The organism is Rugamonas sp. GW822-FHT03B10, assembly GCF_058801745.1.
The window spans coordinates 55226-95988 of the sequence record NZ_JBXANP010000019.1; the positions used below are offsets into that span (position 1 = coordinate 55226).

Sequence of the window (40763 nt, forward strand, 5' to 3'; positions counted from 1 at the left end):
GCCGGAAGGATGCTGCCTCAATGTAAATTTACTACATGAAAAGCGGCAACGCAAGAAATTTTACTACAATGTGTGCAGGCTCAGGGTCCGACCCTCGGGGCAGACCCTGGTTTGCTATTCGATGTAAGCCGGTTCAACCCGCCCCGCCACATCCACCCGTACCGACAGGACGCGGCCCGTGTGCGGATATTGTTCCGCCTCGCCGGCCGGGCGCTTGTAGCTGGCGCTGGTGATGTACAGCGTGCGCAGGTCGTCGCCGCCGAACGCCACCATCGTGGGGCAGCGGGCGGGCAGCGCGATTTCGTCGAGGATTACGCCGTCCGGGGACAGCTTGAGCACGCGCGCCCCTTCGAACATGGCGCACCAGTAGTTGCCGTCGCTGTCGACGGCCGCGCCGTCCGGGCGGCCGCCGTAGTTGTGCGTGCGGTCGGTCGAGAACTGCATCAGCGTGCGCGGCTCGGACACGCTGCCGCTGGCCAGGTCGTAGGCGTAGCGGGTGATGCGGTGCGCCGTCGTGTCGCTGTGATACATGGTGTGCTGGTCGGGACTGAATCCGAGGCCGTTCGAGACGGTCATGCCGCCCGACCAGACCTTGCGCACCTCGCCCTGTTCGAGCACGTACATCTCGGCCGCCTGGCGGTCGCGCGGCTCATAGATGGTGCCGACCCAGAAGCGGCCCGCCGCGTCGGCGCGGCCGTCGTTGAAGCGGGTGGTGGCCGTGTCGTAGGGCGCCGGCGCGATGTCGGTCAGCTCGCCGCTGTCCGTGTTCAGGTGGACGAAGCCGCGGCGCAGCGCGACGATCAGGCCGCCGTTCTCGTTGCGCGCCAGCGCCGACGGCTCGCTCGCCATCGGCCACTTGCGGTGCGCGCCGGTGGCCGGCACCAGCCGGTGCACGGCGAAACCCTCGATATCGACCCAGTACAGGGCCTGTTCCCCGGGATGCCACAGCGGGCATTCGCCGACCTGCATGACGGCGTCGAAGGCGGGGATGATCTCGTATTTGCTCATAACATTGCTCGAAGGAGGCTAGGGGTCTGACCCCGGTGTATGGGGTCAGACCCCGGTTTTCGGATTGACCCCGGTGTATGGGGTCAGACCCCGGTTTTCGGATTTACAGGTGCTGCGCGGCCTTGGCCATGATAATCAGGCCGTTGGTCGAGCTGTCGTGGCGCTCGGGCGCGATCTCGCCCGTCAGCTCCGCGTGGATGTTCTTTGCCAGCACCTTGCCCAGTTCCACGCCCCATTGGTCGAAGCTGTTCACGTTCCACAGCACGCCCTGCACGAAGGTCTTGTGCTCGTACAGCGCGATCAGCGCGCCCAGTAGCGGCGGCGTGAGCTGGTCCATGAGGATGGTGTTGCTGGGGCGGTTGCCGGGGAAGGTCTTGTGCGGCACCAGCGCCTCGATCTGCTCGGCGCTGAGATGTTGCGCGCGCAGGTCGGCCCGCACCTCGTCGGCCGTCTTGCCCGTCATGAACGCTTCCGACTGGGCGAAGCAGTTGGCCAGCAGCGCGTCGTGGTGGCCCGCCAGGTCGTGGGTGGGGCGCAGCGCGGCGATGAAGTCGATCGGCGTCACATCCGTGCCCTGGTGCAGCAGCTGGAAGTAGGCGTGTTGGGCGTTGGTGCCGCATTCGCCCCACACCACCGGGCAGGTGGGCACGCCCACGTCGGCGCCGTCGCGCGTGACGCGCTTGCCGTTGCTTTCCATGTCGAGCTGCTGCAGGTAGGCCGGGAAGCGGCTCAGGTCCTGGTGGTAGGGCGCGATCGACAGCGAGCTGCAGCCGAGGAACTGGCGGTTCCAGAAGCCCACCAGGGCCAGCAGCACCGGCATGTTCTCGGCCAGCGGCGCGGTTTGGAAATGCTCGTCCAGCGCGTGCGCGCCGGCCAGGAAGTCGCTGAAGTAGCCAAAGCCCACCGACAGCGCCACGGCCAGGCCGATCGACGACCACACGGAATAACGGCCGCCCACCCAGTCCCAGAACGGGAACATGTTGGCCGGGTCGATGCCGAACGCCTTGATCGCCTCCGTGTTGGTGGATACGGCCACGAAATGGCGCGCCAGCGCGTCCTCGCCGGCGCCGCGCAGGAACCAGCGGCGCGCGGTCTGCGCGTTGAGCATGGTCTCGGCGGTCACGAAGGTTTTGGAGGCGACGATGAACAGCGTCGTCTCGGGATTGACCTGTTCCAGCACGGCGTCCATGTCGTGGCCGTCCACGTTGGAGACGAAGTGCATCTTCAGGCGCGGGTGCGCGTACGAGCGCAGCGCCAGGCACACCATCTTCGGACCGAGGTCGGAGCCGCCGATGCCGATGTTGACCACGTCCGTGATGGCCTTGCCGGTGTGGCCGGTCCAGGCGCCGCTGCGCACGCGGTCGGTGAAATCCTTGATGCGGTCCAGCACCGCGTGCACGTCGTGCGCCACGTCCTGGCCGTCGACCACCAGTTTATTGCCGCGCGGCATACGCAAGGCCGTGTGCAGCACGGCCCGTTGCTCGGTAAGATTGATCTTCTCGCCCGCGAACATGGCGTCGCGCTGGCGCTCCACGCCGCGCTCGCGCGCCAGGTCCAGCAGCAGCTCCATGGTGGTGGCGTCCAGCCGGTTCTTGGAATAGTCGAGGAACAGGCCGGCCGCGTCCACGGTCAGCTTGGGAAAGCGCTGGGCATCCTGGGCGAACAGGTCGCGCAACGTCCACTGGCGGGCCGTGGCGGCATGGGATTCGAGGGCCTGGAAGCTGGCCGTGGCGGAGAGGGAGGGCAGGCGCATAATAGTTGGCGTCGGTTGGCGTCGTAATGTGGCTGGGGGCGAAAAGCGCACCGGACAGCGGTGGCTTGCGGTTCGGATGGCTAATAATACATGAAAAACAGGTAAATTCACTACACTTTCGTGCGCGGCCTTACGCGGCATGGGTTTCCTTCACCCGTCCCTTAGGCCGGATCGGGCTGTTTTTGCATGGCTGTGACAAAAAAGATGCGATAAAAGATCGGAATGTCGGAATTTTTGTAGTAAAATTTCACCGAATTCTTCATTCATAAGGAACGATCATGGCGGTGCATCCTGTACTTGAAACCGTAACGGCGCGGATTATCGCGCGCAGCAAACCTTCGCGCGGCGCCTACCTGGCCCACCTGGAGGCGGCCCGCGTCAAGGGCGTGCAGCGCGGCGCGCTGTCGTGCACCAACCTGGCGCACGGCTTCGCCGCCTTCCCGGCCAACGACAAGCTGGTGCTGAAGGAAGTGAAGAAGCCTTCCGTGGCCATCGTCTCGGCCTACAACGACATGCTGTCGGCGCACCAGCCGTTCGAGAGCTTCCCCCGCATCATCAAGGAGGCCGTGCGCGAAGTGGGCGCGGTGGCGCAGTTCGCCGGCGGCGTGCCGGCCATGTGCGATGGCGTGACCCAGGGCCAGCCCGGCATGGAACTGTCGCTGTTCTCGCGCGACGCCATCGCCATGGGCACGGCCGTGGCGCTGTCGCACAATATGTTCGACTCGGCCCTGTACCTGGGCGTGTGCGACAAGATCGTGCCGGGCCTGCTGATCGGCGCGCTGCACTTCGGCCATCTGCCGGCCGTGTTCGTGCCGGCCGGCCCGATGACGAGCGGCCTGTCCAACTCCGACAAGGCCAAGGTGCGCCAGCTGTACGCGCAAGGCAAGGCCACCCGCGAGGAACTGCTGGAAGGCGAGGCCAAGTCCTACCATGGCGCCGGCACCTGCACCTTCTACGGCACGGCCAACAGCAACCAGATGCTGATGGAGGTGATGGGCCTGCACCTGCCGGGCGCCGCCTTCATCACCCCCGGCACCCCGCTGCGCGACGCGCTGACGGCGGCCGCCGCCAAGCGCGCGGCCCAGATCACGGCCCAGAGCGACAACTATCTGCCGGTCGGCCACATCGTCGACGAGAAGTGCATCGTCAACGCCATCGTCGGCCTGCTGGCCACGGGCGGCTCGACCAACCACACGCTGCACCTGGTGGCCATCGCCAAGGCGGCCGGCATCGTGATCGACTGGGACGACTTCAATGAACTGTCGGCCGCCGTGCCGCTGCTGACGCGCATCTACCCGAACGGCGAGGCCGACGTGAACCACTTCCACGCGGCCGGCGGCACCGGCTTCGTGATCCGCGAACTGCTGGACGCCGGCCTGCTGCACGACGACGTCACCACCATCCTGGGCAAGGGCCTGCGCGCGCACTGCGGCGAGCCGTTCCTGTCGGAGGACGGCCAGGGCGTGGTGTGGCAGGCGTCGCCGCTGGAATCGGGCGACGAGGGCGTGCTGCGCAAGGCCAGCGCGCCATTCTCGGCCGACGGCGGCATGGTGCTGGTCAAGGGTAACCTGGGCCGCGCCGTGATGAAGGTGTCTGCCGTCAAGCCGCAGCACCGCTCGGTGGAAGCGCCGGCGCTGGTGTTCAACTCGCAGGAGGAGTTCATGGCCGCCTACAAGGCCGGCAAGCTCGATCGCGACTTCGTGGCCGTGCTGCGCTTCCAGGGCCCGCGCGCCAACGGCATGCCGGAACTGCACGCGCTGACCCCGGCGCTGGCCAACCTGCAGGACGCCGGCCGCCGCGTGGCGCTGGTGACGGATGGCCGCATGTCGGGCGCGTCGGGCAAGGTGCCGGCCGCGATCCACGTGTCGCCGGAGATCCTGGCCGGCGGTCCGCTGGGCCTGGTGCGCGACGGCGACATGATCCGCCTCGACGCGGCCACCGGCGCGCTGGAGGCGCTGGTGCCGTCGGACGAGTGGTGCGCGCGCGCGCTGGCCACGGCCGACCTGTCGCCCAACGCCGTGGGCATGGGGCGCGAATTGTTCTCCATGTTCCGCGCCAGCGTGAGCGCGGCCGAGCAGGGCGCCACCACGTTCGGGCTGCCGTCGCCGATCCCGACCACGGTCGGCCTGCATGACGCCGACCCGGTGGGCAACACCGTGCCCGGTTCCGATGAAGATTTCTCGATGAAGAAAGAAGCCTAAGCCATGACCATGACTCTGCTCGATATTATGCGTACCTCGGCCGTGATCCCCGTGATCGCGATCGACGATCCTGAACATGCCGTCCCGCTGGCGCGCGCGCTGGTGGCCGGCGGCATCCGTGTGCTGGAAGTGACGCTGCGCACCAAGCATGGCCTGGGCGCGATCCGCGCCATGTCGGCCGTGGAAGGCGCCATCGTCGGCGTGGGCACGCTGACCCAGCCCGAGGAATTCGCCGCCGCGCGCGACGCCGGCGCCGTGTTCGGCGTCTCGCCCGGCCTCACGCCGGCCCTGATCGCGGCCGCCAAGAGCAGCGGCCTGCCGCTGCTGCCGGGCGTGATGACGCCGTCCGAAGTGATGGCCGCGCGCGAGCACGGCTTCCAGCAGTTGAAGCTGTTCCCGGCCGTGCCGGCCGGCGGCGTGGGCATGCTGAGCGCCATCGGCGGCCCGCTGCCGGACGTGACGTTCTGCCCCACGGGCGGCATCTCGCAGGAGACGGCGTCGCAGTTCCTGGCGCTGAAGAACGTGGCCTGCGTGGGCGGCTCGTGGTTGACGCCGAAGGACGCCATCGCCGCCGGCAACTGGGACCGCATCACGGACCTGGCCAAGGCGGCCAGCAGCCTGCGCTGACCTTACCGGGATCGCTCAGGAAAACGACGCCGCGTGCGTCGTTTTTTTTTGATTTTTTATATGGTGCATTCTTTGTTGACAGCCATGCACACATTCCAAGTTTTGTTTGACGGCCACCCATGCCGGGAGTAAAACAGTACTTGCACACGTGAACTTTCTTCGCCGGGGAGAGGTGCCGTGAAATCCATCCTGTTGTCACTACCCATGAGAGAGCCAAGATGAAGCGTCGCTCGTTCCTGCGGCATGGCGTGGCGTGCGCCATGGCGTTCAGCGCCTTGTTCGGGGGCGGCCAGGCTGCCGCGGCTGGCAAGGAGATCGTGTACATCACGGCCAAGCTGGACTTGCCGTTCTGGGGCACGATGGGCAAGGGGGTGGAATCGGTCGCGCTGGCCAACGGCTACACCTACCGCGTGCTGGACAGCCAGCTCAATCCGCAGACCCAGTTGCAGCATGCGCGCGAGGCCATCGCGCGTGGCGTGGCCGGCATCGTGATCTCGCCCGTCGACAGCCAGACCGCGCCCGACACGCTGGAGCTGGCGCGCAAGGCCGGCGTGCCGGTGGTGATCGCCGATATCGGCACCAACAGCGGCCAGTACGTCTCCTACATCAAGTCCGACAACTACCGTGGCGCCTACGAGGTGGGCACGGCGGTGGCGGCCGCGCTCAAGGAAAAGGGCTGGCAGGGCGATCCCTACGCGCTGGTGACCATTTCGCTGGCGCGCAAGAATGGCCAGGACCGCTCCAACGGCTTCCGCGACGCGATGAAGGATGCCGGCATCACGCACGAAGGGGGCCTGCGCCAGATGCAGACTTACTCGGCCGACGAGACCAGTGGTTTCGTCAAGAGCCTGCTGGCGGCCACGCCCCGGCTGCGCAGCATCTTCGTCGAAACCGACCAGCCCACGATGGGCGCGCTGCACGCCATCAAGGCCGCGAAAAGACAGAACGAGGTGCTGGTGGGTTCGTTCGACGCCATGCCGGAGGTGGCGGAGCTGCTCAGGACCGGGCCGCTGGTGGCGTGCGGCATGCAGCAGCCTTACCTGATGGGGGTGAAGTCGGCGGAGGCGCTGGTCGAGAGCCTGCATGGCAAGGTGCCGCCCAAGCAGATCATGGTGCCCATCCTGGTGGCCACCAGCAGGAACATCGGGCAGCTGATGCCCGTTGCGAACAAGACGGTGTTCGGCATCGATGCCAGGTAGGCTGAAACCACTGTGGCCATGCGCCTCCCGCACCTGAAGATCGGCCAGCGCCTGGCGTTCGGCTACGGCTTCGTCATCGTGCTGCTGATCGCGATGACACTGGTGGGCATCGCCAGGCTGGGCGCGTTGAGCCGCACGACGGACGAGGCGCTGCGCGACAAATACCCGAACACACTGCTGGTCAATGAGGTCATCGGTGAATTGGGCGAGGTCGCGCGCGCCATGCGCAACACGCTCATCATGACCGAGCCCGATCAGATCAAGGGGCAGCTCGACGACATCGCGCGCGCCAAGGTGCGCGTGACGGCGTTGATGAACCAGCTCAATGCGAACGTGCGGGACGGGGCGGGCAAGGAGATCCTGCAAGAGATCGAGATTATCCGCTCTGCCTACACCTTCAACCAGGAGGAATTCATCGCGCTGCTGGCCGACGGGCGGCACGGCGAGGCCAAGAACCTGCTGCTGGTCGATCTGGACCCCTACCAGACCGACTACTTCCGCGCGCTGGGCAAGTTGCAGCAGCACGAGAGCGCGCTGATGGAGCAGGCCAGGCGCGAGATCGGCTCGTCCTACCAGCGGGCCCGCGTCGTCATGCTGGCGCTGAGCGCCTTCGCGGCGGCGCTCAGTGTCGTCATCACCTTCGGCATCACGCGCTCGCTGCTGCGGCAACTGGGCGGCGAGCCCGATTACGCGACCGCCATCGCGCGCCAGATCGCCGCCGGCCACATGGACGTCGACATCGCCCTCGCGCCGCGCGACCGCGCCAGCCTGCTGTATGCGATGAAGGTCATGCGCGACCGGCTGGAGGAACGCACCTTCGCGCTGCAGGAGACCAATGCGGAACTGGAGCAGTCGCTCGAATCGCTGAAGATGACGCAGGACGACCTGGTGCGCAGCGAGAAGCTGGCGGCGCTGGGCTCGCTGGTGGCGGGCGTGGCGCACGAACTGAACACGCCGATCGGCAACGGCTTGCTGGCGGCCAGTTCGCTGGCCGACCATGTGCGCCTGTTCGAGGGCGAGATGGCGGGCGGCCTGCGCAAGTCGGCGCTGGAGGCGCATCTGGCGGAGGTGCACCAGGCCGCCGACATCATGCTGCGCAACCTGAACCGCGCGGTGGACCTGGTGGCCAGCTTCAAGCAGGTGGCGGTGGACCGCGCCAGTTCACAGGGCCGCGAGTTCCTGCTCGACGAGGTGGTCACGGAAATCCTGCTGACCCTGTGGCCGTCGCTGAAGAACTGCGGGGTCGCCATCACGCATGAGGTCCCGCCCGGCATCCGCATGCGCAGCTATCCGGGCGCGGTGGGGCAGGTGGTGACGAACCTGGTCAACAACGCCGTCATCCACGGCTTCGACGGCGCCCACGGCGGATGCGTGGCCGTGCGCGCCCGCGCGCGCGACGACGGCTGGGTCGAACTGGAGGTGCGCGACGACGGCGCCGGCATCGCGCCCGAGCACCTGGGGCGCATCTACGATCCGTTCTTCACGACCAAGCTGGGCAAGGGCGGCTCGGGGCTGGGGCTGAACATCGTCTACAACCTGGTGCACGGCGTGCTCGATGGCCGCATCGCCGTCTACAGTGAGCTGGGCAAGGGCACCGTTTTCACCGTGACGCTGCCGCTCGATGCCTTCCATGGTTGACGGCGCTGCCCCCGGAGGAGGGCTAAGCCAGCGCCTGCGCCGCCACGCGGTTGCGGCCGTCGCGCTTGGCCTGGTACAGGGCGCGGTCGGCGGCGTTGATCAGGGCGGCGGCGTCGGCCGTGCTGTCGGCGTGGCGGGTGGCGATGCCGATGCTGACCGTGACCAGCTGCCCCTCGCCGTCCGGCAGGTGAGGGATGGCCAGCTCGATGGCGCGCAGCCGGATCGCTTCGGCCATCTGCCACGCCTGCTCGGCGTCGGTGTCGGGCAGGATGGCGGCGAATTCCTCGCCGCCGTAGCGCGCCACCAGGTCGCACGGCCGCTTGAGCATGGCCGCCAGCGCGGCGGCCACCTGGATCAGGCACTGGTCGCCCTGCGGATGGCCGTAGTGGTCGTTGTAGGCCTTGAAGTTGTCGATGTCGATCATCAGCAGCGACAGCGGTATCCCGCCGCGCCGCGCGCGCCGGTGCTCCTTCTCGATCGCCACGTCGAAATGGCGGCGGTTGGCGATGCCCGTCAGGCCGTCGGAGAAGGTTTGCGAGCGCAGCACCATGGTTTGCTCGCGCAGCAGTTTTTCCCGGCCCACGGCCAGGCTGACGTCGTTGATCTGGATCAGGCAGTGGCGGGCCGCGCCGGCCACGGCGATCGGCGTCACCTCCACCGCCTGCTGCACGCGCTCGCCGCGCGCGGCCGCCGCCGCGCTCGCGTACAGGGGGAACGGGGCCTTGTTCAGGCTTTGCGACAGCAGCGAGGGGAAATTGTCGTGCAGCGCCTGGGCCACGGCCGCGTCCACGCGCTGCCCGCGCAGTTCGGGGAACACGGCCAGCAAGTCACAGCCGGCCACGCTGTCGGCGCTGCGGCCCGTGCGGCGCGCCATCCAGTTGTTCCACAGCACGATGCGGCGTTCGCCGTCGAGCACGATGGCGCCCACGTTCAGGTTGCCCAGCACTTGTTGCAGCAGCATCAGGCGCGCGCCGTCCGTGTCCATGGCGTCAAGCCTGGCCCATCGCGCGCGCGATGTAGAGGTTGATCTGTTCCTTCAGGTCATGCAGGGCGGTGATGTCGAGGATGAAGGCGACGTAGCCGTGGATCTGGTGCTTTTCCAGCACGAAATCGATGTGCAGCATCAGCACGATGGTGTCGGCCACGCTGCCCGAGGCCGTCAGGATCTCGTCGCTGGTGCCCACGTGGTATTCGGGCAGGGTGCCGTGCAGCTCGCGCTGGAAGATGTTGGCCAGCGTGCCGACGCAGGCGTTGAGGATGATGTTGCCGATCTCGCACAGCGCTTCCTGCTCCATCTCCGTCAATTCCTTGAGCGGCACGGCCTCGCCCACCATCAGGCGCACGATCTCCAGGCTCTTGTCCTCGGGGAACATGAGGATCGCTTCGGTGTCGAACGCGCCCGCGTAATGCTGGCTGACGCCGCAGATGCGCTCGGCCGGCACGTCCTGGCCACCCAGCAGGCGGGCCGCCGCCGTGCGCTGCATGAAGCGGATCGAGGGCACCGACATGCGCACTTCCTCGTTGACGATGGCGCTCATGGCCGAGGCCGCCTGTCCGACGCCGATGTTGAAGATTTCGACCAGCGCGTCGTTTTCCAGTTCGCTCAGGTTGAACATGGCGCTCAGGCTTCCAGCACGGCGACCAGCTGGGCGATGCGGGCCTCGGTGATCGGTTTTTCCATGAAGCCGACACCGATCTGGGCCGCCCGCTCGCGCGTGGCGCTTTGCACGTTGGCCGTCAGCAGCGAGATGGCCGTGCCGGGGAACTGCTGGCGCAGCTGTTCGGCGGCGGCCACGCCGCCCATGCCGGGCATGTTGACGTCCATCAAAATCAAGTCGGGCGCCAGCGCGGGCGCGCGCGCCAGCGCCTCCTCGCCGCTGGCCGCCTCCTCGATCGCCCAGTGCGGGTGCAGGGCCGCGATGTACTGGCGCGCCATCATGCGCGAGACGCGGCTGTCATCGACGATCAGTACGGTTTTGCGTTGCTCCATGACGATTCCTGAATGTGACGGGCATGGTCCATTCTCGCACAATCGCGCCCGCCACAGGCCAAGCACGCGGGCAACGTGTGCAAGTGTGCGACAGTGGCGGCGCGTCGGATTGTTCAAGCGCAATTTTTGCGGCAAAAGCGGGCCGGCGGCGGGCGATCCGTTAAAATAGCGCCATTTTCCTACCCACTTAGAAGCAATCATGACTCAAGACGAACTGAAACAGGCGGTCGCCCGCGCCGCCATCGACTACGTGGTCGACGGCGAAATCATCGGTGTGGGCACCGGCTCCACGGCCAATTTCTTCATCGACGAGCTGGCCAAGATCAAGCACCGCATCAAGGGCGCCGTGGCGTCGTCGGAAGCGACGGCCTCGCGCCTGGCCGGCCATGGCATCGCCGTGTACGACCTGAACCATGTGCCCGAGATTTCCGTCTACGTCGACGGCGCCGACGAGATCACGGCCGCCGGCGCCATGATCAAGGGCGGCGGCGCGGCCCTGACGCGCGAGAAGATCGTGGCCTCCGTGTCGCGCCAGTTCGTGTGCATCGCCGACGGCTCCAAGCTGGTCGAGGTGCTGGGCAAGTTCCCGCTGCCGGTGGAAGTGCTGCCGATGGCGCGCGCGGCCGTCATGCGCCGCCTGGCCACGCTGGGCGGCGAGCCGCGCCTGCGCCTGCAGGCCGGCTCCGACCAGGCTTTCATCACCGACAACTGCTGCGAGATCATCGACGTGGTGGGGCTGTCCATCGCCGACCCGCTGACGCTGGAGCAGCAGATCAACCAGATCGTCGGCGTGGTGGCCAACGGCCTGTTCGCCGCCCGTGGCGCCAACGTCTGCCTGCTGGGCACGCCCGAAGGCGTGCGCAAGCTGGCGTTCTGATGCATTGACTGGCCCATCCATGAAACCATCGTCAGTTTCGCCAGTCCTGCTGTCGTCGTGCGCCTTGCTGAGCAGTTTGTTGTTGGGCGGCTGTTCCTGGCTGCCGTCGCGCGCGCGCGAGGACGCGGCGGCCGCGGCCGCCGTCGAGGCCGCGCGGCAGCCGGCGCCGCGCACGGTGGCGGCCGATGGCACGCCGCTGGTGCGCTTCGACGGGGTGGAAATCGAGAAAGTGCCGTTCCAGGCCGGCGTGTCGTCGACCACCGTGGAACGGCTGGCGCGCCAGCGCGGCTGCATGGGCGGCCTGGGCGCCGGGCGCGTCAGCGCGCCGGGGCCGGTCGAGGTTTATCGCATGGCTTGCGATAATGGCACGGTGTTCATGGCCCGCTGCGAACTGCGCCAGTGCCGGGCCATGTGATGCGGGCCGGTCCCGCGCGCGGGGCCGGCCGGCGTTGGTCTTACTCCGTCGGCGGGACGTACCCCTGGGCCGCGTCGGCGCCGTCGCCGAAGAAATGCTTTTCCATCTGCGTGGCCAGGTATTTGCGCGCGCGCTGGTCGGCCAGGTTCAGGCGGTTCTCGTTGACCAGCATGGTCTGGTGCTTGAGCCAGGCGGCCCAGGCTTCCTTCGAGACGGATTCATAGATCTTCTTGCCCAACTCGCCAGGATAGGGCGGGAAATCCAGCCCTTCGGCTTCTTTGTTGAGTTTGATGCAATGCACGGTGCGGGCCATCTGAGTTACTCCTAAAGCGGTAAGGAAAATAAGGATTATAAAGACTTAATCAGCACCTGGGATTTGCGCTGCCAGTTATACATGCGCTGGCGGTCCTTGGGCAGCGCGTCCACGGTGGCCGGCACGAAGCCGCGCTTCTGGAACCAGTGCGAGGTGCGGGTGGTGAGCACGAACAGCTTGGTCAGGCCGATGGCGCGCGCGCGGTTCTCCATGTGCTTGAGGATGCGCTCGCCGTCGCCCTGGGCCTGCACCTCGGGGTTGACGGTCAGGCATGCCATTTCGGCCATCTTTTGTTCCGGGAACGGGTACAGCGCGGCGCAGCCGAAGATCACGCCGTCGTGCTCGATGACGGAGAAGTAGTCGATTTCGCGCTCGATCAGTTCGCGCCCGCGCTTGACCAGCGTGCCGTCCGCCTCCAGCGGCTCGATCAGTTTGATGATGCCGCCCACGTCCTCGATGGTGGCCTGGCGCAGGCTTTCCAGGTTCTCGTGGCTGATCATGGTGCCCACGCCGTCGTGGGTGAACAGTTCCAGCAGGGCCGAGCCGTCCATCGCGAACGGCACGATGTGCGAGCGCTCGACGCCGTTCTCGCAGGCCTTCACGCAGTGCTTGAGGTAGAACGCGGTGGCGTCGGGCAGGAAACCGGCCTGCAGCACGGCCTGGGCCTGGTGCGACGACAGTTCGCGGATCTCCGCGCCGCCGGCGTCGGTCATCATCTCCGTTTCCGTGATGAAGATCAGCTTGTCGGCGTGCAGGGCGATGGCGGCGCTGCAGGCCACGTCCTCCATGGTCAGGTTGAACGCCTCGCCGGTGGGCGAGAAGCCCAGCGGCGACAGCAGCACCAGGCCGTCCGAGCCGAGGATGGAATGGATGGTTTCGGCGTCGACCTTGCGGGTGATGCCCGTCATCTCCAGGTCGACCCCGTCGATCACGCCCAGCGGGCGGGCCGTGATGAAGTTGCCCGAGATGATGCGGATGGCCGCGTGCGCCATCGGCGTGTTCGGCAAGCCCTGGCTGAAGGCGGCCTCGATGTCCAGGCGCAGCTCGCCGGCGGCCTCCTTGGCGCACTCCATGGCGGCCGGGTCGGTGATGCGCACGCCGTTGTGGAAGCGGCCTTCCACGTTGCGCAGGGCCAGTTGCTCGGCCACCTGCGGGCGCGAGCCGTAGACGACGGTGACGTTGATGTCGAGCGCGTGCAGCAGCGACAGATCGTGCGCCAGCACCTGCAGGGCGCCGGCGGCCACCAGCTCCCCGGGGAAGGCGACCACGAAGGTCTTGCCACGAAAGGCGTGGATGTACGGCGCGACCGAGCGCAGCCAGTGGACGAATTGGGTAGGATTTTCCATTTGGCGCATTATAATTCGCTGCGCGACGTCCCGCGCCAAAACCATGTAAAAAACAATGTCAGAAGCCAGCAACAAGCCCCCAGTTACACCCAACAGCCAGCAAACCGCCCAGCCGCGCCACCGGCCAGCCCCCCGCCACCAGCCGCAGCAGGGGCAGCCGCGTCCGCAAGGGGAGCGGCGCGGCGACGGGGCGGCGGCGCAAGGACCGGCGCGTCAGGAGGGGACGGCACGTCCGCAAGGGCAGCCGCGCCAAGAGGGGACGGCTCGCCCGCAAGGGCAACCGCGCCAGGAGGGCGGCGCTCGTCCGCAAGGGCAGCCACGCCAGGAGGGGACAGCCCGTCCGCAAGGGCAGCCACGCCAGGAGGGGACAGCCCGTCCGCAAGGGCAGCCACGCCAGGAGGGGACGGCCCGTCCGCAAGAGCAGCCGCGTCAGGAAGGAACGGCCCGTCCGCAAGGACAGCCGCGCCGTGAGGGGGCGGGGCAGCCGCGCGCGCAGGCCCAGCAGGACGGTCGGCCGCGCAGGGACGGGGCGCGGCCGCGCCTGACGCCGGAGGAACAGGCGGCCAGGGCGGCCGAGGCGGCGTTCCGCAATCCGCTGCCGACTATCACCTTCCCGGAGGACTTGCCGGTGTCGGGCCGCCGCCACGAGATCGCCGAGGCGTTGCGGAACAACCAGGTCATCATCGTGTCCGGCGAGACGGGCTCGGGCAAGACCACCCAGCTGCCCAAGATTTGCCTGCAACTGGGCCGGGGCCAGAACGGCTTGATCGGCCACACCCAGCCGCGCCGGATCGCCGCCTCGTCCACCGCCAAGCGCATCGCCCAGGAACTGGGCTCGCCGCTGGGCGAGCACGTGGGCTTCAAGGTGCGCTTCGCCGACACGCTGAACCGGGGCGCCTCCGTCAAACTGATGACGGACGGTATCCTGCTGGCCGAAACCCAGACCGACCCGCTGCTCAAGGGCTACGACACCATCATCATCGACGAGGCGCACGAACGCAGCCTCAACATCGACTTCCTGCTCGGCTACCTGAAGCAGTTGCTGCCGCGCCGGCCGGACCTGAAGGTGATCATCACCTCGGCCACCATCGACGCCGAGCGTTTCGCGCGCCATTTCGGTTCGCCCGAAAAGCCGGCGCCGGTGATCGAAGTGTCGGGCCGCTTGTACCAGGTGGAGGTGCGCTACCGCCCGGTCGAGCGTGACCTGGTGACGGGCGACGCGCCCAAGCCGGCGGCCAAGGGCGCGCCGGCCAAAGACAACGCACGCGACAAGCGCGACCTGATGGATGCCGTGGTCGACGGTGTGGACGAGCTGTGCCGCATCGGTTCCGGCGACGTGCTGGTGTTCCTGCCCGGCGAGCGTGAAATCCGCGACGCGGCCGAGGCGCTGCGCAAGCACCATCCGCCGCACGTGGAAATCCTGCCGCTGTTCGCCCGCCTGTCGGCCGAGGAGCAGGAGCGCGTGTTCAAGCTGACCAACGCGCGCCGCATCGTGCTGGCCACCAACGTGGCCGAGACCTCGCTGACCGTGCCCGGCATCCGCTACGTGGTGGACGCCGGCCTGGCGCGCGTGAAGCGCTACAGCTACCGCAACAAGGTCGAGCAGTTGCAGATCGAACCGATCGCCCAGTCGGCCGCCAACCAGCGCGCCGGCCGTTGCGGCCGCGTGGCCGACGGCGTGTGCATCCGCCTGTACGAGGAGCAGGATTTCCTGCAGCGCCCCAAGTTCACGGAACCGGAGATTTTGCGCTCGTCGCTGGCCTCCGTCATCCTGCGCATGAAGTCGCTGCACCTGGCGGACGTGGAGACCTTCCCCTTCATCGAGCCGCCGCTGGCGCGCGCCATCGCCGACGGTTACCAGTTGCTGCAGGAGCTGGGCGCGGTGGACGAGTACAACCAGCTGACGCCGCTGGGCCGCAAGCTGGCCAAGCTGCCGCTGGACCCGCGCGTGGGCCGCATGATCCTGGCCGCGCTCGACAACGTGTGCCTGAACGAAGTGCTGATCGTGGCCTCGGCCCTGTCAGTGCAGGACCCGCGCGACCGGCCGCTCGAACACCAGCAGGCGGCCGACGAGGCGCACAAGAAGTTCGCCGACGAGAAGTCCGAATTCCTCAGCTACATCAAGATCTGGAAATGGTTCGAATCGGCCATCGAGCACAAGAAGACCAACCGCCAGTTGCAGGACAATTGCCGCAGCAACTTCCTGTCCCAGCTGCGCCTGCGCGAATGGCGCGACGTGCACTCGCAACTGCTGACCATCGTCAAGGAGCAGGGCTGGCGTCTGAACGACACCCCGGCCACCTACGAGAATCTGCACCTGGCCCTGCTGACCGGCCTGCTGGGCAACATCGGCTTCAAGTCCGAGGACGAGCCGGGCGCCGGCTTCCTGGGCGCGCGTGGCATCAAGTTCCATATCTGGCCCGGTTCCTCGCTGCTGAAAAAGCCGGGCAAGTGGATCATGGCCGCCGAGCTGGTCGACACCACGCGCCTGTACGCGCGCTGCGTGGCGCAGATCCAGCCCGAATGGCTGGAGAAGGTGGGCGGCCACCTGCTGAAAAAATCGTGGGGCGAGCCGCGCTGGGAAAAGCGTTCCGCGCAGGTGACGGCGTCCGAGCGCGCCACGCTGTACGGGCTGGTCGTGTACAGCCAGCGCCGCATCAACTACGGCCTGTTCAACCCGGCCGAGGCGCGCGAGATCTTCATCCGCGACGCGCTGGTGGGCGGCGACTACGACACGCGCGCGCCGTTCTTCGCGCACAACCACAAGCTGGTCAAGGAAATCGAGAACCTGGAACACAAGTCGCGCCGGCTCGACGTGCTGGTGGACGATGAGCTGATCGCCGCGTTCTACGACAAGCTGATCCCGGCCGAGGTGGTCAACGGCGCCGGCTTCGAGAAATGGCACAAGGACGCCACGGCGGCCGAACCCAAGCTGCTGTATCTGAATCGCGACGAGCTGATGCGCCACGAGGCGGCCGGCGTGACGACCGACCTGTTCCCGAAAACGATGGCGGTGACGGGGCTGGAGATGCAGCTGACCTATCACTTCGAGCCGGGCAGCGTGCGCGACGGCGTGACCATGGCCGTGCCGCTGTACGCGCTCAACCAGTTGCCGCGCGAGCGTTGCGAGTGGCTGGTGCCGGGCATGCTGAAGGAAAAAGTGCACCTGCTGCTGAAGTCGCTGCCGCAAAAGCTGCGCCGCCATTGCGTGCCGCTGCCCGATTACGCGGCCAAGTTCTGCGAACGCGTGCAGGAGGCCGGCACCTTCGGGCGCGGCGACCTGATCGACGCCATCATCGCCGACATCCGCGCGCAGATCACGATTTCCGTGCTGACCACGGACTTCAAGCCGGAAACGCTACCGGCCCACCACTTCATGAATTTCAAGGTGATCGACGAGCATGGCCGCCAGCTGGAGATGGGGCGCAACCTGGCCACCTTGCAGGCGGAGTTCGGCGCCCAGGCGCGCGAGAGCTTCCAGAAGATGGCCGAAGTGTCGGGCACGCAGGGCGTGAGCATGCGGGCGCTGGGCACGGGCAGCGCCGCGTCTGCCGCAGGAGCTGGTGCGGGTACGGCTGGCGCTGGCAGGCAGACGCATGGCGGCGCGGCCGCGTCGGGCAAGGGCGCCCAGGGCAAGGGCGGCGCATCCACCGGCGCGGCGGACGCGGCCAGCGGCGGACAGGGGGCCGCCACCAACGGCATCACGCTCACCGGCCTCACCAGCTGGACCTTCGGCGAATTGCCGGAACTGCTGGAAATCGCGCAGGGCAAGCTGACCTTGATCGGCTTCCCCGCGCTCGTCGACAAGCGCACGCATTGCGACCTGGAAGTGTTCGACGATCCGACCGTGGCGGCGCGCACCCATCGCGTGGGCTTGCGCCGCCTGTTCGCGCTGCAGCTCAAGGACCAGATCAAGTTCATCGAGAAAAGCATCCCCGGCCTGCAGCAGATGGGCATGCAATACATGGCCATGGGCACGCAGGAGGAGTTGCGCGACGAGATCATCAACAAGGCGCTCGACATCGCCTGCCTGCAGGATCCATTGCCCATCGACGCGGCGTCGTTCGCCAAGCGCAAGGACGAGGGCAAGTCACGCCTGGTGCTGCTGGTGAACGAGATCGCCCGCCTGCTGGCGCAGGTGCTGACCGAATTCCACGGCTTGCCCAAGCGCTTGCAGGGCTTGCAGCAGCAGGCGGCGGCCGACATGCAAGGTCAGCTGCAGGGCCTGGTCCACAAGCGCTTCCTGGCCGACAACGAGTACAGCCAGCTCGCGCATTTCCCCCGCTACCTGAAGGCCATCAACGTGCGCATCGAAAAGCTGCGCGCCGATCCGGCGCGCGACGCCAAGCTGATGGCGGAATGGCAGCAGGCCGCCACGCCGTATCTGCGCGCCAGCAAGGACCGCCATGCCGGCAAGAACACCGACCCGAAGCTGGTCGAGTTCCGCTGGATGCTGGAGGAATTGCGCGTGTCGTTGTTCGCGCAGGAATTGCGCACGCCGATGCCGGTGTCGGTCAAGCGCTTGCAGAAAGTGTGGGAGTCCATGCAGCGCTGACGCCGCACGCATGAGCGCACCATGAGCGCGGCATGCGTGCAGCGGCGCGGGGATCAGTGATGGCTGGTGCCCGGCCCCGTGCCGTAGAACGAGTGCACCTGGTTGGCCCAGTCGTCCATGGTCATGTCGGGCCAGTCATCCTTGTCGAAGCCGGGCGCGTTCTTCAGCGCTTCCTTGTCCACGTCCAGCACGAAGCGCTTGTTGACGGTGTCGAGCGACAGCCGTTCCCATGGCACGGCGAACAGCTTCTCGCCGATGCCGGCGATGCCGCCAAACGACAGCACGGCATAGGCCACTTCGCCGGTCTGCATGTCGAGCATGATTTCCTTGATGTCGCCCAGATCCTCATCGTTCTGGTTGTACACGTCCTCACCGATCAGCGTGTCCGCACCCATCAGGCGAGGGCCGGGGCCGCTCTTGTCCGAGTGCTTGTAGATACCGAAAATATCACGGTCCAGATAGCTCATGATGGTCTCCTTTTCGCATTGGTTAGTCGCCAAACGCCGGTGCCATCGGTCGTGCGAACGGCCGGCGTTCAGACAGGCGAAGAATAGCAGACGGGGGCGGGCTTGATGCGTGTCAACGGTGCGCGGGTCGGTGATCACAGCAGGAAGGCCAGCACCGCCACCGCCGTCGGCGGCAACGCACCCAGCAGCAGGCCCATGGCGCCGATCGAGGCGTCCTGGAAGCCGCGCCGCAGCAACGACACCCCGGCCGGATTGGGCGCGTTGGCGATCACGGTCAGGCCGCCGCCGGCCACGGCGCCGGCCACCAGCATGTATTGCGACTGGGCGGAGATGCCGTCGATCAGCGAGCCGAGATAGGTGAGGGCCGCGTTGTCGGTGATGGCCGTCAGACCGAGCGCGCTGAAGAACAGGGCCACCGGCGGCAGGCTGGAGACGATCGGTTGCAACCACCATTGCTGCATGCCGCCCAGCACCACCAGCCCCGCCAGGAAAAAGCCCACCAGCAAGCCCTCCTTGACGATCAGCGGTTGCTGGTAGCGTTCATACGCCTGCGTGAAACCGAGGAACAGCAGGAACACGCCGAGGAACAGGACCGGATGATGGCCGAGCACGACCACGGCGGCCAGGAAGGCCAGGTGGATGGCGGCCACGGCCAGCGGCACCGGCGCGTCGGCCGCGCCGGATGGCGGGGCGATCGCGCGCACGTGGCCGCGCAGCAGGAAGGTGACGACGCTGGCGTTGCACAGCACGGCCACGGCGGCCTTCCAGCCGAAGTGGCTGGCCATGTGGGCGCTGTCCCATTGCCAGGTGGTGGCCACCATCAGCACGGGCGGGGCGGCATAGGCCGTCAGCGTGCCGCCGATCGAGACGTTGACGAACAACACGCCCAGCGCGGCGTACTTCAGCCATTCCGGCATGTCCTGGCGGAACACGAGCGGCGCCAGCATCAGCGCGGCCAGCGTCATGGCGGCTGGTTCCGTGATCAGCGAGCCGGTCAGCGGCACCAGCGCCAGGCCGAACCAGACCAGCGCCAGTTCCGCGCGCAGCGGCACCAGCCGGGCCAGCAGGCGCAACGCGCGCTGCACGCTGTCGAGCACGGGCCGCGAGGCGGCCACCACCATCACCACGAACACGAACAGCGGTTCCGTGTACTGGCGTGTCTCGGCATATTCGATGGCGGCCTCGCCGCCCTGCAGCAGGGCCATGGCCAGCACCAGCACGAAGGCCCAGAAGCCGAACACCACTTCCACTTCGCCCAGCAGGTGGAACAGGCCGGCGTGGCGCGGGTGGCGGTGGGCCAGCACTTCGAACGACTTGGCGGCGAAGGTGTGCAGCAGCGCCAGAGCGAACAGGGCGGCGCCGATCAGTTGCATGGTATTCATGGCGGATGGGATGGTTGCGTGTATCGCCAGCATGTTACAGCATGGGCAAGGTTTCCAGTGTTAAAGCGCGACCCGAAGCGCACCCGGCCGCAGATAGTCCTTGCCAAAACGGGGCGCAAATAGTACTGTGTATTTATACAGTATTTTACCTCGCATCCCATGTCCCGTTCCGCTCCCATTGCCGCGCCCGAAGCCGTGCATCCGTCGTTATGGCTCGCTTCGCAACTGGCGCACAGCAGCACCCGCTGCGTCGATACGGGCTTCGCCGCCCTGTCGGCCCAGTTGCCGGGCGGCGGCTGGCCGCTGGGCACGCTGATCGATTTGCTGGTGCAGCAGCCCGGCAGCGGCGAGTTGCGTTTGCTGCGGCCGGCCCTGGCCAGCCTGGGCCAGCGTTCCATCGTGCTGCTGCAACCGCCCCACGTGCCGCAGGCGCTGGCGCTGGCCGCGCTGGGGGTGCCGCCGTCGCAGCTGATCTGGATACGCAGCGGCGCCAAAAGCGGCGACGCCCTGTGGGCGGCGGAACAGGTGTTGCGCAGCGGCTGCTGCGGCGCGTTGTTGCTGTGGCAGACCCACGCGCGCGGCGAGACGCTGCGCCGGCTGCACCTGGCGGCCCAGAGCGGCGACACCCTGTTCTGCATGCTGCGTCCGCTGGCGGCCGCGCAGGATGCGTCGCCGGCGCCGTTGCGCCTGTCGCTGCGGCCGGCGGCCGGCGGCATCGAGCTGGGCTTCGTCAAGCGCCGGGGACCGCAGCGCGATGCGCCGCTGTTCCTGCCCCTCACTCCTTCTTTGTTGCAGCGCCATGCGTCTCTGGATCGGCCTCTACCTGCCCCGGCTCCCGCTCGAAGTGTTCTGCCCGCGCTGGTCGGTTGACCAGGGCAGCGTGGTGCTGGAACAGGAGCGCGTGCTGGTCGCCTCGCCGCAGGCGCAGGCGGCCGGCGTGCGGCCGGGCATGCGGCGCGGCGGGGCGCTGATGCTGGCGCCGCAGGCCCAGCTGCACCAGCGCGCGCCCGCGCTGGAGGCCGAGGCCTTGCAGGCCGTGGCGCTGGCGCTGCTGCAATTCACGCCCCAGGTGGCCGAGGGCGAGGAGGCGACGCTGTTGATGGATGTGGGCGCCAGCCTGCGCCTGTTCGGCGGCGTGCGCGCCTTGTGCCGGCAAGTGCTGGCCAGTTTGCAGGCGCTGGGGTTCACGGCCGCGCTGGGCTGCGCGCCCACGGCGCGCGGCGCCTGGCTGCTGGCCCGCGGCGGCGGCGGGCGCAGCGTCAAGATGGCGACGCTGGAACGGCGCCTGGCGCGCCTGCCGTGCAGCCTGCTGCCGCCCGCGCGGCCCTACCTGAGCTGGCTTGAGGGCATCGCCTGCCTGACCGTGGGCGATTTGCGCCGCCTGCCCCGTCCCGGCCTGCAGCGCCGCTGCGGCCGGGCCCTGCTCGACATGCTCGATGGCGCGCACGGGCAGGCGGCCGAGTTGTTCGAATGGCTGGCCGCGCCCGACAGTTTCCGCGCCAAGGTGGAATTGTTCGACCGGGTCGAGCATGCGGAAGCGCTGCTGTTCGGCGCGCACCGGCTGCTGCTGCAGATGACGGGCTGGCTGTGCGCGCGCCAGTTCGCCGTCGAACGCGTGAGCCTGGCGCTCGAGCATGAGCGGGGCAGGGTGGCGCGGCCGCCCACGGTGCTGGAGATCGTGCTGGCCGAGCCCACCTGGCGCGCCGAGCACCTGCTGCGCCTGCTCAAGGAGCGGCTGGGCAAGCTGGTGCTGGAGGCGCCTGTGATCGGCCTGTGCCTGGAGGCGCCGCAAGTGCGGCCCATGATCGCGCCCAGCGCATCGTTGTTTCCCGAACCGGGCGGCAGCAAGGAAGACCGGCAGCGCTTGTTCGAATTGCTGGTGGCGCGGCTGGGGCCGGACAATGTGCTGCAGGCCGCGCCGCTGGCCGACTACCGGCCGGAGCTGGCCAACCAGTGGGTCAGCGTGCAGGAAAAGATACGTCCGGCCGACGCCCGCGCCCAGCTGCCGCCCGACATGCCCAGCCTGCCCCGGCCGGCCTGGCTGCTGGCCAAGCCGGTCGCGCTGCTGATGCGCGACCACCGGCCGTTCTACGGTTCACCGCTGAAAATGATGTCGGGTGGCGAGCGCATCGAAGCGGGCTGGTGGAGCCAGACCCAGACCCGCGATTATTTCATCGCCGAGGGCCAGGACCATGCGCATTACTGGGTCTACCGCGAGCGCCTGGCCAGCGCGGACGGACAGGCCGAGCCGCGCTGGTACCTGCACGGCTTGTTTGGTTAGCTGTCGGCCGCGTCGGCCGCAAGGGCCGCGCCGCTAGCCGAGCGCCCGTCCTTCGGCGACGAGGATCTCGTCCAGCCGGTCGCCGTCGCGCAGCACGAACAGCGCATCCATGCCGCGCTCCCTGGCCAGCGCCACGCCGTCGACCTGGCCCAGCACCATCAGCGCCGTGGCCCAGGCGTCGGCCAGCATGCAGCTCGGCGCCAGCACGCTGACGGCCGCCAGCCGGTTGAGCACCGGCTGGCGCAAGCCCGGATGCATGGTGTGGGCATAGCGCGTGCCAGCCACATCGACCCAGCGCCGGTAATCGCCGGAGGTGGCGATCGCCGTGTCGTGCAACTCCATCACGCCGCCCACTTCGCGCGTGCCGTAGGTCGGCTTCTCCACGGCCACGGTCCATGCGCCGCCATCGGGCTTTTCCGAGCGCGCCCGCATTTCGCCATCGATGCCGACCAGGTAGCGCTCTATGCCCCAGCCGTCGAGGCAGTGCGCGAGCTGATCCACGCCATACCCCTTGGCGATGCCCGACAGGTCCAGCGTGACCGGCGCCAGCTTGCGCACGCGCCGGCCCGCCTGGTCGAGCTCAAGTGCCGCGCTGGCCGCGTGGTAGGCCGCGCCATGCTGCGCCGCGCGCCGCGGCGATGGTGGTTGTTGCGCGGGGCCGAAGCCCCAGTCCTCCACCAACTGGCCCACCGCCATGTCGAAGGCGCCATGCGACAGCCGCTCGACCAGCAGGCCCGCCGCCAGCACCTGCGCCAGCTGTTCCGGAATGGCGGTCCAGCGATCGACGGGCGCCGCGTTCAGGCGGCACAGGTCGGAAGCCGGGTCCCAGCCCGACATCTGCCGGTCGACCTGATCGACGGCGGCGAACAGGCTGGCGCCCACGGCGTCCGCCGCCAGCGCCGGGCTGGCATAGAACACGGCGCTGTAGCGCGTGCCCATGGTGGCGCCATGGAGGCTGTAGCGCCGCAGCGCCGGCGCCCCAGGCTCAGAACACGTCTTCACGGTAGCGTCCCTCGTCCCGCAAGGCCTGCACGTTCAGCTTGAGCGGGGCGAGGATATCGTCCAGCGCCTGGCGCACGCTGCCGGCCATGGCCCGGCTGCCGCACACCAGCACCTGGCCCTGGTTGCCGATCAGCTGGCGCATGTTGTCGGCGTCCTCCACCAGGCGGTTCTGCACCCGCTCCCCGTTTTCCACCCGCGAAAAGGCCGTGTGCAATTGCGTCAGGCGGCGGTCGGCCAGGTAGTTGCGCAGTTCCGGTTCGTACAGGAAATCGGTGGTCGGATTGCGGCCGCCCCAGTACAGGTACATCGGGTGCTTGCCCGTGTTGTTGCGGATGAAGCCGGCGAGCGGACCGATGCCGGTGCCGGCGCCGATCAGGATCACCGGCGCCTTGCCCGAGGCCGGACGGAACTGCGGATTGGGCTGGATGAACAGCGCGACCCGGTCGCCGGGCCGCAAGCCGTGCAGATAGGTCGAGCACACGCCGGCCGGCTGCTTGCGCACGCAGATTTCGAGCACCCCGTTGCCGGCGCCGCTCGCCAGCGAATAGAAGCGCGGCATCGGGCTGCCGGGCGGAATGATGCCGGCCAGGTCGCCCGCTTCGAAGTGCGGCAGCCGTTGCCGCGCCAGCAGGCGCGTCAGCCAGGGCGCGTCCGGCGCCGGCGGGGCCGCGACAAAGCGCAGCACGACGGTCGGGTCCGGTTCTTCCGGGCCGTAGTCGATGCGCTCATGCAGTTGCAGCGTATGGGTGGGCGGATGGACGGGCGCGTGTTCGAGCGCCAGCGGCTGGCCGAGCGCGGCGCCGAGGCCGACGCCCCAGCGGGCGAATTCCTGGCTCGACTGGCGGTCGATGCGGGCCAGTTCCTGCACCCGGGTCCAGCCGCGCGCCGCCATGGCCGCGTCCACATCCTGCGCGAACTGGCAGAACTTGGGGAACTGGCGGTCGCCGAAACCGAGCACGGCGAATTTGGTGGCCGGATTGGGCGCCACGTCCGCCACATGGGCCAGGAACTGCCGGGCCGAGGCGGGCGCCTCGCCGTCGCCATAGGTGGCCGTCAGGATCAGCAGCTGGCGCGCGCCGCCGTGGCGGGACGAGAACTGGTTCATGGGCGCGGTGTGCACGCGCTGGCCGGTGGCCCGCAGGGCGTCGTGCAGCACCCGCGCGAAACCCCACGTGCTGTTGTTCTCGCTGCCGACCAGGATGACGGTCTGGGCCGACTGCGCGGCGCTGTTGCCGGCGATGCGCGGCTTGGCGCGCTGCCGCTGCCACCAGACGATGGCGCCGGTCGCGGCCAGCCACGGCGCGCCGAGGGCGCTGAGGCCGAGCAGCAAGCCCAGCCACCACAAGCCTTCGCCCGTGTGCAGCTGGTAGATCAGTTCGTAGGTTTCCCGCACGCGGCTGTGGGCGCGATAGACGAGCACCGCGCCGGTGGCCTGGTCGACATAGGCGTCGCCCTGGACCGTGCGCAGCGTGTAGAAGGCGGCGGGGTCGCCGGCCAGCGGGAAGTCGAGTTCGCGCAGGTCGGCCAGCCGCGCGGCCTGCAGGGCCGGCAGGCGGGCGGCGGGCAGCGGCGTGCCGCCGGCGGTGGCGGTGGGGAAATCGGGTTCGTCCTGGGTGCCGTCGGAGACGAGGGCGAAGGTGGCCGCCGACATGTAGCTGCCCGTCAGCGCCGACAGCAGCAGGCCGGCGACGGCCAGGCGCGCCACCTGGGCATGCCAGCGCTGGCTGCGGTTGCCGTGCAGCGGCAGCGCCAGCCGGCGCCAGCCGCCGACCCGCTTGACCAGCAGCGCGATGCCGGAGACCGACAGGACCAGCATCGCCAGCGCCGTGATGCCGGTCGCCGCGCTGCCGGCCGTGTCGAGGAACAGGGAGCGGTGCAGTTCCTTGACCCAGCGCGAGAAGGCCGGGGGCGTGTAGGCGGCGATGCGCTTGCCGCTGACCGGATCGACCCGGTCCACGCCCGAGGCGCCGTCCGCGCCGCTGTAGTAGACGATGATCGAACCGGACGGCGTGCGCTGGATCTGCTCCACGCCCGGATACTGGCGCGTGACGCGCTGCGCCAGTTCGGCCACGCTGACGCCGGCCGGCACGCTGGTGCCGAGCCGGTCGAGCGCGGGATCGAGCGACAGCACCGCGCCCGTCATCCCGATCAGCATGACCAGCAGTGCGCTGATCAGGCCGGGGACCGAGTGCAGCAGTCGCAGCATGGGCAGGATGGTTACATGTCGTAGCTGAAGGACTGGACGTAACCGCGTCCCCTGACCGGCTTGCCGGCGCCCTGTTTGGTCAGCGGCGCGCGCGCGTCGGCGGGCTGGTCGCGGCCATCCTCGACCGCGCTGTCGATCCGGATTTCATAGCCGGCGTCGATCAGCGTGTCGGCCAGCTCGACCGTCACCTTGAGCGCCTTGCCGCTGCCCACGCTGGCGCCGGTGACGCCGTCGAATTCAGCCGCGCTCAGGCCGCTGCCGCGCGCCCAGTCGCCCAGATGCTTGTAGTATTTCGATTTTTTTCCCGCCACCCACAGGGTTTTCTTGTACTTGCCGGCCGCGTCGGTGACGTAGACGGCCAGGTAGGCGCCGTTGCCGGCATAGTTTTTGAGCTGTGCGTTCAGCACCACCGGGCGCGCCTGGGCCAGGCCGGGCAACGCCAAAGCACCTGCCAGGCAGGCGTAAGCTGTCGTGTATTTCATCGGGTTTCCTCATGGGAGGCCGGGCCTGCGCGCCGGCGGATGGGGCCGTGCGGTTCCAGGCCCGGATAATCGGTAGTCTCGCCAGTCGGCCCGAATTCCACCGCCAGGCTGCGGATGCGCAGCGAGGCGGGTGAGAACTTGGCCTTGAGCTTGTTCCCGTGGCGGTCGGTTCCCCGCAGCTCGTAGCAGCCGTCGTCGATTTTGATGCGCTGGACGGTCCAGCCGCGCTGTTCGGCCTCGCGCTGCAGTTGCTCGCGCGGTTTCCAGTCGGCGACGGGATCGTCGCAGCTGACCTCGGCGAGCGCGGCGCCGCTGGCGCCAAGGGCGGCCAGGACGATCAAAGGACGAAACAGGAACATCGCGTACTCCTCGCTACAGTAGCTCAACTTTAGTGACCAATACTGACGTCAAGCTTACCTGCGGGGGCGCCCCTGGTCCCGGATGGCGTATGGCGGGCTTACTCGTCGTCGTCGAATTCCTCGGCCAGGTCCTTCCAGCCCTTGCCGGCCGCGTAGGCGTTGAATTCGTCGGGCGCTTCGAGCACCATCAGTTTGTTTTCCTGCAGCACGGGGTCGCCCGGCGTCAGCACCGGGCCCTTGTAGCCGGTGGTGCGCAATTGGGCCACGATGGCCGCGATCAGGGTCTTGTCCTTGTGCAGGCCGGCGATGGAAGCGGCGAAATCGACGTACACGTCGATGGCGCCGTAACCTTCGTCGAAGATGCGGATCGCCTTGATGTCGTGGGCACGGCCGGAGCCGTCGGTGGCCTTGAACGGGCCGCTGAGCTGGATGTCGGTGTCTTTGTTCATATTGCTAGCATACACCTACTTCAGCGGTTGCAAAATGGCGCTCAGCCGGTCCGGCGTGCCGGAGATGCGTTCCAGCCGTGGATACTTGAGGCCGTCGCGGTAGTCGAGCGCGATGGTGTGGTACAGATTGCCCTTCTTGACCAGCAGTTCGATCGGCTGCTTGCCGTCCTTGGCGGCGGTGATGGCGGCCCGTAGCAGCTCGGCCTTGTAGGCGCGGCCATTGACGGCCAGCAGCGTGGTGTTGCCAGACAGGCCGGCGCGGAAGGCCGGACCTTCCCAGCGCAGCGCCTCTATCCTGCCTTCCGGGCTCACCGAGAAGCCGAGCGAATACTGGAAGTTGGCCCATTTGCTCAAATCTTCCTGCGTCTTCAGGAACTCGGTCGGCTTGTCCGTGTACACCAGTTTCCAGCCGGCGCGGGCCAGGCCGTCGAGCGGGGCGCCGGGGCCGTGGCCGTCGAGGCGCGTGCGCAGGAAGCCGGCCCAGTCGTAGGGCTGCACCGCGTTTAGCGCCTGCACCACGTCCTCGAAGGTGTAGTGCCTGGCCACGCTGACGCCGTCGTCGACGCCGAAGAAGCGCCGCGCGAAGTCGTTCAGCGAGCGGTGTTCATCGGACATTTCCCGGATCTTGGTGTCCACGTCGAGCCAGATCAGGGCGCCCTCCGAGTAGTAGTCCTCGGCGCGCTGCCAGTTGTTCCACGGCTGCGGACGGCGGGCATTGATGATGGGGTCGTTCGTCGTGTCCTGCACGGCGCGCCAGCTGCGGCCCTGCACCATGTCGTAGCGGGCGGCCATGGCGGCGAACAGGTCGCGCATGTGTTCGGGCTTGATCAGGCCGGAGCGGGCCGACAGCACCTGGCCCCAGTACTGGGTCTGGCCCTCGTAGACCCACAGCAGTCCGTTTTGCAGCGGCGTGTTGAAGTCGGGCACATCCTGGCCGGCCGGCCGGCGGAACTTGCCGTTCCACGAGTGCGTGAATTCATGCGGCAGCAGGCCGCGCTCGCCTTCGTACTTGGCCCAGTCCGTGAAATAGCCGGTCTTCAGGCCGTTCTCGCTGGACTGGTGGTGTTCACGGCCGATGCCGCCGAACTCGTCGCTCAGGGCGAACAGGAAATCGTAGTGCGCGTAATGCTGCGAATCGAACAGCTTGATGGCCTGCGTGACCATGGCGCGGTGCAGCGCGATCTGTTCCGGCTTCGCGTCCAGCGCCTCGGCCGTGTCGGCCACCACGTCCAGGTGCACGGGGACCTTGGCGCCCGGCGCCAGATCGAAGCGGCGGAAATAGCGGCCCGCGAACAGGGGCGAGTCGACCAGCTTCTCGAGGTCCAGCGGCTTGAAGGCGACCGCGTCGCCGGTGCGCCGGTCCGTCTCCAGCGCCGTGCCGTACTGCCAGCCGGCCGGCAGTGTCAGGTTGGGCTGGACCGTGATGGCGCGCGTGCGGTGGCCGGCCGGATACAGCACCATCGCGTGCCACTGCACGCCGAGGATGTCGGCGGTCATGGTGGTGCGGCCCTGGTTGGCTTCCACCGGCGTCAGGTACTGGTATTCCGCCTCCAGCGTGGTGGCGCCGGCCGGCACCTCGACATGGAAGGCGTACACGTTCACGGTGTCGCGCACCCAGTCCAGCGGCTTGCCATCGACCGTCAGCTTGAGCCCGGCGAACTGGTTGAGCGGGCCGCTGGGACCGTGATTGCCCGGCACCCACTGCGGATAGAGCAGCGTCAGCTTGCCGGATTGGACGGGGATGCTTTCATGGATGCGGAAGATCTGCTGGGCCGTGTTGCTGGCGTCCACCTTCAGGACGATGGTGCCCGGGTAGGGCTGGTCGGCGGGCGCCGCGATGGTGTCGGCGCGCGCCGCCGTGGTGTCGGCGTGGGCGCCGGCGCCGGTGGCCAGCAGGGCCGCCAGCAGCGCGGTGGCGCGCAGGCGGGGCAGACGGGACGGGGATGTTGTCGTGGTCGCGGTCATGGTTGAGGCGGTGGCAATGTCGGAAAGCTGGCGAGTGTAGCACGGGGGAAACAGAACAATCACGCAATAATGTTGGCCGGTAGTCGGGGCAAAAAAAGTTAAAATTTTTTTGCCGTCTGGGGATGGCGGGGCTGTTTTTCAAGATCTTGAAACCGCCGCCGCACGCCGTATATGGGACTCAGCGGTTGCCCAGCAGGGGACCGCCTCCCTTATATCGCTTGACTTGAAAAGGATATCCACCATGCGTACTTTCGACCTGACCCCCCTGTATCGTTCCGCCATTGGCTTCGACCGTCTGGCCCAGTTGCTCAACGACGCGCAGCGCGGCGACAGCCAGCCCAGCTATCCACCCTACAACATCGAGCTGGTGTCGGAGGACAAGTACCGCATCGTGATGGCCCTGGCCGGCTTCGACCGCGCCGAGATCGACATCACGGCCGAACGCGACACCCTGCACATCGTGGGCCGCAAGCAGCGCGACGGCGCCGAGCGCACCTATCTGCACCGCGGCATCGCGGCGCGCGATTTCGAGCAGCGTTTCCAGCTGGCCAACCACGTCAAGGTGACCGGCGCCGCGTTCGAGAACGGCATGCTGACCATCGAACTGGTGCGTGAAGTGCCCGAGGCGCACAAGCCGCGCAAGATCGTCATCGGCGGCGACAACGTGACCGCGCTGGAACAGCAGCGCCAGGCCGCCTAAGGTAGCGCGGGGCAGCGCAGCGCGGACCGGGACACGGCCCGCCGTGCCCGCCCGCGCGCGCCCCGCGACACAATCCGCAGCAAGACCCTGGCCGGCTCGTCCGGCCGGCGCCGTTTGTGGCCGTCGCCCGCCTGCACGGGCGCAACGGACGATGCCCAAGGTTAAGCGGTGCCTAAGTCTTGTGCTCCATATTGGATACGTCAACAACCTCATTCAATGCAGGAGTACCGCGATGTCTAAAACTAATCTGTTCGGATCGATGACCGTCAAACGTCTTACCCTGGCAGTGGCCGCCGCAGGCGTGCTGGCCGCGGGAGGTGCGATCGTCGTGCATCAAAACAATGCCGTGGCCGCCGGCGCGCCCGGCCTGACCGTGGCACCGGCCGCCACCCCCGCCCCGGTGGCGGCGCCCGTGATGACGCTGCCCGACTTCAGCGTGATCGCCGCCCACAACGGGCCGGCCGTGGTCAACATCAGCGTCACCGGCAGCACCAAGACGGCCGTGGACATGGGCGACCAGGCCAGCCGTCGTGGCGACCCGTTCGGCGACGACCCGTTCTTCGAGTTCTTCCGCCGCTTCCAGGGCCAGCAGCGCGGCATGCGCGAAGTGCCGACCCACGGCGTGGGTTCCGGCTTCATCATCAGCCCGGACGGCGTGATCCTCACCAACGCCCACGTGGTGCGCGACGCCAGCGAAGTGAGCGTCAAGCTGACCGACCGCCGCGAGTTCCGCGCCAAGGTGCTCGGCTCCGATCCCAAGACCGACGTGGCCGTGCTGAAGATCGACGCCAAGAACCTGCCCGTGGTGCCGCTGGCCAAGGCCAACGACCTGAAGGTGGGCGAATGGGTGCTGGCCATCGGCTCGCCGTACGGCCTGGAGAGCACGGTGACGGCCGGCGTGGTCAGCGCCAAGGGCCGCTCGCTGCCCGATGGCAACGTGCCGTTCATCCAGACCGACGTGGCCGTCAACCCCGGCAACTCGGGCGGCCCGCTGTTCAACACGCGCGGCGAAGTGGTCGGCATCAACTCGCAGATCTACAGCCAGACGGGCGGCTACCAGGGCCTGTCGTTCGCGATCCCGATCGACGTGGCCAACAAGGTCAAGGACCAGATCGTGGCCACCGGCAAGGTGGTGCACGCCAAGCTGGGCGTGACGGTGCAGGAAGTGAACCAGGGCTTCGCCGACTCGTTCGGCCTGCCCACGCCGGAAGGGGCGCTGGTGTCGAACGTGGAGCGCGGCAGCGCGGCCGAGAAGGCCGGCATCAAGCCGGGCGACGTGATCCGCAAGCTCAATGGCCAGACCGTGGTCAGCTCCGGCGACCTGCCGGCCGTGGTGGGCCTGGCCACGCCGGGCGACAAGGTGACGTTGCAGGTCTGGCGCCAGGGCAAGGCGGTGGACTTGACGGCCACCCTGGCCAACGCGGCCGACAAGACGGCCGACGCCGACCAGCCGGCCCATGGCGCCAGCGCCAAGCTGAAACTGGGCCTGGCCCTGCGTCCGCTGGAGCCGCAGGAGAAGCGTGAAGCGGGCCTGGCCGGCGGCCTCGTGATCGAGGACGCCGCCGGCGCGGCCGCCAACGCCGGCGTGCAGCCGGGCGACGTGCTGCTGTCGGTGAACGGCCGGCCCGTCAACAGCATCGAGCAGGTGCGCGAGGTGGTGGCCAAGTCCGACAAGTCGGTGGCCTTGCTGATCCAGCGCGGGGATGAGAAGATCTTCATTCCCGTGCGGCTTGGTTGATCACGCCACCGGCGGAGGGCGACAACAAAAACAGAAAGGACAAACATGCGACTTCTGCTGGTGGAAGACGACACGATGATCGGCGAAGTGGTGCTCGACCTGTTGCGGGCCGAGCACTACGCCGTCGACTGGGTCAAGGACGGCGACATGGCCGACACGGCCCTGCAAACCCAGACCTACGACCTGGTGCTGCTGGACCTGGGCCTGCCGCGCAAGGACGGCCTGGAGGTGCTGCGCTCGATGCGCGCGCGCAAGGAGCTGACGCCGGTGCTGGTGGCCACGGCGCGCGACGCCAAGGAGCAGCGCATCGCCGGCCTGGACGCGGGCGCCGACGACTACGTGCTCAAGCCCTACGACCTGGACGAGCTGCTGGCCCGCATCCGCGCGCTGCTGCGCCGCTCGGCCGGCCGCGCCGAACCGGTGTTCGAGCACAAGGGCGTGACGGTCAACCCGCAAACGCGCGAGGTGACGGTGGAGGGCAAACTGGTCAACCTGTCGGCCCGCGAATGGGCCGTGCTGGAAGCGCTGATCGCCCGCCCCGGCATCGTGCTGTCGCGCCACCAGCTGGAGGAAAAGCTGTACAGCTGGAAGGATGAGGTCAACAGCAACGCCGTGGAAGTCTACATCCACGGCTTGCGCAAAAAACTGGGCAGCGAACTGATACAGAACGTGCGCGGCCTCGGTTACATGGTGCCCAAGGAATGAAGGTGAAAGTGCCGAAGGTGAAAGTGCCGCGCGTCCCCGTCACGCACTCGCTGCGCGGCCGCCTGCTGTGGTTCCTGCTGGCGGCCATCACCATGGCGGCCGTGGCCCAGGCCATGATCGCCTACCGCAGCGCGCTGTACGACGCCGACCAGATCTTCGACTACCACATGCAGCAGATGGCGTTGTCGCTGCGGTCGAGCGCGCCCTTGGCCAACAGCGTCGGCGCGACCGACCCGGAATCGGACAACGACGACCTGGTGGTGCAGGTGTGGACCCCGGACGGCGTGCAGCTGTTCCGCTCCCGGTCGCACGCCGAGCTGCCGCAGCGCGCCGTGCTGGGCTTCTCCAACGTGCGCGCCAACGGTACCACCTACCGCATCTTCTCGGTCGCCACCAGCAACCAGACGGTGCAGGTGGCGCAGGACATGGCCGTGCGCCAGCGCATGGCCGGCACGCTGGCGCTGCGCACGGTGGGCCCGATCGCCGTCATGGCGCCGATGCTGATGCTGGTGGTGTGGTGGGTGGTGAGCGGTTCGCTGGCGCCGGTGGCGCGGGTGCGGCGGCAAGTGGCCGCGCGCCGGGCCGACGATCTGTCGCCCGTGTCCGACGCCGACCTGCCGGACGAGGTGCGGCCGCTGGTGCAGGAACTGAACCTGCTGTTCGGCCGCGTGAAGACGGCGTTCGACGCCCAGCAGCATTTCGTGGCCGACGCCGCGCACGAACTGCGCTCGCCGCTGGCCGCGCTCAAATTGCAGGTGTTGAGCCTGGAGCGGGCCGCCGACGACGGCGCCCGCGCCGTGGCCGTGGGCCGGCTGACGGCCGGCATCGAACGGGCCACGCGCCTGGTCGAGCAACTGCTGGTGCTGGCGCGCCAGGAGGCCGACGACAGCAAGCTGGCGCCGCTGGACCTGACGGAACTGGCGCGCCGCACGCTGGGCGACCTGGCCGGTCTGGCGCAGGCGCGCCAGATCGACCTGGGCCTGCACCATGCGGACCAGGCCACGGTGGCCGGCCATCCGGACGCGCTGGTGATCCTGCTGCGCAACCTGGTCGACAACGCCATCAAATACACGCCGGCCGGCGGCACCGTGGACGTGGAGCTGCGGCGCGCGGCCAACGGCGCCGTCACGTTGTGCGTGGACGACAGTGGTCCCGGCATCTCGCCCGAGGAACGCGAGCGGGTGTTCGACCGCTTCTACCGCGTGCCCGGCGCCAGCGCCGGCGGCAGCGGCCTGGGGCTGGCCATCATCAAGGCCATCGCCGAACGGCACGGCGCCACGCTGGCGCTGGAACAATCCGAGCGCCTGGGCGGCTTGCGGGTGCGGATAGAATTTCCTCCGAGTTGAGTCACCGCTCCGGCTAGAATGTCGCTTTTGACACGCGACACGCGGCGGAGCGGCGAATGAAGAAAATCGGATTTTCCGGGACCCTGGACCCGATCACCAACGGCCACATGTGGGTGATCGGCGAAGCGCGTTCGCTGGCGGACGAGGTGCTGGTGTTCCTGTCCGAGAATCCGGCCAAGAAGCCCAAGTTCTCCGCCGAGGAGCGCAAGAGCATCATCGCCCTCAGTTGCGCCGAGCAGGGCTGGGACAACGTGCAGGTGGTGATCGTCAAGGGCGACTACACGGCGCGCGCGGCCAAGAAGCACGGCGCCGACTGCCTGATCCGCGGCATCCGCACCACCGCCGATTTCGACTACGAAAACCTGATCCAGCAAACCAACGTCGACGTGCTGCAGGGCGCCAAGACCATCTTCGTGATGCCGCCGCGCGACCTCGGCTCCGTCAGTTCCAGCTTCGTCAAGGCGCTGGAGGGGCCGATAGGCTGGAACTGGATCATGAAAAAATTCGTCCCCGGCCCGGCCTACCACGCCTGGGTGTTGAGCTGGCTGCGCAAGGAGTGGGAAACCCTGTGGGACTACGCGCACGCCGATGCGCCATCGATCGCCCACGCCGACGCATGGTTTGTGCGGCTGACGGGCAGCACGGCCTATGGCGGTCCGACGCGCCACTACCACAACCTCGACCACCTGGTGCACGGCCTGTGCGAGATCCGCGTGTGGGCCGCCAACACCCAGCCCGACCCGCGCGACGTGGACATCATCAAGCAAGCGTTCTGGTTCCACGACGCCGAATATGGCGCCGTGCACGGCGACGTGTCGAACGAGGAGGCCAGCGTGCAGCTGTGGCTGGGCAGCAGCCTGTGTCACGACATGGGCGATGCGGCCGAACTGATACGGGCCACCGACCACTTCCAGGAAGCGGCCATCGAGCACCGTCTGAAGGACATCATGCTCAGCGTCGATCTGGCCATCCTCGGGCAGGACGAGGAGGTGTACCAGAACTATGCACGCGCCATCCGGCAGGAATACCTGCATCTGACGGAGGCGAAATACCGCGAACAGCGCGGCGGCGCGCTGGCCCACCTGCGGCGCAAGGCCGAGGCGGGACGCTTGTTCGGCAACGCCTATTTCGCCGACCAGTACAACGAGCGGGCGATCGAGAACATGACGCGGGAGCTGGCGCAGTTGACGGGCTGAGGCCGTGAACAGGTCTGGCAAGCACGGGTGTTACAAAGTGTGTATTTTCACACCCCAAAAGTCCGGTACAGTGCCTTAATCATTGTTTAATGAATAATAATTAAGGGGTGCGAAATGGATACCACAATCACCGTATCGGTTGTTATCACCGCTACTATCGACACGGTCTGGCGCGCTTTCACGACACCGGGCGAGATCATGCAGTGGAACATGGGGCCAGGCGATTCGCATACGACCGAATGTACGGTCGATTTGCGCGAGGGCGGCGATTTCCATCTGCGCAGGGAGACGACGGACGGTGGCTCCGGTTCAAATTTCGACGGGACATTTACACGGGTCATTCCCTATAACCGGCTGGAACTCTCGTTGGGTGGGCGCACGGCCTCGGTGCAGTTCGAAACGACGGACATGAATGTGACCGTTACTGTTGTGTTTAATGCCGAGTCGGAAGCGACTATCACAGATGAGCAACAAGTCGCGCTATTGATCATGCAGAACTTCGCGGGGTATGTGGAACCCGGGCGTTAGGCTGCGGGCCGGCCCCGCCAGGCATCGGCGACCGGGCCCGCCGCCGTGAGCCGCGCGGGCCGAACGGCGGACCTCAGAAGCGGTTCCAGTTGTTGTGCCGATGCTCGGTCGCTTCCTTGAGCAAGTGCGCGGCGCGCAGTTCGTCCTTGTCGCTGAGCGCGTCGCCCGTTTGCACGGTCATCGCCAGCTCCTGGATCGCGGGCGGGTATTCGTGCTCGGCCGCTTCCTCCAACAGCTGGCGCGCGTGCGCTTCATCGCGCTCGACGCCGCTGCCTTCGCGGTACGCGTTCGACAGCAGGAACATGGCGTGCGCGTTGCCCAAATCGCTGGCCACGCTCAGCCAACGTGCGCCCTGCGCGCGATCCGCGCCCACGCCTTCCCCGTTATTGAACAGCATACCGAGCATCAGCGCCGCCCTGGCGTGCTTCTGCTGCGCCGCTTGCCGATACCAGGGGATGGCCTGATCCGGCGCGGCGGCGACGCCGGGCGCGCCGTTGCGCAGCATCTGGGCCAACTGGAACGCCGCTTCCGCGTCGCCCGCGCGGGCCGCTTGCATGAACAGGCGTTGCGCCTCGGCGCGTTGGGCCGGGCGGGTCAGATAGAGCAACCCGAGCTCGCGCTGGGCCACCGGCGCCTGCCGCTGCGCCCAGTCGCGCAAGCGGCTCTCGGCCACCACATCGCCTTGCTGGGCGGCGCGCATCGACACGCTCTCGATCTGCGCCGGCGCCGGCACGGGTTTGCTCAGCTGGCACGCCGACAGCGCCAGCGCCAGCGTCAGCGCGGAAAGGGTCTGACCCTTGGGTCTGACCCTGGTTTGCTTGTGGGTTTGAGTTTGCATAGTGGGCTCCATCCGTGTCGATGAAAAAGGGTCAGACCCGAGGGCCCGACCCTGTGCGCGCGATCACCTGGCGCGCTTATTTGCTCAAGTCCACCTGATACTTGGCGAAGCCGTTCGCATCCAGCCCACCTTCGGCCACGATGTTCTTGATGCCGCTGCTCTGCGCCAGCGCCAGATGGCCGGGCGCCGAACGCAGGATCACGGGACCGGCCGTGGCCACCTTGACGAAGCTCCAGCTGCGCGCGCTGCCGTTGTTGGCCAGCGTGACCTTGCCGCCGGTCTGGCCCTGCGCCATCAGGTAGTTGCTGACCACGGCCTGGTTCGCGTCCGGCGACTTGATGATGGTCTTGCTACCGTCGATGCCGGGCACGTTGCCGCCGCCGCCGGCGCGGTAGTCGTTGGTGGCCACGATGAAGTCGTCGCCATCGGCCACCGCCTTGCCCAGGTAGGTGAGGTTGACGATGCGGCTGCCCGCCGGCTTGGTCACGTCGATCTGGTAGGTGAGGGCGTTGTTCTCGGCGTAGAACACGTCGTAGTTGTAGATGGTGCCATAGCTCGGCACCAGATCCTGCTCGGTCGCCTTGGCCGGGTCGATCTGGCCGAACTGCTTGGCGGCCGTCTCCAGCCAGGCCTTCAGGTCGGAACCCTTGATCTTCACGGCCTGCAGGTTGTTATTGCTGTACAGGTAAAGGTCGCCCGGATTGCGCACTTGCAGGCCCACCGGCGCGGCCGCGCTGGCGCCTGGCGCCACGTCCGTGAAGTCGGAGGCGCCGTTGCGGCCGGCCTTGAACGGCGCGCTGCACGAGATCACGGGGATGTTCTTGTAGCTTGCGATGGTGGCGTCGGTGCTGGCGGCGATGAACTTCTTCACGTAGTCGATCTGCGCCTGGTTCACCAGCTGGATCGCGCTCACGTCGCCGGCCAGCGCGAAGTAGGCCGACATTTCGAAGTCGGTCGACACGCCCAGCGGCTGCTTGGCGTAGGCGATGGTGGCCGCGTGTTCGGTGGCCACCAGCGGCGCGATGGCCGGATCGGCTTTCACCAGCGTGGTGCCGTCGGTGTATTTGAAGCCGCGCGATTCCACCGTCGTCCTGGCCGGCTGCACCACCCACTTGCCGCCCTGGCGGGCCAGCGTCATCTTGATGATGCCCAGGCGCCGGCCCCAGCTCTGCGCCATCACGGTCGGCACGCCGTTCACGAAGCCGTTGACGGCGTCCACGTTGGCGCTGGCGGGAATGGCGGCGAACGAGGGGTCCAGCGCCGGCGCGCCCGGCTCTTTAGCCTTGGGGAAGACCAGGTGCGAGTGGCCGATCATCAGCGCGTCGATGCCGGTGGTGCTCAGGTGGTAGCTGCCGTTCTCCATTTTCGGGCTGTAGGCGCTGGTGTCGAGGCCACCGTGCGACAGCGCCACCACCAGGTCGGCGCCTTTGCTGCGCAGTTCGGGCACGTACTGCTTGGCCGCTTCCTGCACGCCCGTCACGGCGACCTTGCCGGCCAGGTTCTTCTGGTCCCACTCCAGGATCTGCGGCGGCACGAAGCTCATGATGCCGATGTTCAGTTTGACGGTCAGCTTGCTGCCGTCCGGCGCCACGGCCGCGAAGTCGCGCGGCAGCAGCGCGTACGGCGGCAGGATCGGCTTCTGGCTGGTCACGCCCGTCACGTTGGTCAGCACCAGCGGGAAGGTGGGGGCGCCGCAGGTGCCGGCCGGCTTGCTCACGCCGGGGATGCCGAAGTCGGTGTTGGTGATCTGGCTCAGGAACGGCAGGCCGTAGTTGAATTCGTGGTTGCCCATGCCGCCGCCGTCATACTTGAGGGCGTTCATGGCCTTGTGGATGGCCAGCGTGTCGGCGCAGGCCACGGGCTTGGCCACGGCCTGCAGGTCGGCCAGCAGCGTGCCCTGGATCACGTCGCCGTCGTCGAGCAGCACGTTGTTGGGGTTTTCCGCGCGCGCCGCCTGCACCAGGGTGGAAGTGCGCTCCAGACCCAGGCTGGTGTCGTCGGCCAGCGCGTAGTAGTTGTAGCTCATCACGTTCGCGTGCAGGTCGGTCGTCTCCAGCAGCGCCAGCGTGACGGTGGTGCCGTCCGGGATGGCCGGCACGGTGGGGCCGGCGGGGGAGGTGGCGGTGTTGTCCGGCGCCGAGGAGCCGCCGCATGCCACCAGACCGGCTGCGGTCAGGGCAGCCAACAGGACCAGATTCGTTTTCATCGTTACCTCGCAGGGAAAGAAAGGTGGCGACTGTAACTAGCCGAAATGACAAGGTGATGACAACGGCACGACCCACTTGCAAGACACAATCCGGTGCGCCGCGCCATGGCTCGCGGGGGCTGCTCGTTGGTGCGATTTAACAATGCGCCTGGCATGTTCGCCTCTCACGGCCAAGAGGGGAAACGGACATATGTCCGCAGCCTTATCCAGCGCTGCGGGGCATCGTTCGACCTCGCCATTGGCGAACGCGGACCGGCGCGATCGGTGTTACTCCCAGCGCCCCGGCGTCCAACGGTCGCAAAGAAAAACCGGGGTCAGGTCATGCTGTTGCGCAATTGCGCGGCAGCATGACCTGACCCCGGTTTTTTGCGAAGCCGTCAGTAGGCCCAGTACGGTCCGTTGCCGGCCGTGGCGCTGCTGCCTTCGAACACGACGAACACGCGGCGGCCGTAGAAGAACGGCAGGCCCCAGTCGAAGCCGTTGCTGATCGAGACGCTGGCGCGGTTGTCGACCGTGCCGCCGATCGGGGCGGCCGTGATGCTGGCGCTGAGGTCGTCCATGTTGACCACCATGAAGCTGACGGCGCCGGCGTTGCTGCCGTCGTACGAGGCGTTGGTGGCCGTCAGGCTCAGGGTGCCCAGCGGGCAGTAGAAGCCGCTGCTGTTGGCGCAGGCGGGGATGCTGGTGTCGGCGAAGAAGTAGGCGTTCGAGCCGCTGTCGATGAAGCTGGCGCTGTAGGTCTTGCCCTTGTAGGTGGTGGTGAAGTCGCCCGTGCTGCTGTCGGCGCGGTAGACGCTCTCGCCGCCGATGGCGTTGTTGGCCTGGGTGCCCACGCCGAAGACCAGCGTGCCGTTGATCGAGGTGGCGCCGTTCGCGGCCACGGCCGGCAGCACCAGCAGTACGCCGTTGTTGTTGGCGGCGAACGCGGCCACCGGGTTGCTCACCTGGCGCGCCAGCGCCATGGTGCTGGCCGTGCAGCCGGCCGTCGTGCACGCGTAGTACATGCCGCCAGCCGTGGAACGGGTGCAGGCCGCGCCGCAGTCCTGCTTGAACAGGCCCACGCCCAGGATGCCCTTGGCGCCCAGCGCCGACAGCGTGCCCAGGTTGTTGCCGCCGCTGCTGCAATCGGCGGGCACGGCGGCGAAGCTGGCCGCGCCGTCGCCGATCACCTGGATCGAGATGGCGGACGCCGTCTCGTCGCCCAGCCTGACGTCGGCCTGGCGCACGGCGCCCCAGGTGTAACCGCTGACGAATTTGCTGCATTCGCCCGCGTTGGCGCCGGACGCCGTCGTCACCTGCGGCAGGGCCAGCGCGGGGTCGAGCGGCGCCAGCAGGCGCAGGCCGTAGGAGCCGGTGTCGACCAGCACGTGGTCGATGGTCTGGCACACGCTGGTGCCGGGACGGCACACGGTCACGTTCACGTAGGGGATGTTGATGGCGCCGCCGGCGCCGGGCGGGCCGTTATCGATCAGCAGCGCGGTGCTGTTGTTGCCGCCGGACGTGGCGGCCACCGTGAGCGTGGCGCTGCCGGTGGCGCTGCCGCCGTCGCCGCTGCAACTGAGCGTGTATTGATAGCTGCCGGCCGCCGTCGGCGCCACGGCCACGGCGCCGCTGGTGGCCTTGCTGCCGCTCCAGGCGCCGCCGGCCGTGCAGGCCGTGGTGTTGGTGGAGGACCAGTTCAGTTGCGCGCTCTGGCCGCTGGTCAGGCTGGCCGGCGTGAGGGCCAGGCTCACCGTCGGTTGCAGCGGCGCCGGGTTGACCGTCACCTTGGTGGTGTTGGACACGCCGCTGCAGGTGATGGTGTAGCTGGCCGTGCCCACGGCCGATGGCGTGACGGCGTCCGTGCCGCTGGTGGGCAGGGTGCCGCTCCATGCGCCCGCGGCGGTGCAGTCGCTGCTGGTGGCGTTGGTGGCGCTCCACGTCACGCTGACCACCTGGCCCAGCGTGACGGTGCTGGGCGAGGCGCTGATGCTGACCACGGCCTGCGTGGCCGGCGTGGGCGTTGGCGTGGCTGTGTTCTGGACGGTGCTCGCGCCGCCGCCCCCGCCGCCGCAGGCGGCCAGCGCCAGGGCGCAGCCGGCGGCGGCCAGTGCGCTGGCGGTGCGCGCGCGCCAGGTGCGCAGGATGGACAACGTGGGCAAAGTCGACAAGGTGGGGGAGGACTGCGGGAGGAATGGCTTGGCCGCCGGCTTCGGTGGTGTCGTCATCGCGCGTCCTTATTCGATGTTGTCGGGGCTGAAGCCGGCGGGCAGTTCGCCCGGTATCCACGCGCGGCCGCTGAAGGCGCGCATGTGGCCGTTGGAGATGATCACCACGTCGGGCCGCTCGACGGCCAGTTGCGAGTGGCCGGCCTTGGGCCGCTGGGCGGCGGCGCCCGTCATGGTGCCGAAGTGCTGGCCCAGCAGCGTGCGCAGGTCGGGCAGGAAGGGGCCGTTCCAGCTGACGGCGAACACGGCGCCGGCCGGGTTCACGTATTCGCGCACCACGGTGCCGCTGTCGAGCGTGGTGGTGCTCACCGTCCACGCGGCCGCGGTTCCGGCCGTGGCGGCGGCCAGGCTGCGCGCCGTGAGCCGGGCCGGCGTGGCGCCGAAATGGGAAGGGGCGCCGCCCAGGGCGGCGTAGGCATAGCCGCAGGCCAGCATCGGCAGCAGTGATAACAACAACGGTAGCAGGGATCTGCGCATGGGCACTCCAGGTATTCCAGGGGGCCGGGGTGGCACGCGACCCCGGCATGCGCCGAGTGTATGACGGCCCGGCGTTGCCTTGAGTTAGGAAGATGTAAGCAGATGTTACCATTCGCCCAAGTGAAAACGGCGTCCCGCGCATCGCTGCGCGGAACGCCGTTGGCGCTGGCTGTCCGTCCACAATCGGGGACGTAACACAATTGGCGAATGTGTTACGTCCCCATTGGTTTTAGAACTTGACCCACAGGCGGCCGAAGTAGGAGGCGCCGTTCAGGCCGAACTGCACGCTGTCGTACTTGAAGCCGTT

General features: G+C 67.9%; 34 protein-coding genes. 15 read left to right on the forward strand and 19 right to left on the reverse strand.

All coding sequences use genetic code 11. The features are described 5' to 3' along the window. Positions 1–114 precede the first annotated feature (114 nt). Both AC1RQG_RS23390 and pgi read right to left on the reverse strand, forming a co-directional pair. Entirely contained in the window at positions 115–1008 is an 894-nt protein-coding gene (locus tag AC1RQG_RS23390; RefSeq protein WP_493135034.1) for an SMP-30/gluconolactonase/LRE family protein, read from the reverse strand. Between the two features lie 103 nt (positions 1009–1111). Beyond that, on the reverse strand, positions 1112–2761 hold the full coding sequence (gene pgi, locus AC1RQG_RS23395) for a glucose-6-phosphate isomerase (protein WP_493135035.1): 1650 nt from the start codon (positions 2759–2761) through the stop codon (positions 1112–1114). 278 nt (positions 2762–3039) lie between these two features. Here pgi and edd point away from each other — a divergent pair, with 278 nt between their 5' ends. From edd to AC1RQG_RS23415, 4 genes are all read left to right on the forward strand, one after another. After that, positions 3040–4962 (forward strand): phosphogluconate dehydratase, encoded by a 1923-nt coding sequence (gene edd / locus AC1RQG_RS23400; RefSeq protein ID WP_493135036.1) that lies wholly within the window; start codon positions 3040–3042, stop codon positions 4960–4962. 3 nt (positions 4963–4965) lie between these two features. Beyond that, a complete protein-coding gene (gene eda, locus AC1RQG_RS23405; RefSeq protein WP_493135038.1) occupies positions 4966–5589 on the forward strand; it encodes a bifunctional 4-hydroxy-2-oxoglutarate aldolase/2-dehydro-3-deoxy-phosphogluconate aldolase in 624 nt (207 codons plus the stop codon). A gap of 218 nt (positions 5590–5807) precedes the next feature. Beyond that, positions 5808–6788 (forward strand): substrate-binding domain-containing protein, encoded by a 981-nt coding sequence (locus AC1RQG_RS23410; protein WP_493135040.1) that lies wholly within the window; start codon positions 5808–5810, stop codon positions 6786–6788. 18 nt (positions 6789–6806) lie between these two features. After that, positions 6807–8426, forward strand: a complete 1620-nt coding sequence (locus AC1RQG_RS23415) for an ATP-binding protein (RefSeq protein WP_493135100.1) — start codon at positions 6807–6809, stop codon at positions 8424–8426. A 22-nt stretch (positions 8427–8448) separates the two neighbouring features. On the opposite strand, the gene AC1RQG_RS23420 is transcribed toward AC1RQG_RS23415, so the two are convergent. Genes AC1RQG_RS23420 through AC1RQG_RS23430 form a run of 3 tightly spaced genes read right to left on the reverse strand, consistent with a single transcriptional unit; the run spans position 8449 to position 10416 of the window. After that, on the reverse strand, positions 8449–9411 hold the full coding sequence (locus AC1RQG_RS23420) for a GGDEF domain-containing protein (RefSeq protein ID WP_493135042.1): 963 nt from the start codon (positions 9409–9411) through the stop codon (positions 8449–8451). Positions 9412–9415: 4 nt separating this feature from the next. Beyond that, positions 9416–10042, reverse strand: a complete 627-nt coding sequence (locus tag AC1RQG_RS23425) for a chemotaxis protein CheC (RefSeq protein ID WP_493135044.1) — start codon at positions 10040–10042, stop codon at positions 9416–9418. Positions 10043–10047: 5 nt separating this feature from the next. Beyond that, positions 10048–10416 (reverse strand): response regulator, encoded by a 369-nt coding sequence (locus tag AC1RQG_RS23430; RefSeq protein ID WP_493135046.1) that lies wholly within the window; start codon positions 10414–10416, stop codon positions 10048–10050. A gap of 199 nt (positions 10417–10615) precedes the next feature. Here AC1RQG_RS23430 and rpiA point away from each other — a divergent pair, with 199 nt between their 5' ends. Together rpiA and AC1RQG_RS23440 are read left to right on the forward strand one after the other, a co-directional pair. Next, positions 10616–11293, forward strand: coding sequence for a ribose-5-phosphate isomerase RpiA (gene rpiA, locus AC1RQG_RS23435; RefSeq protein WP_493135048.1), 678 nt, complete (start codon positions 10616–10618; stop codon positions 11291–11293). A 19-nt stretch (positions 11294–11312) separates the two neighbouring features. Continuing rightward, the gene (locus AC1RQG_RS23440; protein ID WP_493135050.1) at positions 11313–11708 is read left to right on the forward strand and encodes a hypothetical protein; all 396 of its coding nucleotides are present in this window, start codon (positions 11313–11315) and stop codon (positions 11706–11708) included. Between the two features lie 40 nt (positions 11709–11748). Here AC1RQG_RS23440 and AC1RQG_RS23445 read toward each other — a convergent pair whose 3' ends face one another. Continuing rightward, positions 11749–12021: an oxidative damage protection protein gene (locus tag AC1RQG_RS23445; protein ID WP_182152168.1), complete on the reverse strand. Its 273-nt coding sequence runs from the start codon at positions 12019–12021 to the stop codon at positions 11749–11751. Between the two features lie 35 nt (positions 12022–12056). Next, on the reverse strand, positions 12057–13367 hold the full coding sequence (gene argA, locus AC1RQG_RS23450; RefSeq protein ID WP_493135052.1) for an amino-acid N-acetyltransferase: 1311 nt from the start codon (positions 13365–13367) through the stop codon (positions 12057–12059). Positions 13368–13422: 55 nt separating this feature from the next. Between argA and hrpA the strand changes: the two genes are divergently transcribed. Next, positions 13423–17922: an ATP-dependent RNA helicase HrpA gene (gene hrpA, locus AC1RQG_RS23455; protein ID WP_493135054.1), complete on the forward strand. Its 4500-nt coding sequence runs from the start codon at positions 13423–13425 to the stop codon at positions 17920–17922. 53 nt (positions 17923–17975) lie between these two features. On the opposite strand, the gene AC1RQG_RS23460 is transcribed toward hrpA, so the two are convergent. Further along, positions 17976–18389, reverse strand: coding sequence for a PRC-barrel domain-containing protein (locus AC1RQG_RS23460; protein ID WP_493135056.1), 414 nt, complete (start codon positions 18387–18389; stop codon positions 17976–17978). Positions 18390–18523: 134 nt separating this feature from the next. Then, positions 18524–19771: a putative Na+/H+ antiporter gene (locus tag AC1RQG_RS23465; RefSeq protein WP_493135057.1), complete on the reverse strand. Its 1248-nt coding sequence runs from the start codon at positions 19769–19771 to the stop codon at positions 18524–18526. A 159-nt stretch (positions 19772–19930) separates the two neighbouring features. On the opposite strand from AC1RQG_RS23465, the gene imuA reads away from it, so the two are divergent. Next, positions 19931–20641: a translesion DNA synthesis-associated protein ImuA gene (gene imuA / locus AC1RQG_RS23470; protein ID WP_493135059.1), complete on the forward strand. Its 711-nt coding sequence runs from the start codon at positions 19931–19933 to the stop codon at positions 20639–20641. Then, entirely contained in the window at positions 20571–22052 is a 1482-nt protein-coding gene (locus AC1RQG_RS23475; RefSeq protein ID WP_493135061.1) for a Y-family DNA polymerase, read from the forward strand. Before imuA ends, AC1RQG_RS23475 begins: the two co-directional genes overlap by 71 nt. Before the next feature lie 33 nt (positions 22053–22085). Here the strand turns inward: AC1RQG_RS23475 and AC1RQG_RS23480 are convergent, their stop codons facing one another. From AC1RQG_RS23480 to AC1RQG_RS23505, 6 genes are all read right to left on the reverse strand, one after another. Continuing rightward, a complete protein-coding gene (locus AC1RQG_RS23480) occupies positions 22086–23054 on the reverse strand; it encodes an FAD:protein FMN transferase (protein ID WP_493135063.1) in 969 nt (322 codons plus the stop codon). Next, positions 23038–25260: a PepSY domain-containing protein gene (locus tag AC1RQG_RS23485; protein ID WP_493135065.1), complete on the reverse strand. Its 2223-nt coding sequence runs from the start codon at positions 25258–25260 to the stop codon at positions 23038–23040. The genes AC1RQG_RS23480 and AC1RQG_RS23485 overlap by 17 nt, the downstream gene beginning before the upstream one ends. An 11-nt stretch (positions 25261–25271) precedes the next feature. Next, the gene (locus tag AC1RQG_RS23490) at positions 25272–25742 is read right to left on the reverse strand and encodes a DUF2271 domain-containing protein (RefSeq protein WP_493135067.1); all 471 of its coding nucleotides are present in this window, start codon (positions 25740–25742) and stop codon (positions 25272–25274) included. Next, complete coding sequence (locus tag AC1RQG_RS23495) at positions 25739–26101, reverse strand: PepSY domain-containing protein (protein WP_493135069.1); 363 nt, start codon at positions 26099–26101, stop codon at positions 25739–25741. The genes AC1RQG_RS23490 and AC1RQG_RS23495 overlap by 4 nt, the downstream gene beginning before the upstream one ends. 98 nt (positions 26102–26199) lie before the next feature. Continuing rightward, on the reverse strand, positions 26200–26550 hold the full coding sequence (locus AC1RQG_RS23500; protein WP_493135072.1) for a hypothetical protein: 351 nt from the start codon (positions 26548–26550) through the stop codon (positions 26200–26202). 15 nt (positions 26551–26565) lie between these two features. After that, entirely contained in the window at positions 26566–28515 is a 1950-nt protein-coding gene (locus AC1RQG_RS23505; RefSeq protein ID WP_493135074.1) for a M61 family metallopeptidase, read from the reverse strand. 241 nt (positions 28516–28756) lie between these two features. On the opposite strand from AC1RQG_RS23505, the gene AC1RQG_RS23510 reads away from it, so the two are divergent. The 6 genes from AC1RQG_RS23510 to AC1RQG_RS23535 all read left to right on the forward strand — a co-directional run bounded on the left by AC1RQG_RS23510 (position 28757) and on the right by AC1RQG_RS23535 (position 34728). Beyond that, positions 28757–29215 (forward strand): Hsp20 family protein, encoded by a 459-nt coding sequence (locus AC1RQG_RS23510; RefSeq protein ID WP_493135076.1) that lies wholly within the window; start codon positions 28757–28759, stop codon positions 29213–29215. 232 nt (positions 29216–29447) lie between these two features. Further along, the gene (locus AC1RQG_RS23515) at positions 29448–30953 is read left to right on the forward strand and encodes a DegQ family serine endoprotease (RefSeq protein WP_493135078.1); all 1506 of its coding nucleotides are present in this window, start codon (positions 29448–29450) and stop codon (positions 30951–30953) included. Positions 30954–30998: 45 nt separating this feature from the next. After that, positions 30999–31658, forward strand: a complete 660-nt coding sequence (locus tag AC1RQG_RS23520) for a response regulator (RefSeq protein ID WP_182152158.1) — start codon at positions 30999–31001, stop codon at positions 31656–31658. Next, the gene (locus AC1RQG_RS23525; protein ID WP_493135080.1) at positions 31655–33004 is read left to right on the forward strand and encodes an ATP-binding protein; all 1350 of its coding nucleotides are present in this window, start codon (positions 31655–31657) and stop codon (positions 33002–33004) included. Before AC1RQG_RS23520 ends, AC1RQG_RS23525 begins: the two co-directional genes overlap by 4 nt. A 56-nt stretch (positions 33005–33060) precedes the next feature. After that, entirely contained in the window at positions 33061–34200 is a 1140-nt protein-coding gene (coaD, locus tag AC1RQG_RS23530) for a pantetheine-phosphate adenylyltransferase (RefSeq protein WP_493135082.1), read from the forward strand. Positions 34201–34314: 114 nt separating this feature from the next. Continuing rightward, positions 34315–34728, forward strand: a complete 414-nt coding sequence (locus AC1RQG_RS23535) for an SRPBCC domain-containing protein (protein ID WP_493135084.1) — start codon at positions 34315–34317, stop codon at positions 34726–34728. Positions 34729–34801: 73 nt separating this feature from the next. Here the strand turns inward: AC1RQG_RS23535 and AC1RQG_RS23540 are convergent, their stop codons facing one another. From AC1RQG_RS23540 to AC1RQG_RS23555, 4 genes are all read right to left on the reverse strand, one after another. Beyond that, positions 34802–35566 carry a tetratricopeptide repeat protein gene (locus AC1RQG_RS23540; RefSeq protein ID WP_493135086.1) on the reverse strand — a complete coding sequence of 255 codons (765 nt, stop codon included), beginning with the start codon at positions 35564–35566 and terminating at the stop codon, positions 34802–34804. 76 nt (positions 35567–35642) lie between these two features. Then, positions 35643–37772 carry a bifunctional 2',3'-cyclic-nucleotide 2'-phosphodiesterase/3'-nucleotidase gene (locus AC1RQG_RS23545; RefSeq protein ID WP_493135088.1) on the reverse strand — a complete coding sequence of 710 codons (2130 nt, stop codon included), beginning with the start codon at positions 37770–37772 and terminating at the stop codon, positions 35643–35645. Positions 37773–38149: 377 nt separating this feature from the next. After that, positions 38150–39979 carry a DUF3443 domain-containing protein gene (locus AC1RQG_RS23550; protein ID WP_493135090.1) on the reverse strand — a complete coding sequence of 610 codons (1830 nt, stop codon included), beginning with the start codon at positions 39977–39979 and terminating at the stop codon, positions 38150–38152. Between the two features lie 9 nt (positions 39980–39988). Next, complete coding sequence (locus AC1RQG_RS23555) at positions 39989–40456, reverse strand: DUF2844 domain-containing protein (protein WP_493135092.1); 468 nt, start codon at positions 40454–40456, stop codon at positions 39989–39991. Positions 40457–40763: the final 307 nt, after the last annotated feature.

Bases quoted from the DNA above. Each gene is read 5' to 3' on its own strand.
- AC1RQG_RS23425 (WP_493135044.1), bottom strand. From the start codon at position 10,042: ATGTTCAACCTGAGCGAACTGGAAAACGACGCGCTGGTCGAAATCTTC.
- AC1RQG_RS23555 (WP_493135092.1), bottom strand. From the start codon at position 40,456: ATGCGCAGATCCCTGCTACCGTTGTTGTTATCACTGCTGCCGATGCTG.
- AC1RQG_RS23485 (WP_493135065.1), bottom strand. From the start codon at position 25,260: ATGCTGCGACTGCTGCACTCGGTCCCCGGCCTGATCAGCGCACTGCTG.
- AC1RQG_RS23540 (WP_493135086.1), bottom strand. From the start codon at position 35,566: ATGCAAACTCAAACCCACAAGCAAACCAGGGTCAGACCCAAGGGTCAG.
- AC1RQG_RS23465 (WP_493135057.1), bottom strand. From the start codon at position 19,771: ATGAATACCATGCAACTGATCGGCGCCGCCCTGTTCGCTCTGGCGCTG.
- AC1RQG_RS23445 (WP_182152168.1), bottom strand. From the start codon at position 12,021: ATGGCCCGCACCGTGCATTGCATCAAACTCAACAAAGAAGCCGAAGGG.
- edd (WP_493135036.1), top strand. From the start codon at position 3,040: ATGGCGGTGCATCCTGTACTTGAAACCGTAACGGCGCGGATTATCGCG.
- AC1RQG_RS23390 (WP_493135034.1), bottom strand. From the start codon at position 1,008: ATGAGCAAATACGAGATCATCCCCGCCTTCGACGCCGTCATGCAGGTC.
- AC1RQG_RS23525 (WP_493135080.1), top strand. From the start codon at position 31,655: ATGAAGGTGAAAGTGCCGAAGGTGAAAGTGCCGCGCGTCCCCGTCACG.
- AC1RQG_RS23460 (WP_493135056.1), bottom strand. From the start codon at position 18,389: ATGAGCTATCTGGACCGTGATATTTTCGGTATCTACAAGCACTCGGAC.
- AC1RQG_RS23520 (WP_182152158.1), top strand. From the start codon at position 30,999: ATGCGACTTCTGCTGGTGGAAGACGACACGATGATCGGCGAAGTGGTG.
- AC1RQG_RS23475 (WP_493135061.1), top strand. From the start codon at position 20,571: ATGCGTCTCTGGATCGGCCTCTACCTGCCCCGGCTCCCGCTCGAAGTG.
- AC1RQG_RS23410 (WP_493135040.1), top strand. From the start codon at position 5,808: ATGAAGCGTCGCTCGTTCCTGCGGCATGGCGTGGCGTGCGCCATGGCG.
- AC1RQG_RS23505 (WP_493135074.1), bottom strand. From the start codon at position 28,515: ATGACCGCGACCACGACAACATCCCCGTCCCGTCTGCCCCGCCTGCGC.
- AC1RQG_RS23510 (WP_493135076.1), top strand. From the start codon at position 28,757: ATGCGTACTTTCGACCTGACCCCCCTGTATCGTTCCGCCATTGGCTTC.
- AC1RQG_RS23500 (WP_493135072.1), bottom strand. From the start codon at position 26,550: ATGAACAAAGACACCGACATCCAGCTCAGCGGCCCGTTCAAGGCCACC.
- AC1RQG_RS23490 (WP_493135067.1), bottom strand. From the start codon at position 25,742: ATGAAATACACGACAGCTTACGCCTGCCTGGCAGGTGCTTTGGCGTTG.
- AC1RQG_RS23545 (WP_493135088.1), bottom strand. From the start codon at position 37,772: ATGAAAACGAATCTGGTCCTGTTGGCTGCCCTGACCGCAGCCGGTCTG.
- argA (WP_493135052.1), bottom strand. From the start codon at position 13,367: ATGGAAAATCCTACCCAATTCGTCCACTGGCTGCGCTCGGTCGCGCCG.
- AC1RQG_RS23415 (WP_493135100.1), top strand. From the start codon at position 6,807: ATGCGCCTCCCGCACCTGAAGATCGGCCAGCGCCTGGCGTTCGGCTAC.
- rpiA (WP_493135048.1), top strand. From the start codon at position 10,616: ATGACTCAAGACGAACTGAAACAGGCGGTCGCCCGCGCCGCCATCGAC.
- hrpA (WP_493135054.1), top strand. From the start codon at position 13,423: ATGTCAGAAGCCAGCAACAAGCCCCCAGTTACACCCAACAGCCAGCAA.
- AC1RQG_RS23420 (WP_493135042.1), bottom strand. From the start codon at position 9,411: ATGGACACGGACGGCGCGCGCCTGATGCTGCTGCAACAAGTGCTGGGC.
- AC1RQG_RS23430 (WP_493135046.1), bottom strand. From the start codon at position 10,416: ATGGAGCAACGCAAAACCGTACTGATCGTCGATGACAGCCGCGTCTCG.
- AC1RQG_RS23535 (WP_493135084.1), top strand. From the start codon at position 34,315: ATGGATACCACAATCACCGTATCGGTTGTTATCACCGCTACTATCGAC.
- AC1RQG_RS23440 (WP_493135050.1), top strand. From the start codon at position 11,313: ATGAAACCATCGTCAGTTTCGCCAGTCCTGCTGTCGTCGTGCGCCTTG.
- AC1RQG_RS23515 (WP_493135078.1), top strand. From the start codon at position 29,448: ATGTCTAAAACTAATCTGTTCGGATCGATGACCGTCAAACGTCTTACC.
- AC1RQG_RS23550 (WP_493135090.1), bottom strand. From the start codon at position 39,979: ATGACGACACCACCGAAGCCGGCGGCCAAGCCATTCCTCCCGCAGTCC.
- imuA (WP_493135059.1), top strand. From the start codon at position 19,931: ATGTCCCGTTCCGCTCCCATTGCCGCGCCCGAAGCCGTGCATCCGTCG.
- pgi (WP_493135035.1), bottom strand. From the start codon at position 2,761: ATGCGCCTGCCCTCCCTCTCCGCCACGGCCAGCTTCCAGGCCCTCGAA.
- coaD (WP_493135082.1), top strand. From the start codon at position 33,061: ATGAAGAAAATCGGATTTTCCGGGACCCTGGACCCGATCACCAACGGC.
- eda (WP_493135038.1), top strand. From the start codon at position 4,966: ATGACCATGACTCTGCTCGATATTATGCGTACCTCGGCCGTGATCCCC.
- AC1RQG_RS23495 (WP_493135069.1), bottom strand. From the start codon at position 26,101: ATGTTCCTGTTTCGTCCTTTGATCGTCCTGGCCGCCCTTGGCGCCAGC.